This window comes from Pseudomonas sp. YNh (genome assembly GCF_037993085.1).
GTDB classification, from domain to species: Bacteria; Pseudomonadota; Gammaproteobacteria; order Pseudomonadales; family Pseudomonadaceae; genus Aquipseudomonas; species Aquipseudomonas putida.
Map to the genome: position 1 here is coordinate 1 of NZ_JBBMRJ010000033.1, position 54934 is coordinate 54934.

Below are 54934 nucleotides of genomic sequence, written 5' to 3' on the forward strand. Positions count from 1 at the left end.
TCCACAGGCAGTCAGCTCGACTCTGAGTTTTCGATGTATTTACTGCGTTTTCACACAGCCTGGGTCGAAAGCAGACATTCACAGGACGTACCATCTTCCGCGCAACTGCCAATCAGTGAGTAATTCCGCCTACGTGGCCAAAAGCTCTCATTTGATAGTCGGTTACAGCTTGGAACAGAGACTCAGCTATCAGGCGTAATCTTTCCACCTCTATTGCAGGCGCGCCAGTATCCTGAGCTTCGTGATACCGGCGCATTGCCTCAATTGCCTCGGTGTAGGCTGGGTGGTCGGGCAGCAAAATCTTCGACTGTTTGGGCATCAGTGCCTCGATATCAGTGAATTGATTCAGACAGACTGCCGGCCTCAAGCACCTGGAAATCCACTACCGCGTGATAAAGGAAGTCAGCCAACACTCTAAGCCGCTCGATTGTCGCTGGAGATGCCCCGTTATCTTGGGCGGTCTGATGCGCCCTTATCGCTTCAAGGTCTTCGCGCAGAAGCGGCTCGCCGGCTTTGGCCATACCTTCCAAGGTTCGCTTCATGCTCTGCCCATTCTGCTCTGTCGATCCATTATAGGGCGATAGCGACGGTGTGATGACAGGCATCGATCCAAGGCTTTGTGTTTAGCAATTCAGGCCTCATCGCGGCAAACCGGTACCCATAGGAATGTCACCAGCCTCCCGACCTGCGCCAGCATCTGTGAGAGCCGCGCGTATCGGCGATGGGTCGCGAAGCAACCCCAATACTCAGGCGCCGTGTCGATAGCCGCCGCAAGAGCCAAGCACACCTACGCTGCCTTAGAGAAATCGCCCCCTTCCTCACGTGAGTCATTAGGCCCCACGAAAAACAGCACGTCCATCACAACCCGCAGCAAACCAGCAAAAGCCACACTAATTATGGGGGACCAGATGGGGGACCAAAAACACACAGGCACAAAAAAGCCCCGAATATCAGGGCTTTAATGAGAATTAGTGGCGGAAGCGTAGGGATTCGAACTTTCTCGATTGCAGTGTGATCCGTTCCGAGCAAAAGTGTGCGCTATCATCCCAGGCTGTGTAAAAAAGCCCCAGTTCACGAAGAAGATATGCGGACCAGGCCTGTAGGTCTAGCAGATGGAGGCGTGGATCACCCTGGATCGGTCATAGGCATGGTGGTTGTGCCATCTGGACCGCGGCAGCTGGCCTCATGCCCTGATCGCTTACGTAGTCCTGCAATTCCGATTATCTTCATCATTCATTTGAGGTTGTAGGATAGCTTGAAGGTTCATCTCGACGATTACCCTCGGCAGGGTCTTGACCAGGAAGTGGGTGGTTCCCAGTTTGAGCGTTCCGAAAGGATGCTCCACCGTCTGCTGCCACCCGCGTCGGGTCATGCCCAAGGCGCGCGGCAGAGACATGCTTCCTTTCCATTGAGCCCACTGGTTGTACATGGTCGTCTTATGGGATGACGCGGTGTAGTGGTGGGTCGCGGATGACAACTATCCACCCATTACAGCCCCTCGACCGGTAAAGCAACACCATCCATGCGATGTAAACCCCTTCTGGTGAACAGCCTGACAGTAAGGATTGACCATCACCGCCCGCCGGTAGCAATCCGATCGGAACAGCTGCTTCGCCTGGTTCCTCCCGCACCTCAACTTCCAACCACTTCGACATCGAACGCCTTGCCCTCGGTCGCGACTCGCCTGGCATACCCGACGCCCCACACCATCGCCCGACTCATGGTTTCGCCAGGGCATTGGAAAAAGGCTTGCTCACTCATCATCGAGCCATCGGCGCGATAAACTCCGATGAACAACTGAGTGGCACCCGTTCGTGACAAGCGTGCCTGCACTTCGAGACAGGCTCCTGTGTCCAGCGTTTCCTCATGGATCTGGTGGTGCAGGATCGGATCGCACCATTGACGATAGGTTTCCCCTCTTCTTTTCATCTGCCTGTCCTCTGCTGTTGTCAGCGGTAGATAGCCTCGCGCGCGTAATCAGTCCAAATGAAACGACGCCATCGGACAGGCGGCCGAGTTATACAAAGCGGTTTTTTTGTACATCCACCATTCGTCGCCAATCCGCAAATCTCATACAACCTTCGTTTCGTCGCCGTCCTTCTAACGCCACAAGCAAAACAACTGGCAATCGCTACAGGACAAGATCATGGCCACGAGATTCACGTATGGCGCACGGTTGCTCGGTCTTATGTTGCTCAGCATCGGTGCTTTGCAGCTCTCGGGTTGCGACATGGTGTTGTTCAATCCAAAAGGTCAGGTCGGGTTGGAGCAGCGCAACCTGATCATTCTCGCCACGCTGCTTATGCTGATAGTGGTAGTCCCGGTCATGATCATGGCGCTGGTATTCTCGGTGCACTACCGCGCCTCCAATGAAAAGGCGCGCTACACGCCGGAATGGAACCATTCGCGCGCTATCGAGGCAGTGGTCTGGGGTGTGCCGCTTATCATCATCATTGTGCTCGGCGTGGTGACCTGGCGCTCGACCCATGCGCTGGACCCGTACCGACCACTCGTGGCTGACCGACCCGCGATAAAGGTTCAGGTGATCGCCACAGACTGGAAATGGCTATTCGTCTATCCCGAACTCGGCATCGCCTCGGTCAATGAGTTGGCCATGCCAGTGGATACCCCGGTGGATTTTCGGGTGACCTCCGATGGCGCCATTACTTCATTCTTCATTCCGGCCCTCGGCGGGCAAATCTATGCCATGGCGGGCATGCAGACCCAGCTGCATCTGATCGCCAACCACAAGGGTACCTACAACGGCATCGCTGCCAACTACAACGGGCCGGGTTTTTCCGATATGTATTTCGAGGCCTTGGCTTTAGACCAAGCCGGTTTCGACGCCTGGGTGACAGCGGTGCGCAGGTCACCGAATCGGCTTGACCAGGCGCGCTATGCACAGCTGGCCAAACCGAGCGTCGCCCATCCTGTGGAGCACTACGCCAAGGTGGACGACGGCCTGTTCCAGTCCCTGATCGACAAGTACCAGGGCATTGACCGGTCTAACGACGTCGAACGGCGCCTGAGCATCCCTGATGATGAAGCGCCGAAAGGCAGCAAGGAGTGACCCGCATGTTCGGAAAGTTGAGCTGGGACGCCATCCCCATGGACGAACCCATCATCATGTACACCCTTGCTGTAGTCGGCATGATCGGCGTTTGCGGCTTTGGGATGATTACCTACAAGCGCAAATGGACGTATCTGTGGAAGGAGTGGTTGACCTCGGTCGACCACAAGCGCATCGGCGTGATGTACATCGTGGTCGCCCTGGTGATGCTGCTGCGGGGTTTTGCCGACGCGCTGATGATGCGTACTCAGCAAGCCATGGCTTCGGACGGCTCGCCCGGCTATCTGCCACCGGAACACTACGACCAGATCTTCACCGCTCACGGCGTGATCATGATCTTCTTCATGGCCATGCCATTCGTGGTCGGCCTTATGAACATCGTCGTGCCGTTGCAAATCGGTGCGCGCGACGTGGCTTACCCGTTTCTGAACGCGGTGAGCTTCTGGCTGTTCGTATCGGGTGCGGTTTTGGTGAATCTCTCGCTGGGGATCGGTGAGTTCGCCCGCACTGGGTGGGTCGCCTACCCGCCCTTGTCCGGTATCGGCTACAGCCCGGGCGTAGGCGTGGATTACTACATCTGGTCCTTGCAGATCTCCGGCGTTGGGACGTTGCTGACCGGGCTGAATTTCTTCGTCACCATCCTAAAAATGCGCACCACCGGCATGACCTTGTTCCGCATGCCGGTGTTCACCTGGACGGTATTGTGCACTTCGATACTGATTCTGGCCGCATTCCCCATTCTCACCGCCACGCTGTTCATGCTCAGCCTGGACCGCTACCTGGGCATGCATTTCTTCACCAACGAGATGGGCGGCAACCCGATGATGTATATCAACCTCATCTGGGCCTGGGGCCACCCGGAGGTGTACATCCTGATCCTGCCGGCTTTCGGAATCTTTTCTGAGGTGGCCTCTACCTTTTCACGCAAGCGGCTGTTCGGCTACTACTCGCTGGTCTGGGCCACCATCGTCATCACCCTGCTGTCGTTCATCGTCTGGGTACACCACTTTTTCACCATGGGCGCCGGGCCGAACGTGAACGCGTTCTTCGGCATTATGACCATGATCATCGCCGTCCCGACTGGGGTGAAGATCTTCACCTGGCTGTTCACCATGTACCGCGGTCGGGTGCGCTTCGAGACACCCATGCTGTGGACGGTGGGCTTCATCGTCACCTTCAGCATTGGCGGCATGACCGGCGTGCTGCTGGCGGTGCCGGGCGCAGACTTCCTGCTGCACAACAGCCTGTTTCTCATCGCGCATTTCCATAACGTGATTATTGGCGGCGCGGTGTTCGGCTACCTGTGTGGCCTGACCTACTGGTTCCCCAAGGCGTTCGGTTTCAAGCTCTACGACCCGCTGGGGCGTGCCGCGTTCTGGTGCTGGCTGGCGGGTTTCTATTTCGCTTTCATGCCATCTTACTTTCTCGGTTTCATGGGCATGACCCGGCGCCTGAACCATTTCAATGTGCCTGAGTGGCGGCCGTTTCTGCTGCTGGAGATGGTTGGTGTGCTTATCATCCTCTGCGGCGTGGCCTGCCAGGTAATGCAACTGATTGTGAGCATCCGCAAGCGCCACGAAAACCGCGACCACACCGGCGATCCCTGGGATGGCCGCACGCTGGAGTGGGCCACTGCGTCACCGCCGCCGTTCTACAACTTTGCCGAGCAACCGGTGGTGCACGGCATCGACGCCTATTGGGGAATGAAGGAGCGTGGGGTCAAGACGCTGATCGAGGCGGATTTTCGCAGGATTCACATGCCGTGCAACACTAGCCTGGGCGTGTTGATCGGCGCATTGAGCACAGTGCTGGGCTTCGCCTTGGTCTGGCATATCTGGTGGCTGGCGATTGCCTCACTGCTGACCACGGTGGCAGCACTGATCGTACGCAGCTACGACCGGCATACCGAGTACTACGTGACGGCCGAGGAAGTCGAACGCGTGGAAACCCAACGGCGTCAGCTGATGGCGGAGGCCTGAGCCATGTCGCACATCATCTTGAACGAAAGCGCCCACCAGCAGGAGCAAGGCTACGAGGATGCGGGTTCGCTGAGCCTGTTCGGCTTCTGGATCTACCTGATGACCGACTGCATCCTGTTCGCCACGTTGTTCGCCACTTATGCGGTGCTGGGCCAGTCCGTGGCGGGCGGCCCTGGCCCTGCGGACATCTTTGAGCTGCCCTACGTCCTGGGCGAAACCAGCCTGCTACTGCTCAGCAGCATCACCTATGGCTACGCCATGCTGGCCAACCACCGCAAGGACAAGCGCCGGGTGCTGCAGTGGCTGGGGGTCACCTTTGTGCTGGGCCTGGCTTTCGTCGCCATGGAGGTGAACGAGTTCCACCACTTGATCGCCGAGGGCTACGGGCCGCAGCGCAGCGCGTTTCTCACCGGCTTCTTCACCCTGGTCGGCACCCATGGCCTGCACGTGCTGGTCGGCCTGGTGTGGATGGCCCTGCTGATGATCCAGGTCCAGCAGCGTGGCCTGTGCTGTGTCAACTCCACACGGCTGAGCTGCCTGAGCCTGTCCTGGCATTTTCTCGACATCGTGTGGGTGTGCGTGTTTACCGTCGTCTACCTGTTCGGAGTGATCTGATGAGCAACGAAAGCCAGATTCACAGCAGTGCCGGCGCCAGCCAGTCCAGCCACAGATCGTACAATATCGGCTTCCTGCTGGCTGCGTTGCTGACCATTGTGCCGTTCGGGCTGGCCATGTTTCCCAGCTTGCCGCGCGCCGCTACCTTCCTGTTGGCGCTGGTCTGCGCGGTGGTGCAGATTCTGGTGCACATGATGTTCTTCCTGCACCTGACCACCGCGCGTGAGCAGCGCTGGAGCCTGGTGGCGCTGGTGTTCTCCGTGGTGATCATCGTGCTGTTGGTGGGGTTGTCGCTATGGATCATGTACTACGTGCACTACAACATGCTCGGTTTGTGACCCGTCCTCGCCCACGGGCTTGTCCTGCCGGCTGGCGATGGTGTTGCTGAGCGGGTTAATGGATGAAACCATGCGTGCCGCCCCTGCTCAGGGCTGTTGGTAATGCCCCGGCGATGTGCCGCGCTCGTGGTCATGCTCAAGGCGCTGCACCTGCACGTCAGTAAACGACGACGCTTCACTACGATGCAGGCCTTGCAGGTAATCGCGCGCCGCTTCGCGACTCAAGTTTTCCTGTTCACTGCGCAGCTCGCAGGTGCCGGGTTGGTTGTCGAGGATGTAGCTGATCAAGTACAGGTAGTTGGCCATACGGATACTCCTTTTTTCAGATGGGGATGGACGACTCAGTAGGATTGATCGTTATCGGTTCGCATTCGTTCAGCCCAAAAGACGGCTGGCAGCCGGCAAGGGTGAACTCTGTTTGCCATCGTGCAAGGCTTTGGTGGTGCATGATTAAGGCTTCCTGCATGCTTGGTCGCCAGTTTTGTTTGCCACAAGATGAAAGGCCAACTTTCATTAGAGCCTCTTGTCCGCCCGAGTGAAATTCTTTGCACGATGTGCCGCTTTCCATGGGTCACTGGTTAACACAGACCTTCCTGTGTCACTACCGACATGAGGTGTCAATCATGGCTAGCAATCAAGACGACCGCGGGAATCAAGGTGGCAACGCCAACACCAATCCAGGCAACTTTGCCAATGACCGGGAAAAGGCATCCGAGGCCGGGCACAAAGGCGGCCAGGTGTCAGGAGGTAATTTCAAGAACGATCCAGAGCGCGCCTCGGAAGCAGGTCACAAGGGTGGCCAGGCATCCGGCGGTAATTTCAAGAACGACCCTGAGCGGGCATCCGAAGCTGGCCACAAGGGCGGCCAGGCGTCCGGCGGCAACTTTGCCAATGACCGCGAAAAAGCCTCGGAAGCCGGACGGGTCGGTGGCCAGCATAGCCACGGTGGCGGTCGCAAGAGTGATGACAACCGCTAGTCATCCGTGAAAATCGCAGGGGCAGCCGGGCTGCTCCTGCGCGCTGATGTGGACGTCCCATGTTCATGCACAATAAGATTGCAACACACCGTGCCCGTGGCGCAGCCCAATCCGGGCATCATGGCGGCCTCACGCGCACCTGCCATCAAAACAGCTTGCTTGCGCCCCGTTGCCCATCACGCCACGCCAGTCGGACCATCTAGTACCTGTCTGACCCGGCAAGCCAGATCGTGTGGCTGGCAGGGCTTGGAGATGACCTCGAACTCGGCGCCGCCAATGTCAGTCCGCTCGATCGCGTTTTCCGCGTAGCCTGTCGTCAGCAAGACTTTGATCCCAGGTTGCAGGCGCCGCACGGCTCGGGCAAGCATTACGCCGTTCATGCCGCCCGGCATGATCAAGTCGGTAAACAGCAAGTCATATCGCTCCCCAGCCTGGATCAGTTTAAGCGCCTCGCGGGCGTTAAGCAACATGTCGGCGGCATAGCCGTAGTCCTCCAACACCATCTTCGCCAGCTCGGCCACATCCGGCCGGTCCTCGACGATCAGGATGCGCTCACTGCCAGCACTGCGCTTAGCCACTTTCGACGGTTGCTGCTGCACCAGCTGAGCGTCATCCACCGGGAAGTACAGGCGCAACGTGGTACCTTCGCCTTCTTCGGTGTAGATACGCGCCGCGCCCCCGGACTGGCGGGCAAAACCGTACACCATCGACAACCCCAGCCCCGACCCTTTTCCCTCTTCCTTTGTGGTGAAAAAAGGGTCCATCACACGGTCACGGATGCCCGCAGGCATACCGACACCGTTGTCGGTGATGGATATACTCACGTAGCCACCCGGCAGCAATCCGTCAAACGACAGGCTTGGATCGGTGATCAGGACGTTTCGGGTTGCGATGAATATGTGCGGCCGCTTGCGGCCTATCAGGGCATCCCTGGCGTTGAGGAAAATATTCAGCAGGGCCACTTCTGCCTGTGTCGCGTCGATCCGGCAGCTACGCAGCTGGTCCTCAAGATCAAACTCCACCGTCACCTCGGCGCCGAACGTACGCTCGATGATTGGGCGCGCATCGTCAATCAGGTGGTTCAGGTTCAGTACCCGTCCATGCAACTTCTGCTTACGGGCGAACGCCAGCAATTGCTTGGTCAAGGTACTGGCACGGTCGACTGCCGATTGCGCATGCCCGACGCTACGGCGAATACGGTTCAGGTCCGCCTGGGGCTTCTCGGCTTGACGGGCGATCAGGCCCAGGTAGCCACCCATGACCTGCAACAGGTTGTTGAAGTCGTGGGCGATTCCGCCTGTCAGCTGCCCCAACGCTTCCATTTTTTGCGCCTGACGCAGGGCGTCTTCGGCGTCGCGGCGTCGGCTGACATCCAGCTGAGAAGCAAAGTAATAGATCAGCTCACCGCGCTCATTGAAAATCGGCGAGAGAAACAAGGCATTCCAGAAGCTTGAACCGTCCTTACGATAGTTGAGGATCTCAGCCGCAATATCGACGCGCTGCTCTATGGCCTGACGCAGGCTGTCTACCACCGTGCGGTCGGTGTCGGGCCCCTGCAGGAATCGGCAGTTTTGGCCCAGAATCTCCTCCGCGGCATAACCTGTCATTTCCAGGAAGGCCCGGTTGGCGAAGATGATCGGGTTGTCGTCTCGGTTAGGATCGGTGACGATCATCGGCATCCGGGTAGTTTGCACCGCGGCGAAGAACATATCGCGGGCCAAGCCGGAAATGTCGCCCGAAGCCTGGTTGCTGACGCGCGCCTTCTTTTCGGTCACGAGAATCTCCTTGATCATTGCGCCTGGTTCGTTAAATCTGGACAACTTTCGTGGGCAGGTTGCTCCCGGTCAGCCGCCAAGTTGCACGACGTCGGCAGTTTCAGGGAACAGGCTATCCACTCGCTGCTGGACACCCTGGACGGCAACTACCTCAGCTGGTCGAGCACTGCTTTGGCCAGCGAAGAGGCCGTTATTGGATGGATTAGCCATTTGAAACTGACTCAGACCACTCGTCCGTTGGGCTGTCCGCTTTATTGGCCATGGTTGTCCTCTAAAGACACCAGCCAGAGCCTTTCTCATGCGACAGCTATTTCAAACGATAACCCTTCCCCTCGCTTGCTCTCTGCTGTGGGCCTGCTCCGCTCACGAAACGAAGTCTCCTGTGGAGACACCAGGCAGGCCCGAGTCTGCTAAAACCCAGCTGCTGGAAGCCGGCGCCGCGACGCTGCAGTCCAAGCCGCCCATTGAGGCCATCAACGCTTACCTGGATGGCTTTCACTTCTACAACGGGCATCCGGACGTGCAGATGGAAGCGCACCACTACTGCTCCATCCTCAACGAGGATGTCATTCAATGTGTGATATTCGACGGCAATACCAAGGGGGCGAAGATCATGGGCGTCGAGTACATCATCGACGAGAAGCTTTTTGCCGGCTTACCAACGAGGGAGAAGGCGATGTGGCACAGTCATGGCTACGAGGTCTCCTCTGGGCAGTTGATCGCCCCAGGCATCCCTGATCCTGCGGAACATGCCCTGATGGCGCGACTGGCTCACACCTACGGGAAGACGTGGCACACCTGGCATACCGATCAGGACAAAGCGCTGCCGGTGGGGGTGCCGCAGTTGATGATGGGCTTTACCGCAGATGGGCAGGCTGACCCGGCGATGGTCGAACAGCGCAATGGGCGCTTGGGTGTGGATGCTGGGAAAACCAAAGGCGAGCGGGCTGACATCCGTATTCCTGATGCTGATCCCCAGGCGGATGGCTGGCAGCACGGTAATGTCATTCAAATCACCGATCCAACCGGTGCCCATGTACATCGTTCTTCAACAGCTACGCCATCCACTACGAATAGCCGGTCTAGCCAATAGCCGCCTGCAACAACTGTGTTAGATAAGGTCTTGGGCGCGCCCCCTTCGGGGAGAGGCTGTCGTGTTTGGCGATCATCATGATGGTGATCATCCCCCAAAATCCAAGGGAAAGTAAGGTGTGAAAAGCCCGGTGCATCGGCACCGGGCTTGCGCCTTCATTTTTCGAGTGTGGCCGCCTGGTTACCTCCTTCTTCAGCGATAGCAGAAAGCTTGTCGTCCGCCGCTTTTTCCTCGGCCAAGGTATCGCCCAGCAACGACACTGCTTCCTTCATTCCCAAGTGCTTGGCCATGGCGATCAGCGTTCCATAGCTGGCGATCTCGTAATGCTCTACCTTCTGGCAGGCGCCGATCAGTGCGGCATCCAGCACCGCGCCTTGTTCGATTTCATCGAGCAATTCCTTGCTCTCCTCCACCAGCCCCTCCATCGCAACGCACTTCATCCGCTTGAGCTTCAAACCTGCCGACTCCACCAGTTGGTCGATGCGCTCGATCTGACCCTGGGTCTCGGCCAGGTGGGATGTGAAGGCGTCGGCCAGTAGTGGATTGGTGGCGGCCCTGGCCAACCGAGGCAGCGCCTTGGTGATCTGCTTTTCTGCGCTATACACATCAGACAGTTCATGGATAAACAGGTCTTCAACAGTTTTCCGTGCAGCCATTGGTTATCTCCTAGACGGTAGTGATCAGTGCAGGGTGTTACTCAGAAAAGTTTCCGGGCGCTCGACTTCCGGCGCATCGCCGGGAAGGTCGTTGGGTAGAAGCGAGCCGACTCCGAAGGTCATTACGGCCATGCGTACACGCAGAGCTCGACAGGCCAGGCGGGACTCAGCTTCAAATTCGGCCAACGCTTGGCTCATGAGGTGCTCAACACCAAACAGGCGATGTAGCGAGGCTTTCTTGCGCAGAATGTTCATGATGCCTCCGACTTTCTCAGTCTTTGCCATTAATCAAGCCGGAGCCGAGATCTGCGCCTGTAACCGGGTTGGCGGTTGGATCAGACATTGTCCGAAGCTTCATCGCCTCAACTGTTTCAGCTTCGGCAGGAGTGAGCGTCACCGAAGCGGTGCCATCCCCACCATCCACAGCAGCTGATGGATTTTCCACGTACTCCCACTCACTGCCCTCGTTCCAAGGGCCACGCACATTGGGCTCACCAGACATATTGAAATACTTGTTGGTGAACTCCGGCATACCAGGGAGTTTGCCTTGGGGGAAGTTCGGCTGAATGGTATGAAGCGCCTTTTCAAAGGAAAGCTGATGGGCGATCTCCCGGGTCATGAGAAAGCCCAGCGCCTCTTTCACGCCCGGGTCATCGGTAACGTTCATCAGACGTTCGTAGACGATCTTGGCTCGCGCTTCAGCTGCAATGTTCGAACGAAAGTCTGCTGTAGGCTCGCCTATGGTATCGACATAGGCAGCGCTCCAAGGGACGCCAGCCGAATTGGTCAGTGGAGCACCGGCACCATACAAGATGCTGGTGATGTGGGAGTCGTTACCCGCACCATTGATTGCTCGATACAGCTCGCCTTCCTCTTCGACCCCTTCGGCCAAGCGGCCTTTGGCACCCTTGTTGAGCATGACGATTATGGAGCCGACGATCTCCAGGTGGCTGAGCTCTTCGGTTGCAATATCCATCAGCAGGTCTTTACGCCCTGGGTCGTCTTCCGCCAGTGCCTGGGTGAAATATCGGCTAGCAGCGGCCAGCTCGCCCTGAGCACCACCGAATTGTTCGAGCAACAGATTGGCCAGGCCGGGATTGGGCTGGGCGACACGCACGGTATATTGCAAGCGTTTGTTATGGATAAACATGGTTTGCTCCTCGCGGCTAGTAAGCAGGCGCCCTCTAATGTAGGCACCATCAATGCTTAGGAGCGAACAGATGTTATTACGTGCTAAATCCATATCCGCTTTCTGGATGAATGGACCGGGAAGATAAGTTCAATCGAAATTTCACATCACTCGAAAATACCTTAACTCTAATCTTTAGCGTACCCATCCATTCGTCGACCGAAACGAACCCCTGAGACAATCCGGATTCCCAATAACTCATTTCCGAGGATATTGACCATGACGACCCCGACTGAAAACTTACTCGATTGGCTGCGAGATGCTCATGCAATGGAGCAGCAAGCGGAGAAAATGCTCAAAGCACAAGCAGAGCGGTTAGAAAATTATCCCGAGCTTCGTGAGCGGATCGTTCAACACATCGCAGAGACGGAGGGACAACAACGTCTACTTGGGGAATGCATTAAGCGTTTGGGAGGAAGTCCTTCAACTTTGAAAGATCTTGCAGGAAAGCTCATGGCATTCGGGCAGGCTGTGGGTGGTATGACCATGAGTGATGAAGTCGTCAAAGGGGCTATGTCTGGTTATGTATTTGAGAACCTTGAAATCGCCTCCTATACCGTGCTTATTGAGGCAGCAACGGCCTCAGGTGATGAGCTTACTGCCGAAGCGTGCCGAGCGATTTTGAAGGAGGAGGTCGCGATGGCCGACTGGTTGAGGGAGCACTTGCCAGAAATCACCCGCGCATTCCTGAGCCGGTCGGCAACACCTGGCGAAGAAGCGAAACGATGACCCAATATTTGCGCCGTCTGCGATACCCGGCGGCGCAAACAACTGATAAAGGGGCGCCAATGCGAAGCCTATCTGACACACGCTGCTGCTCCGGACGAACGAAAGGCCCATTATGGAAAACGTTCAGCTTTAGCATTCTTCACTTCACCATTGCATTCACAGTTGCATATTTACTTACAGGCTCAGCGCTCACAGGCGGACTGATAGCTGTAATTGAGCCGGCATGTAACACCTTAGCATTCTATTTTCACGAAAAACTATGGCGCCAGCTAGAGCGCAGATGAAAACAAGCGGCGCAGATCGCCTGCCCCTGCCCCTGCCCCTGCCCCTGCCCCTGCCCCCAACGTGGGCACTCAAATGTAAAAGTGCGAGATCGCCCACCTGACCCACCTTCTCTGAATATTATGTACCTGCTCAAGCACGTCAGGTCGTGAGGCAGCGAACACCATGAATGCCAACATCCTGTCGTCCATCGCCACGCCCCTCGTTTGAACGGCCTGGCTCTTCTGGCACGGGCTCAGATCGTTCGATAGCGGTGGGATCAGGAAGGGTTAGCTTGAAATGGTAGGGTCGAGAATGAGTTTTAAGTACCACTGGACTTGTTGGTCTGAACTTTGCCATCTGTCATGGCTTCCCCTGCATACCTATCACGGAAAAACGACTGCAGGAGCTGACCTTATGCGAGCATTGACCTACCACGGAGCACACGACGTCAGGGTCGATAACGTCCCCGATCCCATCATTGAGCAGGAAGACGACATCATCCTCAGGGTCACCGCCACAGCCATTTGCGGCTCTGACCTGCACCTCTACCGAGGCAAAATTCCAGAAACCGAAGCGGGCGATATCTTCGGCCATGAGTTCATGGGCATCGTCGAAGATACCGGCAGTGCCGTCACCAATCTGCAGATCGGCGACCGCGTAGTGATTCCCTTCGTGATCGCTTGCGGCAGCTGTTTCTTCTGCCAGCACGACCTGTTCGCTGCCTGTGAAACCACCAACACAGGCCGTGGCGCGATCATCAACAAGAAGGGCATTCCCCCAGGCGCAGCGCTGTTCGGGTACAGCCATCTCTATGGCGGTATTCCTGGTGGCCAGGCTGACTACGTCAGGGTTCCCAAGGGCAACGTCGGCCCGTTCAAAGTGCCCACCGAGCTGGGCGATGACAAGGTACTGTTCCTCTCGGATATTCTTCCAACCGCTTGGCAGGCGGTCATCAATGCCGAGATTGGCCAGGGTTCATCGGTAGCCATCTACGGCGCCGGGCCAGTCGGCTTGCTGAGCGCCGCCTGTGCGCGAATGCTCGGGGCTCAGACCATCTTCATGGTCGATGACAACGATTACCGCCTGGCCTACGCCCGAGAGGCCTACGGCGTCATACCGATCCACTTCGAGCAGGACGACGACCCCGCAGACAGCATCATCCGCCAGACGCCAGGCATGCGCGGCGTCGATGCAGTGATCGATGCGGTCGGTTTCGAGGCCAAAGGCAGCACTGCCGAAACGGTGATGACGGCGCTGAAGATCGAAGGCAGCAGTGGCAAGGCGCTGCGCCAGAGCATTGCTGCAGTGCGTCGCGGCGGCGTTGTCAGTGTCCCGGGGGTGTACGCCGGCTTCATCCACGCCTTCATGTTCGGCGATGCCTTCGACAAGGGACTCACCTTCAAAATGGGCCAGACCCATGTCCAGAAATACTTGCCCGAACTGCTGCAGCACATCGAAGCAGGGCGCCTGAAACCAGAGCTGATCGTCACCCACCGCCTGGCCCTCGAAGAAGCGGCCATGGGCTACAAGATGTTCGATCAGAAAGAGGATAACTGCCGCAAGGTGATCCTGGTGCCAGGCGCGGCAGCGGGCACCTTGGGCCCTTCCGACGAGCACAGCAAAGGCTGACCCTACAGGAGGCTGTCAGATGATCGATCAAGCGACAGGCATGAAATCCGGCGAACGCTATCGCGTGGAAAACGTGGAGCGGGCACATCAGTTTCCAGGCTTCTTTCAAGACGGGAAGTATTACCTCGGCCCTGAGCTTCTCACCGCCGTGGGCTGGCTCGAAGGTACGCGCTTCATCTACGACAGCCTGGATGCCGCAGGTGAGCCCGTATTTCCAAACCGGGAGGCAGGCACGATCGAAGGGCTGACATTGACCCTGGTCGATGGTACCTCCCTTGAGCTCTCGCAGATCGAGGCCAGCGACACCATTGCCCACCTTGACCCCGCCGCTTCGGGTGCGGAACGAGAAGCACCTGACCGTGGCGCTACGCTCAAAGGGCCTCTGGGCGGCAAGGTTGTGGTCATCACCGGCGCATCCAGCGGTATAGGCCGGGCCGCCGCGCATGCCTTTGCGTGCAAAGGTGCTCGCCTGGTACTCGCAGCACGCGACGAAGAGGCGTTGTTCGACGTCCTGGATGAATGCACCGATTGTGGTACGGATGCCATAGCTATCATGACCGATGTCACCCACAGCGATCAGGTTCAAGCGCTGGCTGCTCAGGCCGCAGACTTTGGCCATGGACGAATCGATATCTGGGTCAACAATGCCGGGGTCGGCGCGGTCGGCAAGTTTGAAGAAACGCCGTTGGAGGCACACGAGCAGGTCATCCAGACAGATCTGATCGGATATCTGCGAGGCGCCTACGTCGCCCTTCCCTTCTTCAAGGCACAGGGCAGCGGCATTCTCATCAACACGCTGTCGCTGGGCAGCTGGATGGCCCAACCCTATGCCGCCGCTTATTCGGCGAGCAAGTTCGGCTTGCGTGGACTGACCGAGGCATTGCGAGGCGAGTTGACTGAATATCCCGACATCCATGTCTGCGATATCTATCCAGCAGTCATGGACACACCAGGCTTCCGAGACGGCGGCAACTACACCGGACATACACTGAGACCGCCAGGCCCCGTATACGATCCCGAGAGGGTGGCAAAGGCTATGGTGGCCTGCGCAATCTCGCCTCGGGCTCACACCACCGTTGGCGCCGCAGCGCGCATCGCGCATTTGGCCAGCTACCTGATACCAGGGCTGCCTCTGTTGTCAGGGAAGCTGACGCGCTGGGGGATAAATCGCAGCCCCACAGCCGAAGCATCATCAGGCAACCTTTTTGAGCCTCCAAGTGGCAGGAGGGGTATCGTCGGAGGCTGGAGGGAGGCAAACGACAAGACGCCGCTGCTGATCGGCGCAGCGGCACTGGGAATCCTTGTGGGTTATACACTCACACACTCACGACGCAGGGATAGCTAGCGGGAGCTCTACTTACAGAGGAATGAGCGTGGTTTCATTGCGAAATCACGTTCGATCCCTACTCTGCTGACGAGCTCGTGCGATTAACCGGGTGATAGCCTTCCCCTGCTACCGCTCTCAGGGATTCAGTATAGCGTGTCAGCGGCGTCGATGCGCCCAGAAGGTCGCTTAACCACGCCGGCCTGGCTGGAAGGTCGGCGCCAAGCTTGATCCTTCCCAAATGTTCGCGAGCAAAGCTTAATGACGCCACACACACTTGCACCGGTTCTTTCGCGCAACCCGTCGGCCTCGGCGAAAAAACACGAAGTAAACACCCCGCGCCCTGACGTCCGAGTTGAACACAGACTTTCCTGTGTGACGACATGAGGTGAAAGATCATGGCTAACAACCAAACCAACCGTGGCAATCAAGGTGGTACTGCTCAGAACAATCCTGGCAATTTTGCCAATGATCGCGAGAAAGCGTCAGAGGCAGGTCGCAAAGGCGGGCAGAGTTCAGGCGGCAATTTTGCCAACGACCGTGAGCGTGCCTCCGAGGCAGGCCGTAAAGGCGGGCAAAACAGCCACGGCGGCGGACGCGGTAGCGAAAATCGCTAACTGCGGGTGATACAGTGCCAGGGCAATAGCTGCCCTGGCACTTTTCTGTTGAACAGCCATCAGGAAACCCTCTCCTTCCACGCTTCGTATCTGGCAAGGAGCGGCTGGACACTCAACCCATGCAGCAGAATGCTCAACGCCACCACTGACAGCACCAGGTTGATGCTCTGCTCGGCCAAGGTGGGAAGCAGCCCATGATTGAGGGCATAGAACAAGTAATAGAAGCTGCCGATACCTCGAATGCCAAACCACCCTAAAAGCCCGCGCTGGCGGATATCCAGCATTCCTCGAGCCGGGAACAGCAGGATGCTGATGGGGCGAATGACAAAAAACAAAGCGCTGGCAACCAGCACTGCCCGCCAGTCCCAATGCTCAATGAGCACTACCCCGAGCAGGGTCACCAGAAACACTTCCATTGCCCGTTCGATCATGCTTCCGAAAGCCAGCATGTCACCCAACATGATCCCCGCTGCTACCTGCGAGTCGTCGAGCCCTTTCACATCGCCTTTGACGGCTAGCTCCGGCGCCACGTGCTGGTGACCAACCACAGGCTGTACCAGATGTTCAGCAGCCGGCCCTTCTGGGCTATTGGCGGTCTTGACCTCCGCCTGCCGTAAACCGAGGCCCGCAGCGAACACCGCGAGGAACCCATAGGCCTGTATCGACTCGGCGCTCACGTACGTCAACGCAATCAGGGCAAGGGCCAGATAGTCATCGGGCGAGACAGTGCTGTCGTCGTTGCGCAGACGCAAGAACAGCGTGAGTTTGCCCAGGCCGCGCCCCATCCAGTAGCCAAGCAAGAGGCCTGCGGTTACTGCCCACAGCATGTCCTTGAGCAACCAGTCACTGAACCAAGGCTGGCCATTGTCCAGTTGCAGGAACAGTCCAAGCATGACGAAGGGAAACGCCACGCCGTCGTTGAGCCCTGCCTCACCCGACAAGCTGAAGCGGACAAGATCATCGTCCTGGGCATCAACCACCTGCACCAGGGTTGCGAGCACGGGGTCAGTGGGTGCGAGTATCGCCCCGATCAATAGCGAGACTCCCCACCCCAAGCTGAGGCCGTAATGCAGCACCAGCGTTACCCCACCGATGCAGATCAACATCACCGGCCCCGCTAGAAAAAAGGCGCTGCACCAACGGCGGTTGTGCAAGGGCAGGCGCAATTTCAAGCCACTGAAGAACAGCGAGAACAACACCGCGACCTCTGTGAGGTGCTCCATCCACCCGCTCGACTTGCTCAAGTCCAGTTGAAGAAAACCCAGCCCCGATGTACCCAGCCCGATACCCAGGGCAAGGCACACTACGGATGAGGTCACAGGGATCCAGCGCAAATAGGAGGATGAGAGTGCGAGCAGCAGCAAGACTGCGCCCAGCATGGCGAACCAGACGATGAAGGTCATGTGCGCAGAAGCCTTGGGAAGATTTCGAGTATTTTTTTGACGTTCCAGGACGCCACGTCGTTCCGCTGCGCTTAGTGGTTAACCCGATACCTGGGGTAAATGTAAAAAAAGATTTCAGCGCGCCGCTGCGGTCAAACCCTATAGATCGCAATGGAGATGACGTCATGAAATTCGCCCAGTTCTGCCAATGGCTCGCCAACCACGCCGGTAAGCCGAGCACCTTTTTGATCGCCGTGGTGTTGATTGCCATGTGGGCTGCCTCTGGGCCCTGGTTTCACTACAACGATACCTGGCAACTGATCGTCAACACGTCGACCACCATCATCACATTCCTGATGGTTTTCCTGATTCAGAACACCCAGAACCGGGATAACGACATCATCCACGTGAAGCTCGCCGAACTGATCCGCGCTACAAAATCTGCGGAGCAGTCAGTATTGGATCTCGAAGCGCTCGATAACCGGGAAATCCATCAACTTCGTAAGGCGTATCAGGCGATGGGCAGCGAATGCGCTCCTCACCACCAGGCTCCTCGTGAGAAGCGTGATGATGAAGCTGCTCGAGATAACCAGCAGCGCTAGCCACCATCTAAACACGCCCTGGGCATCTGTGACCTCAATGCCGAGGTCACAGGCAGTTATAGTCTTCAACCTTTGCTACGGCGCGGGTCAGCTGAACGTGGGTAGGTGCGTTCCTCCTCGAGCGTGCCGTCCGCCTTGTGAATCTACACGGACGCCGCCTTGCCCTCGAAGAAATCTGCCAGGACACTGACGAGCTCCTGCTTCGTGGCGGCTCGTTTCGAGGCTCGCTCAGCACCGGCTTTCTTCAATTCCCAGCCATCCGAAGTCGGGCTGAGGTGATAATTGTCCATCGGCTGGTTCTCCTCTCTAAAGGGATTGGCCATCGTCCTGAATGTCTTCTTCAGCCTCCGCTGCATCCGTGGCATCAGCGTCATTCAGTGGCGGCGACGTGGGCTTTTCCGGATCGTTGATGAAGGGTACGTCGCTTGGGCCTTTCTCTTCAGAGCCTTCGGTTTTAGGCTGCATGGCAACACCTCCAGCACGTTGATGGAATGCAGGTCTCAGGCCCCTTAGGTAGCACCGACCACCAGAATTCCCTCCCTGGTCATGCGTTATTGAGCAAACCAGGGAACAAATAATTCCATCGAAATGGCAGGTGGTAAGCCACTGCGTATAGACGGCGCGCCGGGGCTATTCGTCCTGCCCGCCACGGCCCACGGGCATTGAGGAGCTCGGTCAGTAATCCCTCAGTCTTCAAAACGTTACCTCCATGTTTTCACGCAAACGTGTTCAGGCCAGCTGGATGTATACCGAGTAGCTACCCAATAGCACCCAGAACACCAGAAAGATCCACGGCGTCCGTAGCGAGAACAGCAATGACTTTCGATGCCCGGCACGCGAGGTTTCCGCCTCGCAGAACAGCGGCGATTCGTCGTAAGCCAGTCCCATCAATGGCTCGCTGCGCAGCAAATGACTTTGTTTGAGCTGCCAGTGATCGATGATGTTGTACGCCGCGCGGATGCCAGGCCAGGCGTTGAGCGAGCTCAATACCCCGAGCAAGGCAAGGAACGCCGGTACGATCAGGGTGAACATCTCGCCCCATCCTTGATTGAGGTTGCCCATGGAGGAGACGAAGGCGATGACCAGGAATGACTGCGCCGCCAGGTAGGCGTCCGTGCGGTTGGCGAGGATGCTGGTTTCGTACTGGATTTCCCGCCGGTAAAAATCCAGACGCTCCTTGGGAGAGCCAAACATCCTGGCATTGTGTTCGCTGATCTCGTGCTCAGGGGTCGTAGGGGTAATGATTCGAGGCACTCGCTGCTCCGGGAGTAGGGCTCCGAGCTACGGGATGAGCCTGGAGCTGAATTCGGTAGAACAGGCGATGGGGCATGGAATTCAATTGAATTGATAGCCCGCACCGCTCGTCGTACCAACCGCAGATTGAAACCAACACACACAGGCCAGGCCTTTCGAACCGGTATGAACGTTCTCAACTGCAGGAGCTTTTACCATGCGAGACTTCCCTACCCCGCCCTTCCCTTCACAGCCACAAAATGTCCCCGGCTCACAGCGCAAGATGGAGCCCTACCCGGATTGTGGTGAGCAGTCGTATACCGGCCACAATCGACTCGAAGGCAAGATTGCACTCATCACCGGAGCCGACAGCGGCATCGGGCGGGCAGTAGCGATTGCCTACGCCCGTGAAGGAGCCGACGTCGCCATCGCTTATCTGAATGAGCATGACGACGCGCAAGAAACCGCACGCTGCGTCGAGGCCGCAGGCCGTCAATGCCTTCTGTTGCCCGGAGACCTGGCGCATAAACAGCACTGCTACGACATCGTTGAAAAGACCGTCAGCCAGTTCGGGCGTATCGACATCCTGGTCAACAACGCGGCGTTCCAGATGTCCCACGAGACCCTGGAGGAAATTGACGATGACGAATGGGTCAAGACCTTCGATACCAACATCACCGCCATCTTCCGTATTTGCCAGGCGGCACTGCCTTCCATGCCCAAGGGCAGTTCGATCATCAACACGAGCTCGGTCAATTCCGACGATCCCTCCCCCAGCCTGCTTGCCTATGCCACGACCAAGGGGGCCATTGCCAACTTCACTGCGGGCCTTGCTCAGCTGCTAGGCAAGAAAGGTATTCGGGTCAACAGCGTCGCGCCAGGCCCTATCTGGACGCCTTTGATTCCGGCCACCATGCCGGACGAGGCCGTCAAGAACTTTGGTTCCAGCTACCCGATGGGGCGCCCCGGTCAACCGGTGGAGGTCGCGCCGATCTACGTGCTGCTGGGCTCCGACGAGGCCAGTTACATCAGTGGCTCACGTTACGCAGTGACGGGTGGCAAACCGATCCTCTAGCCAAAAGAGGCTCGCCGTGCTGGCGAGCCTCACCCCCTTTAGCGTGGCAGTTTCAGCGTTTGTGCTGATCGTGATCACGGGCCGTTTTTTGCGCTGTCGAGTCATGGGATGTGCCGGTGGACCCATCCGGACGATGGGCATCGTTATCTCGCTCCTCTTCGCCGGGCGGCCTCGTCTGCGCGGCGTCCTCTTGCCTGTTGCTCTGTTTCTTCATCTTGCGCTCCTGTCCTTTGCCTTTGAACAAGGGAAGCCAAAGCACGGGCAAAGTTCATGTCAGGTTCACTTCTCGAGATAGCCGGGCAGTAGATGAGATGAACCAAACACACCAGGATCGCGTCCACCGCAAAACAAGCGAGTCGACGCTGGAATGGAAAACGACCCTGTACTGGCCACTCTCGGCTATCTCAAAAACAACAAACTGGTTCTGAGCACAGCAGAATCATGCACTGCAGGCTGCCTTGTGGCGTTGTTGGCGGCGATACCGGGTACCGGAGAGGTGCTGGAAAGCGGCTATGTCGTCTACTCGCCCAGCGCCAAGAAACGCCTGCTGGGGGTCAGCGCCGAAACCATCGAGCGATACGGCCTGACCAGCGAAGCAGTAGCCCGGGAAATGGCCTTGGGCGCCTTGCGAGACAGCGATGCCAATGTGGTGATCGCCACCACCGGGGTAGCCGGGCCGGCGCCCGAGTCCGGGATACCACCGGGGACGATGTGCTTTGCGTGGGCTTTTGCCGGCGACCTCGTTGCCGTTTTCACGCGCACTCAACGTTTCTTCGGCGAGCGGTCTGAGGTCATGCGCCAAGGCGCGCTGTTCGGGTTGACCCGGCTTTCCCACTATCACCAGCGCTGGTTACGCGGCGAGCGCGCCTGAGGGCTGTGATCATGTCGGAAGATGAACTGCTATCCAGGCGTCATCCTGTTCAAGAAGACATGCCGATGCAGCAGCGTGTCTGGCGCTTCGAGCGCGTGGGATGGTATGTGCTTGTGGCCATCGTACTGCTTGCCTTGGCAGGCCTGTTCGGTAATGGCCCGTTGAGCGATGCCGAGGTGGTCAGCCAGGATGGCCGGGTACGGGTTGAGTATCAACGCCTCAGCCGAAGCGGCACGACAGACAGCCTTTTCATCACCGTTCAGGGTATTCCTGGTCAGCCGGTGGAGCTGCAACTCGAGGGATCATTGCTCCGTGACGCCAGCATCGAGACGTTACAACCGGAGCCGCAACGTTCGATGTCGCATGGCCAGGCCATGCTGTTCCAGCTGGGTACCAAGCACGATGGGGTCGCCACCCTGTACCTGACCCTACGAAGTGAGCACGTGGGGACTCTGGAGTGCAGCGTCAAGGCTGGCCCTGAAAGCGCCGTTCACTTCTCCACATTCCTTTACCCCTAGGAGTGCGTCATGGACTCGATCCTCCGCGCAGCCGGAATGTACGTCGCCCTCATGCTGCTGTTTCGCGTGGCCGGGCGGCGCTCGCTGGCCGATTTGACGACCTTCGACTTCGTGTTGTTGCTGATCATCGGGGAAGCCACCCAGCAGGCGCTTCTGGGTGACGATTTTTCATTCACCAATGCCATGCTGGTGATTGCCACGCTGATCGTTCTGGACGTCGGCCTTTCACTCGCGAAGCTGAACTCCAGGCCCTTGGCCAGGTTTCTGGATGGGCACGCTACCTTGGTTGTCGAGAATGGGCGCTTTCTGCATCATCGCATGCGTCGGGCACGCCTCACGGAGGACGATATCCTTGAATCAGCGCGGGACAGCCAAGGCATCGAGAGGATTGAGCAGGTGAAGTTCGCTATCGTCGAACGCAACGGAAAGATTTCGATCATTCCTGCCGAGTAAGGCACGGGGCCGCTCCTCGCTCATCCCGAATTGCCCCCGATTGCTCAGTACTCAATTCAGACGAACCAGACGCCAGGTAGCCATGTCGGAAGCAGAACACATGATCTGGTAGGCATACCGATGGAAAGAGAACCGGCAGAAGTCCAACAGGGCAAACCTCAGCGAGATGAGGGTGGATGGTTGCCCCTGGAGCAGTATGGTGCGCTCGGGGATGGACGTTCCGTGGCACTGATTGGACTGGACGGTTCCATCGACTGGTGGTGTGTGCCGCACATGGATTCACCCCCCCTGTTCGACAAGTTGCTGGCCCCTCAGACTGGAGGCTTCTTTGCCATCACCCCTAGCGAGCCATTCGTTGCTGAGCGCCGCTACCTGGCAGACAGCAACGTCCTTGAGACAATTTTCATTACCCGTCAGGGTCGTGCCCGGCTGACGGAATCCTTGAACAGTGGCCCTGCTGGACGCCTGCCTTGGGCCGAACTTGCCAGACGCATCGAAGGTATCGAGGGTAAAGTCGATTTCGTGATAGCTATCGACTTCGGAACCCAGGCCGACACGGTAAGCCCCTACGTGGCGCCGAATGACAATGCCTGCGTTTTTCATGCGGGCCGAATACTCGGCATGTTCCTGCACGACCATCATGTGCACATCGAACGCAAAGACGACATGGGCGTCCGTGCTGTCCTTAGCCTTGCAGCAGGACAACGCTCTGTGGTCGCAATCATCGCAGGACGAGATGAGCCCTTGGTGGTACCCCCATTGGCCCTGATCGATGAACGCATCGACGGCTCGCATCGGGAGTGGTGCCAATGGTCGAAGGGGTTGGTCTATGACGGCCCGTACCAGACCCAAGTAGTCCGCAATACGCTGGCCCTCAAGCTTCTGCTGTCCTCTCCAAGTGGGTCGATCATGGCGGCAGCGACCTCATCCCTTCCCGAACGGATTGGCGGCAGCAAGAACTACGATTACCGCTTCGCCTGGATACGCGATGCCGGCTACACCATCGAAGCGTTTCTGGGTATCGGCGCGCAGCCGGAAGCCAAAGCTGCGTTCACTTGGCTACTGCGCCGGTTGGATGAACATGGGCCACGGGTGTTTTATACCCTGGACGGTGCTATCGGTGATTGCGTGCGCCCCGTCGATCTGCCTGGCTACAAGAACTCCCCGCCAGTCGTCGGCAATGATGCCCGCGACCAACTCCAACACGGCGTCTTCGGCGATATCTTCGAAACAGCGCGCTGCTTCATCGACAGCGGCAACATTCTTGATTCTCCGAGCGCAATGCTCCTCTCAGACCTTGCCGACCAATGCGCCGACTGTTGGCGTCAGCAGGACGCCGGTATCTGGGAGTTACCGGAAAAGCAGCACTACACGATGTCCAAGATCAGTTGCTGGCAAGCCTTGAGCCGGGCCATCGAACTGGCAGATGGTGGCCACCTTCCCACCACCTGCCGGGAACGCTGGGATCGCGAGCGGCAGCGCATCCAGGCATGGATCGAGGCGCACTGCTGGAGCGAAGAACGCCAGGCGTACCTGTTCTATCCAGACAGCGACCGACTTGACGCTTCACTGGCACTGGCTGTCAGGTTCGGTTACCCCAGTAAAGAACGTATGGGCAGCACACTGGAAGCCATTGATCATGATCTTAGGGCCGGAGCTTTCCATTATCGCTACACCGATGCAGAGGAAGAGGAAGGTTGCTTCCTGGCCTGCACATTCTGGTTGATCGAAGCCTGGGCCATTCTGGGTAACCAGGATCGCGCCGTAGCCGCCTATGCAGATGCTTTGAAAGGGCTATCACACGGGGTAGGCATCTACTCGGAGATGATCGATGCGCAGACTGGGCAATATCTGGGCAACCTTCCGCAGGGCCTGACTCACCTGGCAGCCCTCAAGGCTGCAATGGCTATCGGGGGCTGCCATCCTGAACGATGACGCCAGACATCATCTGCGTTGAACCGTCTCGCTTGCGCCATGAATCTGCGAGGATGGCGGAAGAACACACAACTGGAAATTGCCGGGTGATAACGCACTGACAAGCCGGTGAGGGTTGCTTCTAATACATGCAGGTTGCCCTTCTCACCAAACTTCCGTCCTTGGAAGCAGTGAGAGCGGATCACGCCGCAGGCTTGAGCACCACTTTCGTCCAGCCATCATCCCGCGCATCGAAGTGCTTGTAGGCATCTGGGCCTTCAGCAAGCTTCAAACGATGAGAGATAATCTGGGAAGGCTTGGCACGCCCATGCTGGATGAGCTCTGCAAGACGACGGTTGTAGGCCTTCACGTTCGCCTGACCTGTGCGGATCTGCTGGCCCTTGAACCAGAACGCACCGAAATCGAAGGCCATCTTGCCCTCTTTCGCCAAGTCGTTCTTCGCACCAGGGTCTTCAGGCACGAACACGCCTACTACGCCAATGCCACCGGTAGCCTTGGTGGAAGCGACCAGGTTGTTCATGGTGAGGTAGTTCGCTTCATGGCCATGCTTGTCGCAGCACTGGTAGCCCACGCACTCACAGCCCCGGTCGGTGCCTTTGCCGTGGGTAAGGTTCATGATCTCTTCGACTGCTTTTTGCTCGACTGCATTGATTGGGGTTGCCCCCAGCTGCGCGGCAAGTTGCAGCCGATCCGGTTGGTTGTCGATGACGAACACCTGAGACGCGCCTTTGATGATTGCCGAATGGGCCGCCATCAGGCCGACAGGCCCCGCGCCGTAAATCGCAATGCTCTCACCCGGAAGCAGGCCGGCCAGTTCTGTTGCATGCCAACCGGTGGGAAAAATATCCGAGAGCATGACGTAGTCGTCTTCACGCTCCTGGGCGTCCTCCGGCAGTATCAAGCAGTTGAAGTCCGCATAAGGCACACGCAGCAGCTCAGCCTGCCCGCCCTGATAAGGGCCCATGTCGGCAAAACCGTAAGCGGCGCCCGCAGCACCAGGGTTCGCTGTAAGGCAAAACCCAGTGAGGCCTTTTTCACAGTTCTCACAGAACCCACAGCCGATATTGAAAGGTAGGCAGACCCGATCACCGACCTTGACCCGGTCGACCCCTGCCCCAACCTCGATGACCTCACCGAGATTTTCGTGGCCAAACACTCTCCCGGCTTCAAATGAGGTGCGGCCTTCGTACATGTGCAAATCAGAACCGCAGATGTTGGTCGTCGTGATGCGTACCAGCACATCCGTAGGCTTTTCGATTTTTGCGTCCGGCACATCCTTGACCGCTACGTCACGTGGGCCGTTGTACACGATTGCTTTCATGTTGAACTCCCTGAAAGTGAGGGGCGACAGAAAAGTTGCCCTACCCTGTTCAGGCGTTCACTCAGGTTTGAGTGTTCAATGCGTCACGTCTTGAGCCGGATCAGTGGCGCTAATCAACGTTGCTACGGGCGTTGCAAACACGCTTAGACTGTCAAGCCCAGAGGCAGGACAGCCTCGCAACCTCACCCCACGCCGGTCGGGCCATCGAGAACTTGCCTCACCCTGCGCGCAAGCAATGAACACGTGCGGGCGCTTGCGGCCGATGAGCGCGTCACGCGCATTCATGAAGATATTGACCAACGCCACTTCCGCCTGTGTTGGATTGCTTTTCTGTGGGTCTTGCATAATGTAAATAGATAAACATTTTATGTTGAGATCTCTACATGCTTGATTGGTCGCTTTTGATCCTTGGTTTGCCCACGGCGAACGCTACCGAGCGAATGCGCGCTTGGAGAACCCTGAAGGCCTCTGGTGCGGCAGTTTTACGGGATGGCGTATACCTGCTGCCTGAAAAAAGCGTGGGCCGTGAAGCGTTTCAAGCCGTGCAGCGAGATGTGCTGGCCATCAACGGCACGGCATTTCTGCTGTCGCTGTCTGAGCGCGAGGAGCGTTTCAGCGGGCTATTCGACAGAAGCGATGAGTACGAAAAGCTGCTGGAGGAAATTGCAGGCTGGCGGGCTGACCTGTCCCCGGATAATGCACTGCAGATAGCCCGGCAGGTGCGCAAGCTCAGGAAGGCTTTCGGTCAGTTGGCGGCGATCGACTTCTTCCCAGGCGTGCTCAAGGCACAAGCCGATTTGGCCCTGCAGGCGCTTGAGACCTCGATTAGCCGTGCACTGTCCCCCGATGAGCCGAGGGCACACGATGAGGCCATCAGCCAGCTGGAACGCAGCGAATACCAAGGTCGCCGATGGGCAACGCGAAAGCGCCCATGGGTAGACCGGTTGGCATGTGCCTGGCTGATCCGTCGCTTCATCGATCCCGACGCCCGATTCATTTGGCTGGACAGTCCAGGTGACTGCCCAAGCGATGCGCTCGGCTTCGATTTTGATGGGGCCATGTTCAGCCACGTCGGCCACCGTGTTTCCTTCGAAACCCTCATTGAGAGCTTTGCCGTTCAGCAGCCAGGCTTGGCACGCCTGGCAGGTGTTATCCACTACCTGGATGTTGGGGGATACCAACCTTCCGAAGCACCCGGTATCGAGCGTGTCCTCGCCGGCCTGAGAGAGAGCATTGGCGATGACGATCAACTGACAATGGTCGCCGGAGGCATCTTTGATGGCCTGCTGACGGCTTTCGCGATTGAGGAAACCCCAAATGGCTGAGACCACCTCTGCAGTGAGCAAGCAGCCGCCATCGCAAGCGACTCTGCAGCCGATTAGCCTCTATGAAGCCTTCCTGTTCTGGCTCAAATTGGGCTTCATCAGTTTTGGCGGGCCCGCCGGGCAGATCTCGATCATGCACCAGGAGCTGGTTGAGCGCCGGCGGTGGATCAGCGAGAAGCGGTTTCTGCACGCGCTGAACTACTGCATGTTGCTGCCTGGCCCTGAAGCTCAGCAGCTGGCCACTTACATCGGCTGGCTGATGCACCGCACATGGGGCGGGGTAATTGCCGGCGCGTTGTTCGTGCTATCTTCGCTGTTCATCCTGATCGGTTTGTCGTGGGTCTACGTCGCTTTTGGCGAAGTACCGGTAGTCGCAGGGATTTTCTATGGCATCAAGCCGGCGGTGACGGCGATTGTCCTCCACGCAGCCCACCGGATTGGCTCGCGAGCCCTGAAGAATGCTTGGCTGTGGGCCATGGCCGGCGCCTCGTTCGTGGCGATCTTCGCCCTCAACGTGCCGTTCCCGCTGATCGTGCTGGTGGCTGCCATCATCGGCTACGTGGGTGGTCGCTTCGCCCCAGGCAAATTCGTGATCGGTGGCGGTCATGGGGGCGCGAAGAACAGCTATGGCCCTGCCCTGATCGATGACGATACCCCAACACCCGAACATGCCCGTTTCAGCTTGAGGCATCTGGTATGCCTGCTGCTGATAGGTGCTGGGCTCTGGGTCCTGCCCCTGGGACTTCTGTCACTGTCGTTTGGCTGGGACGGCACCCTGACGCAGATGGGCTGGTTCTTCACGAAGGCCGCACTGATGACTTTTGGCGGTGCATATGCGGTATTGCCCTATGTCTACCAAGGCGCTGTAGGGCACTACGGGTGGCTGACACCCACCCAGATGATCGATGGTCTCGCCTTGGGAGAAACCACACCGGGGCCACTGATCATGGTGGTCGCCTTCGTCGGCTTCGTCGGTGGCTACGTCAATCCGATGTTCGGGAGCGAACACCCATTCCTTGCTGGCGCCGTCGCGGCGAGCCTCGTCACCTGGTTCACCTTTTTGCCGTCTTTCTTGTTCATTCTCATCGGTGGGCCATTGGTAGAGTCGACCCACAACGCGATCAAATTTACCGCACCGCTGACAGGGATCACGGCCGCAGTAGTGGGCGTGATCCTGAACCTCGCCCTGTTCTTCGGCTACCACGTGCTCTGGCCGAAAGGCTTTGGTGGAGCGCTTGACTGGCCATGCGCGGCTATTGCGGCTGCAGCTGCGATTGCTTTGTTCCGCTTCAAGCGGGGCGTGATCGAAGTGCTGTTCGCTTGCGCCCTGGCCGGCCTGGCAGTTCACCTGTGGCGGGCATGAAACCAGTGGATGTGCCAAGCAATGCTGCCAGTGTCGGTCGATCAACCACGCCTTTCGCCCACCACCGGTCGTCAGCGCCATTGACCTCCAAGCCGGCTCCCCGGTCAACCCTTGGAGACCTCGACCGCGACGGTGAACCAATGGACGTGCTTGCTGAAAATGAAATGTCGACCCGTAGTCATGTGGTGGGGCAACTCATCCTGGTGTTCTCCCTGATCTTGTTGTTAGCCCTGTTGCTGGGGCTGTTTTCCCTCTACCGCCTCGCCGAGGCGCTCGATGTTCAACAAATGGAGCAAAGCCGTTTCCATGCTGATTCGGCCATCAACCAACTGCAGAGGAACGACAGGACGTTTCTGCTGACCCACGCCGATTGGCAGGCCGCCTACGATCACCTGGGGAGACAGGTCGACGCGCATTGGGCATACATCGAGGATAATGTAGGAGCCACGCTCTTCACCTCCGATGGGTACGAGGGGGTATACGTGCTCGATGATGACGGTACCCGGTACGCCATGCTGGAAGGTCAGCTCAGCGAGCGGGGGCTTGAGCAGCTAACCGACAGTACTGGCAAGATCTTGCACCTTGCTCGCCAAGCCGCGCAGCATGACCAGGCGACTTCGGGATACATCATGTTTCGTGGCCTGCCATCGTTGTACAGCGCTGCACTGATACGTCCACAGGCCCAACCCCACCACCTGCCGGAACCTACGGCGGTGATGGTATTCATTCGTGTTCTTTCGCCTAAGCTGCTGTGGGAACTGGGCAAGTCGGCGGGGTTGTCCGGCGTGGCTGTAAGCGATTCGACCGAGCAGCGTAAAGGGCGCGGTGCTCTTGCACTCGAAGGCATCGGTCGCGCCCTTACCTGGGATTTACCGCAGCCTGGTTCCCAATTGATCAAGACAGTCATCACGCCCCTCGCTATCGCTGTGCTCCTGATTGCGCTGACCATTGCCTTGTTTGCACGCTATGCGATGCGGGCCAGCACCAGGATCGATCGTAGCCACCGTGCGCTTGAGATCTCCAGAGCTGCCCTGCAATCGAGTGAAGAACGCTTCAAGGCCGTGGCCGAAGCCGCGTCGGACTGGATCTGGGAAACCGATGTGCTCCTGAGACTAACCTACCTGTCGGACCGGTTTAGCGAACTGACCGGGCATCCTGTCGACGTATGGCGACAGCGCCCGATTACCGAGCTGCTGTCGTGTGATACCAGCCATCTCCAGACCTGGCTTCATAGTCTGGCTGCGACAGGCTCTTCCGGTACCCTACGCTGCCAGTACCAGGATCATCTTGGCCAACAGCGTATTTGCACAATCGCTTCCCGCGCAATCGTGGATCAGAACGTCTGTACCGGATTTCGTGGCACTTGCAGCGACATCACCGACGAAGTAGCCGCACATGCCCACATTCAGCACCTCTCCTTGCACGACGCCCTTACCGGGCTGCCGAATCGCAACAAGCTGTTCCGGTTCCTCGAACAAACCATTACCGGCACTGGCCCCCTCCAGGTAGCACTGCTGATACTGGATCTTGATAATTTCAAGCCGATCAACGACAGCCTGGGGCATCCGGCCGGCGATGCGGTGTTGCTCGAGGTGGCCGGCCGCCTAAGTCAGGTTACTCGCGAGAGTGACCTTGTCGCCCGCCTGGGAGGCGACGAGTTCATCGTCGTAGTGACACGGCCAGGGGATCACAAGGACATGGACCGATTCTGCATCCGCTTGATCGAAGCAATCAGGCGACCCATGCAAGTCGAGGGGCATAGTGTTCAAGTGGGTGTGAGTCTTGGTGTCGTGATGTCGGCCGAGTATCCCGGTACGCCAACCGATTTGATCCGCTACGCTGACGTGGCCCTTTACAGCGCCAAGCAGGCGGGCAAAAACACCTGGCGCTTTTTTTCGGCGCAACTGAATGCAGCATTGATGGACAAGCGTGTGCTGGAAAGCGAACTACGCGACGGCATACCACGTGGCGAGCTTGTGCTGCATTTCCAGCCGCGCTTCAAGGTCGACGGGGTCTCGCTCGCCTCGGCTGAGGCCCTCGTGAGGTGGCAACACCCACGCCTGGGTCTGCTGCGCCCGGATCGGTTCATCCCGCTGGCCGAAGAGTCAGACCTGATCGTGTTGCTTGGCAACTGGGTGTTGCAGGAAGCCTGCGATAAAGCCCGCGGCTGGCCGCAGGCAGTGATGGTGTCGGTAAACATGTCGCCGGCCCAGTTCAGCCGCAGCGATGTCGTTCGCGACGTCGGAGACGCATTGCGCACCACCGGCCTGCCGGCCCATCGCCTGGAACTGGAAATTACTGAAAACGTCATGCTCAACGACGTTGAAGGCGCTCTGCATACCATGCAGGCACTGAAGGAGCTAGGCGTGCGCCTGAACATGGACGACTTCGGGACCGGTTACTCCTCTCTGGGTTACCTACGTACCTACCCGTTCGACAGCATCAAGATCGACAAGCGCTTCGTCCAGCATCTGGGCAAGAGCGGCAGTGACCGTAGCGTGGTCCAGGCCATCATCAATCTTGGCAACGCAATGGGTATGACGGTAACTGCCGAAGGTGTCGAGACCGCTGAGCAACTGGCCCTCCTTAGCGATGACCAATGCCATGAAGTGCAAGGTTTCCTGCTCAGCAAACCGCTGGAAAACGAAGCGCTGATAGGGATGATGAGAGAGCAGTTATCATACCCCTGATTCAGGGTCGCTAGCCGGTACTCCAGGGGAGCGCTGGTTTTCCTTGTCATTGCCAAGGCCGGGACTGGAACCCGGACCATCAGGTTTGGGCGGGTCGTCAGGTATCTGAGCCCCTTCGTTCAGTTGAGCATCCCGGGGCATACCCAATCCACTGTTCGCACCGCCAGGATCTGGATGCTCACTGGATACTGAGTTGTTTGCATCCACGTCGTCCATCTGTTCTTCGATGGGTGACTCATCATCTGGCGGCAGTGGTACCTCAACCGCTTTGGTCCCGGGACCGAGGGATCGTTCATCTTCGTTTGCATCAATGTCCATGTCCTTTCTCCGTTCAGAGGCAGATGGTATCTGCACCTAAACGTGAGAAGCGGGCGTGGCTCACGGGTGCCCGCGGCCAGACAAGTGGCATTTGTCCATCCGTTTTGCACCTTCCGTCGCGCTGAGGGCACCCTTCGGTATACGGCAGGCCGAACACTGGGTGAACAACCAGAAACGGAGTTTCACCATGAACGCAGAAAAAACATACGCGCTGCTACTCGCAATGTGCCTGGGTTGCACGGCGCCACTTGCCCTGGCCGCCACCGACCTGAACGATCAACGCGCCCCGGGCACGCAACCGCACAGCAATGGGCACATGAACGGCCAAGGCGGTGCGACAGGCTCAGGAACACCAGCCGATGGCATGGGCACGAGTAATGGCGGTACCCATGACAATGGAACGGACAACACGGGAGGTGACGGTACCGATACTGAAACGGGCTCCGGCGGTAATGGAGGGAACGGTAGCGGTGCAGGTCCGGGGAGTGGTAGCGATGGCTCAACCGGTGGTGGATCAGGCGCAGGATCGGGCAGCTAGGTGGAATGGCCGAATGGCCGTGGATCTCCCGTCCATGGCCCGGCGTTCCGGTTTCACCATTGATCAAGCAACTCACTCAGGAGTCAATGCCATGCCACGCGGTGACAAGGACAAATATACGGACAAGCAGAAACGCAAGGCCGAGCACATTGAGCAATCGTACGAGGACAAGGGCGTGGGCAAGGACGAAGCCGAAGCGCGCGCCTGGGCCACCGTGAACAAACAATCCGGTGGCGGTGAAAAGCCGGGAGGCTCGGGCAGCAAGACGCCGTCGCGTGAGAAGAAGACCGCGCGCACGGATTCAGCCAAGCGCGCCGCCGAGTCTCGTCAGGGGCATTCACGCACCTCGCGCGCGTCACTGGAATCGCAAAGCAAGGAAAGCCTGATGAAGGAGGCGCGCAGCAAAGATCTCAAAGGGCGTTCCACCATGAACAAGGCTCAATTGGTAGAAGCCCTGCATAAACTGGCTTGACGGGAAACTTTTGGCGCAGTGCAAGGCCCACAGCATTTTTGTGGGTTATCGGTTCACCTTCGAGCCTGTCGGCTTTTACCAGGCTCCAGCTGCCAGACCGCTGCGCATACCGTTGAAACTTTCCCGGCACGTGCCAAGTCCAGACGCCTATCGATAACTGAACGGGAGCAGGCAATGACCGGCACGGTAGGCGACTTTCTGGTGGAGCGTTTGTATCAATGGGGCGTACGGCGCATCTTCGGTTACCCCGGCGACGGCATCAATGGCGTGTTCGGCGCGCTGAGCCGGGCCAACGGCAAGATTGAATTTATTCAGGCCCGCCATGAGGAAATGGCCGCCTTCATGGCCAGCGCCCATGCCAAGTTCACCGGTGAGCTCGGTGTGTGCATGGCCACATCCGGCCCGGGCGCCTCGCACCTGCTCACCGGCCTGTACGATGCACGCATGGACCACCAGCCGGTGCTGGCCATCGTCGGTCAACAGGCCCGGGCGGCGTTGGGCGGGCATTACCAGCAAGAGCTGGACCTGCTGTCGATGTTCAAGGACGTGGCCGGTGCGTTCGTTCAGCAGGCATCGACACCGGAGCAGGTGCGCCACCTGCTTGACCGTGCAGTGCGTACGGCTGTCGGCGAACGCCGCGTCACCGCCATCATCCTGCCCAACGACCTGCAGGACCTGCTCTATGACGAACCGCCGAGGGCCCACGGTACGGTGCATTCCGGCATCGGCTACAGCAAGCCCAGGGTGTTGCCGTTCGACGAAGACCTGCAGCGCGCCGCCGAGGTGCTCAATGCCGGGCACAAGGTGGCGATACTGGTGGGTGCCGGCGCACTGCAGGCGACAGAGCAGGTCATTGCAATTGCCGAAAAACTCGGCGCCGGGGTGGCCAAAGCGCTGCTGGGCAAGGCTGTGGTGCCGGACGACCTCCCATGGGTCACCGGGTCGATCGGCCTCCTCGGCACCGAACCCAGTTATCAGCTGATGACCGAATGCGACACCTTGCTGATGATCGGCTCCGGCTTTCCCTATTCCGAATTTTTGCCCAAGGAAGGCCGGGCGCGAGGCGTGCAGATCGACCTGCAACCCGACATGCTCAGCCTGCGCTACCCGATGGAGGTCAACCTGGTCGGCGACGCCAGCGAAACATTGCGCGCACTGTTGCCATTGATTGAGCACAAGACCGACCGGCGCTGGCGCGACAAGGTGGAAACCTGGCGTACGCAGTGGGACAAGACCGTGGCCAAGCGCGCCTTGGTCAAGGCGGACCCGATCAACCCGCAACGCGTGGTCCATGAACTGTCCCCTCGCCTGCCCGACCACGCCATCATCACCAGCGACTCCGGCTCCTGTGCCAACTGGTTTGCGCGCGACCTGCAGATTCGCCAGGGTATGCAGTGTTCGCTGTCCGGCGGCCTGGCTTGCATGGGCGCCGCAGTGCCCTATGCGATTGCAGCCAAATTCGCCCATCCGCAACGGGCTGTAGTTGCGTTGGTGGGCGATGGGGCGATGCAAATGAACAACCTCGCCGAACTGATCACCGTGGCCAAATACTGGCAGCAGTGGGACAACCCGCAATGGATCTGTGCCGTGTTCAACAATGAGGACCTCAACCAGGTGACCTGGGAGCAGCGGGTGATGGAGGGCGACCCCAAGTTCGAAGCTTCGCAGTCGATCCCCGACGTGCCCTACCATCTTTTCGCCATTTCCATTGGCCTGCAAGGTATCTACGTAGATCGCGAAGAGGACGTTGCCGCTGCATGGGAGCGCGCGCTGGCTGCTGATCGGCCAGTACTGATCGAGTTCAAGACCGACCCGAACGTGCCACCCCTGCCACCCCACATCAAGCTGGAGCAGGCGAAGAAATTTGCCAGTACCTTGCTAAAGGGCGACCCCGACCAGGCGGGCATCATCGTGCAGACAGCCAAGCAGGTGCTCGGCTCGGTGCTGCCTGGCAAGAAGTGATCGGCACCCCGGCGAGCCGGCTGAACGTTTGATCTGCCGGCCCGGTCGCACAACAGAGACGCAGCAGACTGCGCGAACCCTGACCGTGAGGACCTACCATGACCGCGATCGCTTCAAACGGGGCTGCAAAGCACCCCATCCGTCTGACCCTCAATGGTCAGCCCCGAACACTGCAGGTGCATCCTTGGGTCACCTTGCTTGACCTGCTGCGTGAGCAATTGGACCTGGTCGGCACCAAGAAAGGCTGCGACCACGGCCAGTGCGGCGCCTGCACGGTGCTGCGCGACGGCAAGCGCGTCAATGCCTGCCTGACCTTGGCCATCATGTGCGACGGGGCCGACCTGGTGACCATCGAAGGGCTGGCCAGTGGCGACGTCCTGCACCCCATGCAGCGCGCCTTCATTACCCACGATGCGTTCCAGTGCGGTTACTGCACCCCGGGGCAAATCTGCTCTGCGGTCGGGCTGGTTCACGAGGGACGTGCCGACACCCGCGAGGCCATTCGCGAGCACATGAGCGGCAATCTTTGCCGCTGCGGCGCCTACGGCAACATCGTCGCTGCGGTAGAAGAAGCCCTGCCGTTGATGACGGACAGCGCCCAACCACCACGAGGGCAGCACCCATGACGCCCTTCAGCTACCACAAGCCCGCCTCAGTCAGCGAAGCGGTGAACCTGGCTGACGCCTGTTCGCACTTCATCGCCGGGGGTACCAACCTGGTCGACCTGATGAAGGAAAACGTGGTGCGCCCCGAGCGCCTGATCGACATCTCCGGCCTTGGGCTGAACGGCATTCACGTTACCCCTGGCGGCGGCGTATTCATCGGTGCGCGGGTGAGCAATGCCGACCTGGCCTGGCACCCGTTGATCGAGCAGCATTATCCACTGTTGTCAGACGCGATCCTGGCGGGGGCATCGCCGCAGTTGAGGAACATGGCCAGCACCGGTGGCAACTTGCTGCAACGTACCCGCTGCTACTACTTCTACGACACCGGCACCCCCTGCAACAAGCGCGAACCGGGCAGCGGATGCCCTGCGCGTGCAGGCATGAACCGCATCCATGCCATTCTGGGTGCCAGCGATGCCTGTGTCGCGACCCATCCCTCGGACATGTGCGTGGCATTGGCAGCGCTCGAAGCCGTAGTGCACGTACAGGGGCGGTCCGGCGAACGGCAGATACCCTTCGCGGATTTCCATTGCCTGCCCGGTGACACCCCCGAGCGCGACAATCAACTGGCATTCGATGAGCTGGTGACAGGCATCGAGCTGCCGCCCCCGGTGTTCGAACGCCATTACCGTTACCTGAAAATACGCGACCGCGCTTCCTACGCGTTCGCGCTGGTGTCAGTCGCTGCAGCCTTGAACTTCGATGGCGACGTGATCCAGCAGGCGCGCCTGGCGCTGGGCGGCGTTGCCCACAAACCCTGGCGGGACCCGGCTGTGGAGCGCCTGCTGGCCGGCCAGGTGCCTTCTGAAGCGCTCTTCAACCGCGCCGCGCAAACGTTGCTGCAAGGCGCACAACCCCTGAGCCACAACGGTTTCAAGGTAACGCTCGCCCAGCGAGCAATCGTGCGGGCATTGGATGACGCGGCGCGCGGCGCCGCTAACGGGGGGGCACGGCCATGATCACAAGCACACCCGTAGTCGGCACGCCCCTGGACCGCGTGGACGGTGTGGCGAAGGTCACCGGGCAGGCCCGCTATGCGGGCGAATACCCCCAGACGGGCCTGCTGCACGGCAGCGTCGTGTCCAGTACCATCGCCCGCGGTCGGGTTCTCGGCATCGACAGCACGCAGGCCATGCGCGTGCCCGGGGTAATCGCCGTGCTCGACCATGGCCATCGTCCGCCTGTCTCCAGTTATGACGACGACTACAGCGATGCCGACTCTGCCGAGGGGGCGCCTTTTCGGCCCTTGTTCAATGATCGAGTGCTGTACAGCGGGCAACCGTTGGCATTAGTGATCGCCGAAACCCTGGAACTGGCCCGCTATGCAGGCTCGCTGATCAAAATCGACTATGCCGAGGAGGCTCACCAGACAGACCTGGGCGCATGCCAAAAATCGCATGCCGCCCCCGCCGAAACACCGGCGCCGCGTGGCGACTTCGCCGGGCAGTTTGCCGAAGCGCCGGTGCAGGTGGATGCCACGTACCTGACGGCCAACGAGTACCACAACCCGATGGAGCCCCATGCATCGACCGTGCACTACAGGGCCGACGGCACTCTGGAAATCCACGACAAGACCCAAGGCACGCAGAACTGCCAGGACTACCTGCACAAGGTGTTCGGCCTGCCCAAGGCAAACATTCGTGTGCGCGCGGCGTTCGTCGGCGGCGCCTTCGGCTCGGGCTTGCGCCCGCAGTACCAGTTGCCGCTGGCAGTGATGGCGGCGTTGCACCTGAAGCGCTCGGTGCGCGTCACACTGACCCGCCAGCAGATGTTCACCTTTGGCTACCGGCCCCGCACCGAACAATGCATGCGCCTGGGTGCAGACGCAAACGGGCGTTTGCTTGCGATCGCTCATGATGCGCTTGGCCAGACCTCCCGCTTCGAGGACTTCACCGAACACCTGGTCGAATGGAGCGGCATGCTGTACCAGTGCGATAACGTTGCGCTCAGTTACCGCCTGGCCTCGCTTGATGTGTACACCCCGCTGGACATGCGGGCGCCTGGGGCCGCGTCCGGGATGATTGCGCTGGAGTGCGCCATGGATGAGCTCGCCTGTGCTGCGCAGATCGACCCGGTAGAGCTGCGCCGCCGCAATTTTGCCGCCAACAATGCCAACGAGGGCAAGCCCTACTCCAGCAAGGCACTGCTGGCGTGCTACCAGCAAGGTGCCGAACGTTTTGGCTGGCATAACCGCACTCCCCAACCGCGCAGCATGTGCAATGGCAACCAACTGGTCGGCTGGGGGATGGCCGGCGGCGTCTGGGAAGCCATGCAGATGAAGGCCAGTGCCAAGGCGCGCATCAATGCCCAGGGCCACCTGACCGTCAGCAGTGCCACCACCGATATCGGGACCGGCACCTATACCGTCATGACTCAGATCGCCGCCGACGCAGCTGGCGTCAAAGTGCAGGATGTCACCTTCATGCTGGGTGACTCCTCACTGCCCACCGCCCCGCTTCAGGGCGGATCGTTCACGGTGTCGTCGGTGGGCTCGGCCGTGCGCCAAGCCTGCCATGTCCTGCGCACCCAGGTGCTGGAACACGCGCGCAACATATACCCCCAGGTGGCCAACACACCCCGGCAGCAGATCGTTTTCACCGAGGGCTACCTGCACGCGGGCAACCATCGCTGGGCTTTGGCGGACATCGTGGCGAGCGCCCCCAACGGTAAATTCGAAGTGCAGATCGACGCCGAGCCCGGCGCCAGGCGCCAACCGTTCTCCACCGCCACCCATTCGGCGGTATTCGTGGAAGTTCACGTCGACGAGGACCTTGGCACGATCAAGGTAGCCCGGGTGGTCAGCGCTGTGGCGGCAGGCCGTGTGATCAACCCCAAAACCGCACGCAGCCAGATCCTGGGGGGCGTGGTCTGGGGGGTGGGCATGGCGCTGCACGAAGCCGCATTGACCGACCACCGGTTGGGCCGCATCATCAATCACAACCTGGCGGAGTACCACATCCCGGTCAATGCAGACTGCGGGGATATCGAAGTGATCTTCGTTGAAGAGCACGATGACATTGTCAACGAACTGGGGTCCAAGGGCGTAGGCGAAATCGGCGTTGTCGGGGTGGCCGCTGCGGTGGCGAACGCGGTCTACCATGCCACAGGCAAGCGTAGAAGGGAGTTTCCGATCACGCTCGATAAAGTGCTGTAATCGGACAGGGGCCGAGTCGCCCACCCGCTTTGGGCTATCGTCGACGCGCCACAACCGCTAAGCCATGGCAGGGTTCTTTATCACGCAATAGGTTGCCCTTGACGACCTTTCGCGCACCCTGTCAGCAGGTACAAAAGTAAAAGGAGCTTCCAGTACTCGCGGGGCATCGGAAGAAAACACAGGCTCTCTGTGTGAACACACGAGGTGCATGATCATGGCGAACGATCAAGACAAGGCGGGTCAGCAAGGCGGCGCCGCGCAAACCAACCCTGGTAGTTTTGCAAACGACCGTGAGAAGGCTTCGGAAACCGGCCAGAAAGGCGGTCAAATGCCCGGAGGGAAATCTGAGGATCAACAAACAGGGCAAGGCAGCGGCGGTAACCTTAAGGAAGATAATCCTCAGCGTGCCGGTGGTGGAACCCAACACGGTGGTCAAGGAGGGCATACCTCTGGCAGCAAATCTGACCGGGAGCAAGGTATGGACGAAGGGTCGCAAGCTATTCAGGACGAAGACAGCGGGATGACGGAAGACAACCGCTAAGTCCACCAGGGCGATGGAGAGCCCTGGTTTCTTCACCGTCCGTAATTCAGATGCAGCAGTTCGCCTTGAACAGTTGGCCGTCAGCCTCTGTGTCTAACGATCAACCTCGAATTACACCCTGTCCTAGGCCACCTGCACCGCTTTGCGCCATTGATCCGTGGCCAGGCGCCTGGCTCTATCAACACCCCAGGCCAGAGCTCGAGTCATGGACTCGCCTGGACGAGAATTGAACGCTTCTTCGTGCAATGCCATTCCACAGCCGGCATACACACCGATGAACATTTGCGTCTGACCGGTGCGCGAGAGCCTGACCTGCACATCAATCGTGGTGCCGTCATCGAGCTCCTCGTCATGGGTACGATGATGAAGCACTGGATCCGCCCATTCCCAAAACACATCACCTCGAACACGCATGCCGCCCTCCTACGACTTTAGTCTTATACGGAAACCTCAACATAGCAAAGCTGGGAGGCAGTTCAATGACGTAGTCGGTAGTCATACAGGTAACAGACAGCCGGTCTGATTTTCGATACAAACTTATTTTCCTGTACAACTTTGCAGCCTTGGTCAGGCGGTCAGAGCAGGCAACCGCGTTGCCAAGAGCCCGGCAGCTGCGGAATTCAGCAATTCAGGGGTAAGCTTTTCGCGAAGCACCCACTTACACGCGACAATTTCATGGTCGGCAACGGGCTTCTCATTTTCGTGGAATCGGGTGGTGAAGATGTGATGCACAACTGACCCCACTCTGATTGAACACAAAGAAAGCAGGCCATGCCCTTCAATGGATGTCTCCTCACGTAGCTCTCTTGCCGCAGCTGCATGAGGGCTCTCACCAGGCTCAATCAAACCACCTGGGAAATTCCATTTGCCGCCTTTTTTCCGAACAAGCAGTACCCTGCCGCTTCGAAGGCAGATTATCGTTGCCCTGGATTTGATTCTGCATTTTCGTTTGTCCCGCATGCACACACTCGTATCATCATTACCCATCAACACCCACCCTCTCGCGACACAGAGTAATGGACTTCTTCCCTGAAGACGTTTCCATGCTGCGACTCGTTCAATCACAGGGGCGTATTAGCCATCGGTTCGCCTCAGATCAGCAGAGCCCGGCACTGCATGAGCAGTTGCATACCCGAATTTTGGGGGCCAATGACCCTAGTGAGCTCAAGTGCAAGTTGCTGGCAAATCGGGGAATCTCGGTAGCCGCCGGTCGGTGGATGGCCCAGACAGGACCAGTCTGCCCGTTCTCAAGCATCGCCATTGAAGCTGTTGTTTTGAACTTTGCATGGCCTGGAAGCTTCCCCTGCATACCCCCACGATTTTTGTGATGCAGGAGCTAGGAGCATGAGAGCACTGACCTACCACGGAGCAAACGACGTCAGGGTCGACAACGTCCCTGATCCCATCATCGAGCGAGAAGACGACATCATCCTCAAGGTGACTGCCACCGCCATTTGCGGCTCCGATTTGCACCTCGACCGAGGCAAAATTCCAGAGCCCGAAGCGGGTGATATCTTTGGCCACGAGTTCATGTACGCGGGCTTCATTCACGGGTTCATGTTCGGCGACGCGTTCGATAAGGGCCTTACCTTCAAGATGGGCCAGACCCATGTCCAGAAATACCTGCCTGAACTGCTGGAACACATCGAAGCAGGCCGTCTACAACCGGAATTGATCGTCACTCACCGCCTCGCCCTCGAAGAAGCAGCCATGGGCTACAAGGTGTTCGATCAGAAGCAGGACAACTGCCGCAAGGTCATCCTCGTGCCAGGCGCTGCACCCGGCACCTTGGGCCCTGACTACGTATAGAGGAGGTGAAGTCATGAACGGTCTTGCCAGCTACTTCTGGATTGCCGTGGCGGCAATCCTCTTGCTCATCGATCTGTGGGCCATCGTCAGCGTCTTCAGAAGCGACAAGTCAGATGCAGTCAAAGCGGCCTGGGCCCTGCTGATCCTCGCGCTGCCGGTAGTCGGCCTGGGAATCTGGGGCGTTGCTGGCCCGCGCGGCATCAAGCGAGGTACAGGGCCCACCTCCGACGAGCACAGCAAAGGCTGACATCTGCCAGCTGCATTTATAGGGGTTTTCAACATGATCGATCAAGCGACAGGCATGAAATCCGGCGAACGCTATCGCGTGCAAAACGTGGAGCGCGCTCATCAGTTTCCAGGCTTCTTCCAGGACGGGAAGTATTATCTCGGCCCTGAACTTCTCACCGCCGTGGGCTGGCTTGAAGGTACACGCTTCATCTATGACAGCCTGGATGCCGCAGGTGAACCCGTTTTTCCAAACCGGGAGGCAGGCACGGTCGAAGGGCTGACATTGACCCTGGTCGATGGCACTTCCCTTGAGCTCTTACGGATCGAGGCCAGCGACACCATTGTCCCAGTTGCCCCCGGTGCATCGGGTACGGAACGAGAAGCGCCTGACAGTGGCGCCTGGATAAATCGCAGTCCCAAGGCCGAAGACTCATCGGGAAACCTCTTTGAGCCTCCGAATGGCAAGAGGGATATCGACGGAGGCTGGAGGAAGTCAAAACACAAAACGCCGCTGCTGATCGGTGCAGCGGCGTTGGGAGTCCTTGTGGGTTTCACACTCACACATTCACGACGCAGAGATGGCTAGAGGCGGTCTGCGTAACGAGGGCAGCGGGCGCGCCTGAGGGGATGCCAGCCATCTTAATCATTGAACCGTTTCTTTCTGCGTGTACTCAACCTCGAGCAAGTGCTTGATTCAATCCGTGATGAGGAACGCCATGAACGCTATCGACTTACTGATCCAGGACCACAAGCTCGTGAAGAAGCTGCTCGAAGAGCTGTCGACCACTACCGAGCGTGCCGTAAAGAAACGGGCCGAGTTACTCCACAGGATCGAGCAGGAGTTGCAGATCCACACCGCGCTCGAGGAAGAAATACTCTACCCGGCCATCAAGCAAGCGGGTGGCAAGGAAGAAGCGAAGATGTACTACGAGGCCAAGGAAGAACACCGCACTGTCGACGCCCTCGTTCTGCCCGACCTCCTGCATACCGAAACCGGCACCGTCGAATTCGCCGGGCGGGTCAAGGTCATGAAAGAGTTGCTGGAGCATCACATCGAGGAAGAGGAAGGCGAACTGTTCCCCACCGCGGAGAAGCTGCTCAGCAAGGACACCCTCGAGGAGCTTGGGCAAGCCATGGAAATGCAGAAAAAGATGCTCAAGGGCGAGCAGCGAGCGGCGTAGTCAAGCGATCACCTGCCAGCGCTCAGCGCGTGGCAGGTGATCGGCTTCAGATACCCCATCATCAGTCGGAAGGTGTCATGGAATACTGGATTGGGTTACTTGAATGGCCTGCGATGTTGATGACTGTGCTGGCAGCGTGGTGCATCGGTTCGCGCCGTCCGGGGCGGAGGAAGGCAGGTTTCTGTTGTTTTATCGCAAGCAACGTGTTGTGGGCCGTCTGGGGCTGGCAAGCTGAAGCCTGGGCATTGATCATCCTGCAATTCTGCCTCTGTGCCATGAACCTGCGAGGCTGGCGAAAAAATACGCAACTGGAAGCGACGGCGTGACCAGCTCATGCCAGGGGCAGGGATACGCGGAAGGTGGTGCCCGATGACGAGTTGGATGCCACGTCGATAGCCCCCCCATGCCGGGCCACGATCTCGCCGACGATGAACAGGCCAAGACCCAGCCCACCGGATGCCTCGTGATGTTCCGACGCCAATCGGGAGTACCTGGCCTGAGGGTTGAATAGATGAGGCACAACATCCGGCGCAATGGGTTTGCCCCAGTTATGTACGCTGAACTCGACTGCCTCAGGGCGTTGGGTCAGTGTTACGGTGATGGGCCTGGCATGATCACCGTGGTGAAACGCATTGGCTATCAGGTTGGAAAACACCTGCCCCATCCGGGTGACGTCAAACTGGCCAAATGCTTGCTGGCCGCCCTTCAGGACAACTGTGATCTCAGGGCGGGAAATGCGAAGCTCGTCCACAAGCGTATGGCACACCTGGGAAAGGTCGACAGGTTCTTTCTGGATGGGTATGCCAGTCCCCAGGTTCGCTTTGGCGAGATCGAGTAGATCAGTCACGATTTGCCTGGATCGTGTCACACTGGCCGCAATCTGGTCTGCAATTTTTCGGTCGCGCTCGTTCAGCTGACCTTTACGGCTCAACATCTCGGCGCCCAGAAGGGCTGCCGTCATCGGCGTTCGTAGATCATGCCCAAGTACACCCAGTACCAGTTTCCGTGTTGTCTCCACCGCGATGCCGTACGAGGTGATGGATTCGCTCAAGGCTTGATCAATGGCCTCGTTGAAACGAACCATATCATCGATAGCATGGGGTTCATCAGCCCTCTGCTGCGCAAACCAAAGACGCAGCACACTTGCGCGCAGCGCACAATACTCTGCGACCACTTGATCAAGCGTGAACCCGGCACTCAGCCGGGTAACAGCATGGGCCTGAGCGGCTGTTTCGACCGAGCTCGTTGCCTGCATGCCTCGAGACTTCTCAAACTGCTGGCGGGCTGTCTGTGAGGCTGCCATGTCCAGTGCAACGGTTCGCAACATGGCTTCAGCGTGGTTACGCAGGCCTGCAGCATCAAGATCCGGCATAGGGGTCTCGACGGTGCGAGCAAAATCCTCAAAAGCCTCGAGAATGAGCTCGATGTGCTGTGTAATGAACGCATAGAGCCGCACGTCGGGTCCTCGGTGTAATCGCAAGCATCATGGGTGAATGATCAGCATAGACGACGCTGATGACTGAAGATGAACGCGATGAGGTGAAGTGCGTGTAACTTTCCCGATGTGTGCCCAGAGGCCTTTCCAATCCGCCCGTTCCAGCGGGCATCTGCGCTGGCAGCTAGCGCTGCTGGCGACGCCCGCTCAACTGGATCCAGACCGGTGCATGATCACTGGCCTTGGCTTCGTTGCGCACCCAGGCATCCACACCCGCCCGCTTCAGATAAGGGCTGAGACTGGGGTTGAGCAGCAGATGATCAATGCGCAGCCCGGCATTGCGCGCCCAATGATTGCGAAAATAGTCCCAGAACGTGTAGATGCGCTGCTCGGGATACAGGTGACGAACAGCATCGACCCAGCCCTGCGCCAGCAATTGTTGGAAACACGCCCGCGATTCAGGTTGCAGCAGCGCGTCCTTGAGCCATGAGCGCGGGTTATAGATGTCCAGATCGGTCGGCACAACATTGAAATCGCCCGCCAACACCGCAGGGTGGCTGCTGCCCTGCAGTGTTTGGGCATGCTTGATCAGGCACTCGAACCAGCGCAGTTTGTAATCAAACTTGGGGCCAGGTTGCGGGTTGCCATTGGGCATGTAAAGGCAGCTAACCAATACACCGTGCACCGCAGCCTCCAGATAGCGGCTCTGCTGATCGTCCTGCATGCCGGGCAGCCCGCGACGTACCTCCAGCGGCTCGCTATCGCGCGCCAGGATCGCCACGCCATTCCAGGAGGGTTGCCCCTGATACAGGCAGCCATAACCTGCCGCTTCGATGGCCTGGCGCGGAAACTGCTGATCGGCCGCCTTCAGCTCCTGCAAGCAGGCAATGTCCGGTTGCTCCCGCTCCAGCCAGGCCAAGAGCGCGGGCAGGCGGCTGCGGATGCCATTGATATTGAAGGTGGCGATCTTCAGCGCTTTCATGCGTCAGGGTCGCTCACGTGAGCCTGTACGGCATCCTCCAGTGCCCGTATATGTGCCTCGTCGGCCAGTGCCTTCAGCGCCAACCAGTCATCCCAGTCAATCGCGCCGTCGTCCCGCAGCGCCTCGGCGGTGCGAACCAGTTCGTGGTGGTAGGCATCCGGCGATTCGCGCCGGTAGCTGATGTCGTCGTACTGCGCGTACCAGGCTTCAAGTTCAGGAATGCTGCGTTCGATGCTCATGACGGCCGCCTCGTTCTATCCCTGCTAGTGAGAGCCCAGGCCCCGCGCAATTGTTCAACTGCAACGGTCAGCCGGTCAGCCTCCCTACCGCTGAAGCAGTGCATTGGAACTTCTCCCCCCTTCCGAGACGTCCCACATCCACACCTGGCGAAAACGGAGATAGAACGATGAGTGCAAAACTGAGTGGCAAGCGCGTAGCCTTTTTGGTCACCGATGGCTTCGAACAAGTGGAGTTGACCGGACCGCGTGAAGCCTTGGAGAAAAACGGGGCCGTGATCGACATCCTGAGTGACAAGGAAGGCACTGTCCGCGGCTGGAACCATGACAAGCCGGCCGACGAGTTTGCGGTGGACGCGACGTTCGACAGCGCCCACCTCGACCTTTACGATGCCATTGTGCTACCGGGTGGGGTACAGAATTCCGACACCATCCGCCTGATACCTGGCGCCCAGAAACTGGTGAAAAGCCACAACTCGGCCAGCAAGCCGCTGGCGGTGATCTGCCACGGCGCCTGGCTGCTGGTGTCGAGTGGACTGGCCAAGGGCAAACGGATGACCAGTTACCAGACATTGCAGGATGATATCCGCAATGCAGGTGGTGACTGGGTCGATGAAGAGGTAGTGGTGGACGGCAACCTGATCACTAGCCGCAAGCCGGATGATATCCCCGCCTTCAGCGAGCAATTGATCAGGGCCCTTGCTGGCTAGCTGCCCGACCCGTGAACTGGCAAATACCTGGTTTGCCAGTTCAACACGCCAGCGCCGTTTGCATGCAATCACCTGACGGTTGCTGCAACGGTTTGCAAAACCGGCCCACCACCTTACAATCGCGATTAATTCCCATATGCATCTGATTAGCGGAAAGGTGAAGTGCCCATCGACGCCCCACTGCAACCCATCGACAGCCTGTATCGCGACCACCACGGCTGGCTGCAAGGCTGGCTGCGCCACCGCCTGGGTGATCGCGAGCGGGCGGCGGACATCGCTCAGGACACTTTCCTGCGCCTGCTGGTAACCCGCCGCCTGCCGGAACAGCGCGACGGCCGTCGATTCCTGGTGCAGATCGCCCGCAATCTGGTCATAGACCAGTGGCGTCGCCAGCGTATCCACCAAGCGTATCTGGAGAGCATCGCCGCCCTGCCCGAGCCAGAAACGCCGTCACTGGAAACCCGCGCGATCGTGATCGAAACCCTGATGCAGATCGACGCCATGCTCGACAAGATGCCTGCAAAGGTACGCGAGGCATTCCTGCTGTCGCAATTTGAAGGGCTGACCTACACACAGATCGCAGCGCGGCTGGACGTCAGCGTCAGCTCGGTGCAAAAGTACATGCTCCGCGCCATCACTGCCTGCTATCAGGTCCTGTACGCTGAATGAAGAACGTCAGCGAAGCCCCCCTCTCCCCCGCAATCGTCGAGCAGGCCAGCCATTGGCTCATGCTGCAATGGAGCGGTGAGTTCGAAGCGGCGCAACAGCAGCGCTTTCTTGAATGGCGCGCCGCGGACCCGGAGCACGATCGCGCATGGCGACGCCTGGAGCGCCTGCAAAGTACCCTGAGCGGTGTCCCAGCGGATACAGCACTAGGGGTGCTGCGCGAGCTGCCCGATGCACGTCGTCGGCAGGCGCTCAAGCTGCTCGGCACGCTGCTGTTGGCCGGCGGGAGCGGCTATCTGGTCCATTCACAATCCCCTTGGCGCGAAGCCACGGCAGACCTGCGCAGCGGCACTGGCGAACGCTTGCAACGCTCGCTGGACGATGGCAGCCAACTTAGCCTGAACAGCGGCACTGCGGTTGATATCCGGTACAACGCGTCGGAACGGCGCATTTGCCTGCTCGCTGGGGAGTTGTTGCTTGAAAGTGGTCATGACCCGGCGCATCGCCCGCTGATCGTTGAAACTGCAGCGGGAGAAATCCAGGCGTTGGGCACACGCTTTTCCGTGTACCAGCGTGAGGATGGCAGCCACGTCGAGCTGTTTGAAGGCGAGCTGGAGCTGCGTCCGCGGCAGTCGCCCGCCAGCCGCCTTCACGCAGGACAAAGTCGCTGGTTTTCGGCCAATCGCCTCGGCGACCTCGGGCCAGCCAACCTCAACACCATCGCCTGGCTAGACGGCCGCTTGATCGCCGAGCGCATGCCGCTGGGGCACTTCGTCGCCGAGCTGGCTCGCCATCGTCCCGGTGTGCTTCGCTGCGACCCCGCTGTAGCGCAGTTGCCACTGACGGGGGTGTTTCCCTTGGCAGACACCGACCGCGTGCTGATGGCAGTTCAGCAGTCGCTGCCCGTAAAAATACAGAGATTGACGCGCTTCTGGGTCAATGTCAGCCCGGCTTAGAAACGCACAAGACTGCTGGCCGTTTGCTGCCAGCCTGGAATGGCAAAAAAGAGTTTGTGCGGTGTTGTCGTTTTGGTCGAGTTGTACGGGATACCTCTTGAAACCCATCAACAAGCCTTCTCAAGAGGATCGTTCAGAGTGTCGCACCTGCCCACGCCAACCCGTTCACGGCTGACCCGCCACATCCTGCTTGCCAGCTTGCTCGGCGGCGCCCCTTTATTGCTTGCCATGCCTGCCGCACTGGCCTACGCAAGTGAACAGACACGCCATTACGCCATCCCGGCTGGGGGCCTTGATCAGGCGCTGAACCGTTTCGCAAGCCAGTCCGGCATCTTGCTGTCCGCAGACGCACAATTGACCGCTGGCAAGCATACCCCGGGGCTCAGCGGCACCTACTCGGTGAGCGATGGCCTCGCCCAGTTGCTGACCGGCACCGGCCTGCGCGTGCTCAAGGGTGAGGACAGCTACATCATAGAAGTGGCAGCGGACAGCGAAGGTGCCCTGGAACTGGGGGCGACTACCGTAACCGGCGCACTGCTGTCTGGCACCACCGAAGGCACAGGTTCGTACACCTCACGTTCAGCGCAGACGGCGACCAAACTGCCATTGTCCCTGCGCGAGACGCCACAATCGGTCACGGTCATCACGCGCCAACGCATCGAGGACCAGAACCTCGCCAACCTCAACGAGGTGGTGCAGAACACTCCTGGGCTCACCCTGCGCCGGACTGGCCCCGAACGATCCTCGTACTACGCCCGGGGGTTTTCCCTCGATAACATCATGTACGACGGCCTGCCCACCAGCCTGGACAGCTCACAGGTATCCCAGGACCTGCTGTCGGCCGACATGGCCATGTATGACCGGGTCGAAGTCGTACGCGGTGCCACCGGCCTGATGCAGGGTGCGGGCAACCCTGCGGCGTCGATCAACCTGATCCGCAAGCGGCCGACGCGCGAGTTCCAGGCCAGCATCGAAGGCAGCATGGGCAGTTGGGACCGTTACCGCACCGAGGTCGATGTCTCCGGCGCGCTCAACGACAGCGGAACCGTTCGCGGCAGAATGGTGACGGCATATCAGACCGGCAACAGCTACCGAGACACACTGGAAAACGAACGCAACCTGTTCTACGGCATCCTGGAGGCCGACCTGGACGACAGCACCACCTTGACCCTGAGTGCATCGCGCCAGCAAGACAACAACAATGGCAACGGCTGGACCGGCCTGCCGGTGGGCTTTGACGGCAGCGACCTGCATTTGTCACGCTCTACTTCGCTGAGCAGCGACTGGGAGTATTGGGACAAGACCAGCACCTCTGCCTACGCGGCACTGGACCACATTCTGGACAATGGCTGGAAGCTCAACCTCTCGGCCACCAAAACCTGGGCCGACCTCGACATGCTGGGCACCTATCTGGTCGCTAACACCACCACCCAGGCCTATAACCAGTTCGTCGGCGCGGGGCACTATCGGGAAACCCAGAACAGCTTCGACGCCTATGCCAGCGGCCCGTTTCGCCTGATGGACCGAGACCACGAACTGGTGGTCGGCGCCAGCCACCGGCGGGTGGTGTTCAACGGTGATGTGCCCTACAACATCTTGCTGAACAGCAACATCGACCTCTACAACTGGGATGCTGGCGCCACACCAAAACCGCCGAGCCAGGACAAGTACGGCTGGCAGAACACCAACGCCAAGCTCAACAGCGTTTATGCCACCACACGCCTGAGCCTGGCCGACCCGCTGAAGCTGATCCTGGGCAGCCGCCTGGACTGGTACGACAACACCACCACCTCGCCCTACAAAAGCACCGCCCCGAGCGAGCTGAAAGTCACCCGGCATGTCACCAAGTACGCCGGCCTGATCTATGACATCGACGAGCATCACAGCGTGTATGTGAGCTACACCGATATCTTCAAACCCCAGAACTACAAGGATGCTTCCGAAAACATCATTGCGCCGATCACCGGAAAAAACCATGAACTGGGCATCAAGGGTGAATACTTCGACGGGGCACTGAACGCATCGGCTGCCCTCTTCCAGATCGACCAGGAAAACCGTGCGAAATCGTTTACCGACGGTTGCCCTACTGCCCCGACTACCCCGTGCTACGAGGCGGCAGGCAAAGTGCGCAGCAAGGGCATAGAGCTGGAGGTACAGGGCCAATTGACGCCTGATTGGCAACTGGCTGCCGGTTATACTTTTGCCGAGGCCAAGTATGTCAAGGATACCAAGAAAGAAAACGAGGGCCGTCTGTTCGACACCGACATACCCCGCCATCTGTTCAAGATGAGCACGTCCTACACACTGCCGGGTCAATACAACCAGTGGCGTGTCGGAGCCTCCCTTTATCACCAGAATCGAATCTACAACAAGAACACCACCTTCATGATCGAGCAGGATGGCTACACCTTGGTGGACTTCATGTTGGGGTTCAAGCCGACCGAACACATCGATGCGCGCGTCAACCTTAACAACGCGTTCGACAAGAAGTACTACAACGCCCTCAGCAACTCTGTCGCGGTGCCGAGCAACGTTTACGGTGAGCCACGCAACCTGATGCTGTCGCTGAAGTACACATTCTGATAGCTGTGCTGCCCCCGGCTCTTGAACAGCCGGGGCAACAGATGGATGCCATGTGCGGCAGACATGCGTCCACGGTAGCTTGGCTCACGGTTTCTTTTCCACGTCCCTTGGTGCTTTCGCGGGGCCTTGGGGGTCCACTTGAGGGTCGTCCAGATCAGGGGAGTCCGGGTCGAAACCCAAGTCCTGATCAGTTGTTGCATGATCGGAAGAATGGGGGCCTTTCTGCCGCTGATCGTCGGGTTTGTTCATCATCTAGTCTCCGAAGTGTGAGAAATGTGGTTTGTTCACCGTCACGGCCTTGCCCTGTCTGAACAATGTCGTGGCTTGATCTTGAACACGTCAATGGGAGTCCTCCCTGCCTGGCCCCGCTTCGTCGTGCTCCCCCAGTTGCTGGTATCGCTTACGAAGCGCATGGAGTTCAGCTGGCCCCATATCTTCAAGGTCGAGCAACGCCTTGTGCGCCCGTTGGGTAGTGCGCAACAGTTCGTCAAGTTTGATGTGCAACTCGTCGCTATCACGGTTTTGGGTATTCTGGATCAGGAACACCATCAGGAACGTGATGATCGTGGTCGATGTATTGATGACCAACTGCCAGGTGTCGTTGAAATGAAACAAGGGCCCGCTTACGCCCCAGGCAATGATCAGCATAAAGGCAATAACGAACGTCAACGGCCGCCCGCTATGGTTGGCTAGCCATTGTGCAAACCGATCAAACTTCATGGCTGAGCCTCCTTCATGGTGTACCTCAGTAGAACCCAGGCATCCGGTGGAGGATTGCAACACCGGTAAAGTTCCCTTTTGCATGGCCATCCACTCGTCAATCGCACTGAACAATCCGGTCCCGGTTCCTGTCGCTACTGTTACATACAGGAGCGCAGGGACTTATGGTGAGCGAGATCCGCATCGGAATTTCCGGTTGGCGCTATGGCCCATGGCGCAAGGACTTCTACCCCGAGGGGCTGCGCCAGGACGACGAGCTGGCGTTTGCCTCGCGGGCAGTCAACAGCATCGAAATCAACGGTTCGTTCTACGCACTGCAAACGCCCGAGCGCTATGCCAAGTGGCGTGACGAGACACCGGAGGGGTTCGTGTTCTCTGTCAAGGCGCCGCGCTACATCACCCACGTACGCAGGCTGCGCGAAATCGACGAGGCGCTTGCCAACTTCTTCGCGTCGGGCCCCTTGCTGCTGGGTGACAAGCTGGGCCCCTTCCTGTGGCAGTTTCCCCCGAATCTGAAATTCGACGCGCAGCGCTTCAGCGACTTTCTGGCCAAGCTGCCACGCGACCGCAAAGCCGCCCGCAGCCTTGCGCACCACGCCGCCGAACGCCTGCAAGGCAACGGCGGCACGGCCGTGCCGGGTAATGCGCGCTTGCGCCACGCCGTGGAAATCCGCCACCCCAGCTTCCTCTGCGACACCTTCATCGACCTGCTACGCAAGCACAAGGTTGCCCTGGTGGTCGCCGACAGCGCCGGCAAATGGCCCTATGTCGAAGAGGTCACGGCCGAGTTCGTGTACCTGCGCCTGCATGGCGATGTCGAACTGTACAGCAGCGGCTACACGGCCAGGGCGCTGCGCCGCTGGCGCCTGCGCATCCAGGCCTGGGCTGCGGGCAGCCAGCCTGAGGATGCTCAGCGTGTGGTGCGCCGCGCTCCGGCAAAACGCACCTCCCGTGACGTCTACTGCTACTTCGACAACGACCAGAAAGTCCACGCCCCCTACGATGCCCGCCGCCTGCTGGACAAGCTAGGCCTTGACGGCGAGTTGGTGACCGAACCAGGCGTCGAGCCGCAGGAGCCGCTATGAACCCGACACTGCCCGCCCCCCGCTGCATCATCGACAAGGTCACCGCCGTACATCGCCTGACGGTACTGACCCTCAACGTGCACAAAGGCTTCACCCTGTTCAACCGCCGCTTCATTTTGCCGGAGCTGCGCGAGGCGGTACGCTCGACCGGCGCCGACCTGGTGTTTCTCCAGGAGGTGCACGGCACTCATCACCATCATGCCGAGCGCCATCCCAAGTGGCCACAGACACCCCAGTACGAATTCCTCGCCGACAGCATGTGGCCGCAGTTCGCCTATGGCCGCAATGCGGTCTACCCCCATGGCGACCATGGCAACGCCCTGCTGTCCAAGTTCCCCATCCGTGCCCATGACAACCTGGATGTTTCGGTCCATGGCAACGAAGAACGGGGCCTGCTGCATTGCCAGCTGGAAGTGCCGGGCCATGAACAGGTGCACACCGTCTGCGTACACCTGGGCCTGCGTGAGGAGCATCGTCAGCGTCAGGTCGGCCTGCTGCTGACATTGCTGGACAGCCTGCCGCCGGATGAGCCGGTCATCGTCGCCGGCGACTTCAACGATTGGCGCCTGAAAGCAGATGCGCGGCTGTCGGGCCACCTGGTGGAAGCTTTCGGCAAGCCGGCACGCAGCTTTCCCGCGCGCTTGCCGATGCTGCGGCTGGACCGCATCTACCTGCGTAACGCACAAGCTTGCGAAGCACGGGTGTTGTCCAGATACCCATGGTCCCACCTCTCCGACCATGCCCCGCTGGTGGCGCAGGTGACGCTATGAAACTGAATGGGTGCGACGGCAACCGCGTCGAGTTGCTGATAAACGGCGAGCAGTATTACCCCCGCGTATTCGAGGCCATGGCCCAGGCACGCGAGGAAATCCTCCTGGAAACTTTCATCATTTACGACGACAAGGTCGGTCAACCCTTGCGCCACGCCCTGATCGATGCCGCGCGGCGCGGGGTGCGGGTCGAGGTGGCGGTGGACGGCTACGGCACCGCCGACCTGCCTGACGATTTCATCTCGTCGATGACCGAGGCCGGGGTGCGTTTCCATTCCTTCGATCCGCGACCACGGCTGGTGGGCATGCGCACCAACCTGTTTCGCCGCTTGCACCGCAAGATCCTGGTGATCGACGGGCAACGCGCCTTCATTGGCGGCATCAATTACAGTGCCGACCACCTGGATGACTTCGGCCCACAGGCCAAGCAGGACTACGCCGTGGAGGTCGTCGGCCCGGTGGTGGCCCAGGTGCATGCTTCTTCCTGCCGCATGCTCGCACCGGTGCTGGATGCCGCCAGCAGGGTTCAGCCGGGCGGCATCGCTTCAGGCCCGACGAGCGCCGTGCTGGTGGAGCGCGACAACCAGCGCCATCGCAACGATATCGAAGCCTGCTACCTGCAGGTTTTCCGTGAAGCAAGGCATCGTATCGTCGTGGCCAACGCCTACTTCTTCCCGGGCTACCGCTTGCTGCGCGAACTGCGCAACGCCGCCCGGCGCGGGGTCGAGGTGACGCTGATCCTCCAGGGGCAACCGGACATGCGCTGGGTACGCGCGCTCTCGCGGCTGCTCTACAACTACCTGTCGCGCGACGACGTGCGCATCCATGAGTACTGCCAGCGGCCGCTCCATGGCAAGGTTGCGTTGGTGGACAATGACTGGTCCACCGTAGGCTCAAGCAACCTCGACCCCCTGAGCCTGTCGTTCAACCTTGAGGCCAACCTGCTGATTCGCGACCCCGCGTTCAACGAACACCTGTACCAGCACTTGACCGAACTGAGCCGGGAGCACTGCAAGACCGTGACGCTGGAGCGCATGGTGCGCGGCTACTGGTGGCGTGCCCCGCTGATCTTTCTGGGCTTCCACATCACGCGCTATTTCCCGCGGATCGCCGGCTGGTTTCCGGCGCACCGGCAGCGCCTGCAGTCGCTGCAAGGCCCCGGCCGACTACCACGGGGGCAAGACATGATGGCCACTTCACGCTGGAAGACCTGGGGCAAGCGCTTGCTGACCGTGCTGTTCCTGGTGTTGATACCGGTACTGCTGTTCACCCTGGCACGTAACCTGGACTGGAACGAAGTCCGCCAGTCGCTGCTGGCGTACCGGCCCTCGACCCTGGCCTTGGGGTTGCTGCTGGCCCTGTGCAGCTACCTGGTATTCGCCAGCTACGACCTGCTCGCCCGCGCCTACACAGGCCACCACCTGCCGGCCCGACAGGTACTGCCGGTAGCGTTCGTCTGCTATGCGTTCAACCTCAACTTCACCACCTGGGTCGGTGGCGTTGCCCTGCGTTATCGCCTGTACAGCCGGCTGGGCCTGGATACCCCAACCATCACCCGCATCATCACCTTGGGGCTGTTGACCAACTGGATGGGCTACCTGCTGCTGGCCGGTACGGTATTCGCCCTGGGCTTTGTGAAACTGCCGGAAAGCTGGGCGGTGGGTGCCAGCGGCCTGCGCCTGATCGGCGTATTGATGGTGGCGGTAGCGTTGGCATACCTGTGCGCCTGTGCCTTCGCCACGCGGCGCACGTGGGCGCTGCGCGGGCACGAAGTCACTCTGCCGAGCCTGCGTATGGCCCTCTGCCAGGTGGCGCTGGGCGCAAGCAACTGGGCGCTGATGGCAGCGCTGATTCACCTGCTGTTGCCCCCTGAGCTGTTCTATCCCTCGGTGCTGGGTGTGTTGCTGATCAGTTGCGTCGCCGGCGTGGTCGCTCACATTCCTGCCGGACTCGGCGTACTGGAAGCCGTATTCCTGGCGCTGCTCCACGGCCAGCTAGGCCAAGGCACCCTGGTGGCCGCACTGCTCGGCTATCGGACGTTGTACTACCTGATCCCGCTGCTAATGGCGGTGGTGACCTACCTGATCCTCGAAAAGCGTGCCAAGGCCTTGCGCAGACAGGCCGGGGCAGCCCTCGACAAGCGCTGACGGGCCCTGGTGCCCGGGAGGTATATCATGCGATTCGCTCTGTACATGGCAATGCTGGGCACCCTGAGCAGCGGGCAGGTGCTGGCCGAAGGTTGCGACGTGGTCACCCGCTCATCCAGCGAGGCGGTCAAACCGGTGCAGCAACACACCTGTTACAGCTACGGCAACATGCCCGCTGAGGCGATTGCCTGGTCGTGCAGCAACGAAAGCAAGGAAATGTTGAACAGCCAGAAGCGTCGGGTGGAGCGTTGCCCCGACGGCAGCGTTGGCAGCTGCATCGCGCCTCTGACGCAGGAGACGCTGGCCAACCCCGATGCCGCTGGGCGTGATGAGCCTGCCACCCGCCCTGCACTACCCAAGGATGCGCGGATCATCACCTACTACTACGACACCCCTGGCTTGGGCCAGGCACGTAGCGATTGCGAACGCAACAACGGTGTCTGGCAGACCCATTGAGGGCGTAACTCAAACCAGATGCGTGACGGGTGAGTTTCCACATGATCTGAACAACGTCCTGTCGCTCTCCCGTCTCACATCTGTCAGCCACTGGGCCTCATGGCGAAATCGGATCGCTCGCCGGGAATGTTTCATCCAGTGCATTATCGACATTGGATTCTTTCGACTCAGCCAACTCACCACACTTGCAGTCGCTCATACGACAGGGCTCGCCGTTGCGATGGCCCTTCGCACAGGCTTCGCAGCAATAGGCCTTGCCATCCTGGACCACAGCATTGGCATCCACTGTGCAAGAAC

The 54934-nt window shown here is 59.2% G+C and carries 57 protein-coding genes and 8 pseudogenes (1 of these 65 cut by a window edge); 42 read left to right on the forward strand and 23 right to left on the reverse strand.

Features of this window, described 5'->3' with window-relative positions; genetic code table 11:
• Positions 1 to 112: 112 nt before the first annotated feature.
• The 3 genes from WF331_RS24665 to WF331_RS24675 all read right to left on the reverse strand — a co-directional run bounded on the left by WF331_RS24665 (position 113) and on the right by WF331_RS24675 (position 1929).
• Positions 113 to 319 (reverse strand): hypothetical protein, encoded by a 207-nt coding sequence (locus WF331_RS24665; RefSeq protein WP_102689572.1) that lies wholly within the window; start codon positions 317 to 319, stop codon positions 113 to 115.
• A 13-nt stretch (positions 320 to 332) separates the two neighbouring features.
• Entirely contained in the window at positions 333 to 542 is a 210-nt protein-coding gene (locus WF331_RS24670; RefSeq protein WP_102689573.1) for a hypothetical protein, read from the reverse strand.
• Between the two features lie 1090 nt (positions 543 to 1632).
• Positions 1633 to 1929: a hypothetical protein gene (locus WF331_RS24675; RefSeq protein WP_054888278.1), complete on the reverse strand. Its 297-nt coding sequence runs from the start codon at positions 1927 to 1929 to the stop codon at positions 1633 to 1635.
• A 217-nt stretch (positions 1930 to 2146) separates the two neighbouring features.
• Between WF331_RS24675 and cyoA the strand changes: the two genes are divergently transcribed.
• From cyoA to cyoD, 4 genes are read left to right on the forward strand one after another with little or no spacing between them, the layout of a single operon-like run.
• Positions 2147 to 3070 (forward strand): ubiquinol oxidase subunit II, encoded by a 924-nt coding sequence (cyoA, locus tag WF331_RS24680; protein WP_054888277.1) that lies wholly within the window; start codon positions 2147 to 2149, stop codon positions 3068 to 3070.
• A gap of 5 nt (positions 3071 to 3075) precedes the next feature.
• Positions 3076 to 5049 (forward strand): cytochrome o ubiquinol oxidase subunit I, encoded by a 1974-nt coding sequence (gene cyoB / locus WF331_RS24685; RefSeq protein WP_054888276.1) that lies wholly within the window; start codon positions 3076 to 3078, stop codon positions 5047 to 5049.
• Positions 5050 to 5052: 3 nt separating this feature from the next.
• Positions 5053 to 5664: a cytochrome o ubiquinol oxidase subunit III gene (gene cyoC / locus WF331_RS24690; RefSeq protein WP_102689574.1), complete on the forward strand. Its 612-nt coding sequence runs from the start codon at positions 5053 to 5055 to the stop codon at positions 5662 to 5664.
• Positions 5664 to 6002 carry a cytochrome o ubiquinol oxidase subunit IV gene (gene cyoD, locus WF331_RS24695; RefSeq protein ID WP_054888274.1) on the forward strand — a complete coding sequence of 113 codons (339 nt, stop codon included), beginning with the start codon at positions 5664 to 5666 and terminating at the stop codon, positions 6000 to 6002. Before cyoC ends, cyoD begins: the two co-directional genes overlap by 1 nt.
• An 87-nt stretch (positions 6003 to 6089) precedes the next feature.
• On the opposite strand, the gene WF331_RS24700 is transcribed toward cyoD, so the two are convergent.
• Complete coding sequence (locus tag WF331_RS24700; RefSeq protein ID WP_102689575.1) at positions 6090 to 6308, reverse strand: hypothetical protein; 219 nt, start codon at positions 6306 to 6308, stop codon at positions 6090 to 6092.
• Between the two features lie 317 nt (positions 6309 to 6625).
• Here WF331_RS24700 and WF331_RS24705 point away from each other — a divergent pair.
• Positions 6626 to 6886: pseudogene (locus WF331_RS24705) on the forward strand (general stress protein); the annotation flags it as partial.
• Positions 6887 to 6979: pseudogene (locus WF331_RS24710) on the forward strand (general stress protein); the annotation flags it as partial.
• Positions 6980 to 7155: 176 nt separating this feature from the next.
• On the opposite strand, the gene WF331_RS24715 reads toward WF331_RS24710, so the two are convergent.
• On the reverse strand, positions 7156 to 8754 hold the full coding sequence (locus WF331_RS24715) for a histidine kinase famiy protein (protein ID WP_340623381.1): 1599 nt from the start codon (positions 8752 to 8754) through the stop codon (positions 7156 to 7158).
• 298 nt (positions 8755 to 9052) lie between these two features.
• Here WF331_RS24715 and WF331_RS24720 point away from each other — a divergent pair, with 298 nt between their 5' ends.
• On the forward strand, positions 9053 to 9847 hold the full coding sequence (locus WF331_RS24720; protein WP_102689577.1) for an OBAP family protein: 795 nt from the start codon (positions 9053 to 9055) through the stop codon (positions 9845 to 9847).
• A gap of 155 nt (positions 9848 to 10002) precedes the next feature.
• Here WF331_RS24720 and WF331_RS24725 read toward each other — a convergent pair whose 3' ends face one another.
• Genes WF331_RS24725 through WF331_RS24735 form a run of 3 tightly spaced genes read right to left on the reverse strand, consistent with a single transcriptional unit; the run spans position 10003 to position 11653 of the window.
• On the reverse strand, positions 10003 to 10503 hold the full coding sequence (locus WF331_RS24725; RefSeq protein ID WP_054888270.1) for a YciE/YciF ferroxidase family protein: 501 nt from the start codon (positions 10501 to 10503) through the stop codon (positions 10003 to 10005).
• Positions 10504 to 10527: 24 nt separating this feature from the next.
• A complete protein-coding gene (locus tag WF331_RS24730; RefSeq protein WP_054888269.1) occupies positions 10528 to 10758 on the reverse strand; it encodes a hypothetical protein in 231 nt (76 codons plus the stop codon).
• Positions 10759 to 10774: 16 nt separating this feature from the next.
• Positions 10775 to 11653: a manganese catalase family protein gene (locus WF331_RS24735; RefSeq protein ID WP_054888268.1), complete on the reverse strand. Its 879-nt coding sequence runs from the start codon at positions 11651 to 11653 to the stop codon at positions 10775 to 10777.
• A gap of 258 nt (positions 11654 to 11911) precedes the next feature.
• Here WF331_RS24735 and WF331_RS24740 point away from each other — a divergent pair, with 258 nt between their 5' ends.
• The 5 genes and pseudogenes from WF331_RS24740 to WF331_RS24760 all read left to right on the forward strand — a co-directional run.
• A complete protein-coding gene (locus WF331_RS24740) occupies positions 11912 to 12421 on the forward strand; it encodes a ferritin-like domain-containing protein (protein ID WP_054888267.1) in 510 nt (169 codons plus the stop codon).
• A 59-nt stretch (positions 12422 to 12480) separates the two neighbouring features.
• Entirely contained in the window at positions 12481 to 12705 is a 225-nt protein-coding gene (locus WF331_RS24745; RefSeq protein ID WP_080641021.1) for a DUF2061 domain-containing protein, read from the forward strand.
• A gap of 394 nt (positions 12706 to 13099) precedes the next feature.
• A complete protein-coding gene (locus tag WF331_RS24750; RefSeq protein WP_086976083.1) occupies positions 13100 to 14314 on the forward strand; it encodes a zinc-dependent alcohol dehydrogenase in 1215 nt (404 codons plus the stop codon).
• Positions 14315 to 14333: 19 nt separating this feature from the next.
• The gene (locus WF331_RS24755; RefSeq protein WP_016486367.1) at positions 14334 to 15659 is read left to right on the forward strand and encodes an SDR family oxidoreductase; all 1326 of its coding nucleotides are present in this window, start codon (positions 14334 to 14336) and stop codon (positions 15657 to 15659) included.
• 401 nt (positions 15660 to 16060) lie between these two features.
• Positions 16061 to 16255 (forward strand): annotated as a pseudogene (locus tag WF331_RS24760) (general stress protein); the annotation flags it as partial.
• Between the two features lie 59 nt (positions 16256 to 16314).
• On the opposite strand, the gene WF331_RS24765 reads toward WF331_RS24760, so the two are convergent.
• Positions 16315 to 17658: a cation:proton antiporter gene (locus tag WF331_RS24765; RefSeq protein WP_016486365.1), complete on the reverse strand. Its 1344-nt coding sequence runs from the start codon at positions 17656 to 17658 to the stop codon at positions 16315 to 16317.
• A gap of 164 nt (positions 17659 to 17822) precedes the next feature.
• Between WF331_RS24765 and WF331_RS24770 the strand changes: the two genes are divergently transcribed.
• Entirely contained in the window at positions 17823 to 18239 is a 417-nt protein-coding gene (locus WF331_RS24770) for a low affinity iron permease family protein (protein ID WP_016486364.1), read from the forward strand.
• Between the two features lie 65 nt (positions 18240 to 18304).
• Here WF331_RS24770 and WF331_RS24775 read toward each other — a convergent pair.
• The 3 genes and pseudogenes from WF331_RS24775 to WF331_RS24785 form a co-directional block, all read right to left on the reverse strand.
• Positions 18305 to 18529: pseudogene (locus tag WF331_RS24775) on the reverse strand (DUF2188 domain-containing protein).
• Between the two features lie 16 nt (positions 18530 to 18545).
• A complete protein-coding gene (locus WF331_RS24780; protein WP_016486362.1) occupies positions 18546 to 18704 on the reverse strand; it encodes a hypothetical protein in 159 nt (52 codons plus the stop codon).
• A 264-nt stretch (positions 18705 to 18968) separates the two neighbouring features.
• Positions 18969 to 19493 carry a hypothetical protein gene (locus WF331_RS24785; protein WP_016486361.1) on the reverse strand — a complete coding sequence of 175 codons (525 nt, stop codon included), beginning with the start codon at positions 19491 to 19493 and terminating at the stop codon, positions 18969 to 18971.
• A 196-nt stretch (positions 19494 to 19689) separates the two neighbouring features.
• Here WF331_RS24785 and WF331_RS24790 point away from each other — a divergent pair, with 196 nt between their 5' ends.
• Positions 19690 to 20547, forward strand: coding sequence for a glucose 1-dehydrogenase (locus WF331_RS24790; RefSeq protein WP_016486360.1), 858 nt, complete (start codon positions 19690 to 19692; stop codon positions 20545 to 20547).
• A gap of 52 nt (positions 20548 to 20599) precedes the next feature.
• Here the strand turns inward: WF331_RS24790 and WF331_RS24795 are convergent, their stop codons facing one another.
• A complete protein-coding gene (locus WF331_RS24795) occupies positions 20600 to 20761 on the reverse strand; it encodes a hypothetical protein (RefSeq protein WP_016486359.1) in 162 nt (53 codons plus the stop codon).
• A gap of 153 nt (positions 20762 to 20914) precedes the next feature.
• Here WF331_RS24795 and WF331_RS24800 point away from each other — a divergent pair, with 153 nt between their 5' ends.
• The 4 genes from WF331_RS24800 to WF331_RS24815 all read left to right on the forward strand — a co-directional run bounded on the left by WF331_RS24800 (position 20915) and on the right by WF331_RS24815 (position 24324).
• Complete coding sequence (locus WF331_RS24800; protein ID WP_086976084.1) at positions 20915 to 21418, forward strand: CinA family protein; 504 nt, start codon at positions 20915 to 20917, stop codon at positions 21416 to 21418.
• A gap of 65 nt (positions 21419 to 21483) precedes the next feature.
• Entirely contained in the window at positions 21484 to 21936 is a 453-nt protein-coding gene (locus WF331_RS24805; protein WP_016486357.1) for a hypothetical protein, read from the forward strand.
• Positions 21937 to 21945: 9 nt separating this feature from the next.
• Positions 21946 to 22389, forward strand: coding sequence for a DUF421 domain-containing protein (locus WF331_RS24810; RefSeq protein ID WP_054888264.1), 444 nt, complete (start codon positions 21946 to 21948; stop codon positions 22387 to 22389).
• 180 nt (positions 22390 to 22569) lie between these two features.
• A complete protein-coding gene (locus tag WF331_RS24815) occupies positions 22570 to 24324 on the forward strand; it encodes a glycoside hydrolase family 15 protein (protein ID WP_024717778.1) in 1755 nt (584 codons plus the stop codon).
• Positions 24325 to 24505: 181 nt separating this feature from the next.
• Here WF331_RS24815 and WF331_RS24820 read toward each other — a convergent pair whose 3' ends face one another.
• The gene (locus tag WF331_RS24820) at positions 24506 to 25645 is read right to left on the reverse strand and encodes a glutathione-independent formaldehyde dehydrogenase (RefSeq protein ID WP_016486354.1); all 1140 of its coding nucleotides are present in this window, start codon (positions 25643 to 25645) and stop codon (positions 24506 to 24508) included.
• A gap of 383 nt (positions 25646 to 26028) precedes the next feature.
• Here WF331_RS24820 and WF331_RS24825 point away from each other — a divergent pair, with 383 nt between their 5' ends.
• The 3 genes from WF331_RS24825 to WF331_RS24835 all read left to right on the forward strand — a co-directional run bounded on the left by WF331_RS24825 (position 26029) and on the right by WF331_RS24835 (position 31023).
• Positions 26029 to 26970, forward strand: a complete 942-nt coding sequence (locus tag WF331_RS24825; RefSeq protein WP_145914299.1) for a chromate resistance protein ChrB domain-containing protein — start codon at positions 26029 to 26031, stop codon at positions 26968 to 26970.
• Positions 26963 to 28333 (forward strand): chromate efflux transporter, encoded by a 1371-nt coding sequence (gene chrA / locus WF331_RS24830; RefSeq protein WP_086976088.1) that lies wholly within the window; start codon positions 26963 to 26965, stop codon positions 28331 to 28333. The genes WF331_RS24825 and chrA overlap by 8 nt, the downstream gene beginning before the upstream one ends.
• Before the next feature lie 140 nt (positions 28334 to 28473).
• Positions 28474 to 31023, forward strand: a complete 2550-nt coding sequence (locus WF331_RS24835) for a bifunctional diguanylate cyclase/phosphodiesterase (RefSeq protein WP_321141904.1) — start codon at positions 28474 to 28476, stop codon at positions 31021 to 31023.
• On the opposite strand, the gene WF331_RS24840 is transcribed toward WF331_RS24835, so the two are convergent.
• On the reverse strand, positions 31012 to 31341 hold the full coding sequence (locus tag WF331_RS24840; RefSeq protein ID WP_086976093.1) for a hypothetical protein: 330 nt from the start codon (positions 31339 to 31341) through the stop codon (positions 31012 to 31014). The two genes, WF331_RS24835 and WF331_RS24840, sit on opposite strands and share 12 nt — an antisense overlap.
• 629 nt (positions 31342 to 31970) lie before the next feature.
• Between WF331_RS24840 and WF331_RS24845 the strand changes: the two genes are divergently transcribed.
• From WF331_RS24845 to WF331_RS24870, 6 genes are all read left to right on the forward strand, one after another.
• The gene (locus WF331_RS24845; protein WP_086976095.1) at positions 31971 to 32351 is read left to right on the forward strand and encodes a termination factor Rho; all 381 of its coding nucleotides are present in this window, start codon (positions 31971 to 31973) and stop codon (positions 32349 to 32351) included.
• A 174-nt stretch (positions 32352 to 32525) separates the two neighbouring features.
• Positions 32526 to 34313 (forward strand): thiamine pyrophosphate-requiring protein, encoded by a 1788-nt coding sequence (locus tag WF331_RS24850; protein WP_340623378.1) that lies wholly within the window; start codon positions 32526 to 32528, stop codon positions 34311 to 34313.
• A 98-nt stretch (positions 34314 to 34411) separates the two neighbouring features.
• Positions 34412 to 34939 (forward strand): (2Fe-2S)-binding protein, encoded by a 528-nt coding sequence (locus WF331_RS24855; RefSeq protein ID WP_016486348.1) that lies wholly within the window; start codon positions 34412 to 34414, stop codon positions 34937 to 34939.
• The gene (locus tag WF331_RS24860; RefSeq protein WP_016486347.1) at positions 34936 to 35937 is read left to right on the forward strand and encodes an FAD binding domain-containing protein; all 1002 of its coding nucleotides are present in this window, start codon (positions 34936 to 34938) and stop codon (positions 35935 to 35937) included. The genes WF331_RS24855 and WF331_RS24860 overlap by 4 nt, the downstream gene beginning before the upstream one ends.
• Positions 35934 to 38132: a xanthine dehydrogenase family protein molybdopterin-binding subunit gene (locus tag WF331_RS24865; protein WP_086976097.1), complete on the forward strand. Its 2199-nt coding sequence runs from the start codon at positions 35934 to 35936 to the stop codon at positions 38130 to 38132. The genes WF331_RS24860 and WF331_RS24865 overlap by 4 nt, the downstream gene beginning before the upstream one ends.
• Positions 38133 to 38346: 214 nt before the next feature.
• On the forward strand, positions 38347 to 38673 hold the full coding sequence (locus tag WF331_RS24870; RefSeq protein ID WP_024717780.1) for a KGG domain-containing protein: 327 nt from the start codon (positions 38347 to 38349) through the stop codon (positions 38671 to 38673).
• 123 nt (positions 38674 to 38796) lie between these two features.
• Here WF331_RS24870 and WF331_RS24875 read toward each other — a convergent pair whose 3' ends face one another.
• Together WF331_RS24875 and WF331_RS24880 are read right to left on the reverse strand one after the other, a co-directional pair.
• Complete coding sequence (locus tag WF331_RS24875) at positions 38797 to 39087, reverse strand: hypothetical protein (RefSeq protein ID WP_016486344.1); 291 nt, start codon at positions 39085 to 39087, stop codon at positions 38797 to 38799.
• A 153-nt stretch (positions 39088 to 39240) separates the two neighbouring features.
• Positions 39241 to 39660 carry an NUDIX domain-containing protein gene (locus WF331_RS24880; RefSeq protein WP_223817393.1) on the reverse strand — a complete coding sequence of 140 codons (420 nt, stop codon included), beginning with the start codon at positions 39658 to 39660 and terminating at the stop codon, positions 39241 to 39243.
• A gap of 357 nt (positions 39661 to 40017) precedes the next feature.
• Here WF331_RS24880 and WF331_RS29400 point away from each other — a divergent pair.
• From WF331_RS29400 to WF331_RS24905, 6 genes and pseudogenes are all read left to right on the forward strand, one after another.
• Positions 40018 to 40194 (forward strand): annotated as a pseudogene (locus tag WF331_RS29400) (glutathione-dependent formaldehyde dehydrogenase); the annotation flags it as partial.
• Between the two features lie 9 nt (positions 40195 to 40203).
• Positions 40204 to 40482: pseudogene (locus WF331_RS29405) on the forward strand (glutathione-dependent formaldehyde dehydrogenase); the annotation flags it as partial.
• A 13-nt stretch (positions 40483 to 40495) separates the two neighbouring features.
• A complete protein-coding gene (locus WF331_RS24890; protein WP_016486342.1) occupies positions 40496 to 40729 on the forward strand; it encodes a PLDc N-terminal domain-containing protein in 234 nt (77 codons plus the stop codon).
• Positions 40730 to 40762: 33 nt separating this feature from the next.
• A pseudogene (locus tag WF331_RS24895) lies at positions 40763 to 41110 on the forward strand (SDR family oxidoreductase); the annotation flags it as partial.
• A 316-nt stretch (positions 41111 to 41426) separates the two neighbouring features.
• Positions 41427 to 41891, forward strand: coding sequence for a hemerythrin domain-containing protein (locus WF331_RS24900; RefSeq protein ID WP_321141903.1), 465 nt, complete (start codon positions 41427 to 41429; stop codon positions 41889 to 41891).
• A 77-nt stretch (positions 41892 to 41968) separates the two neighbouring features.
• A complete protein-coding gene (locus WF331_RS24905) occupies positions 41969 to 42217 on the forward strand; it encodes a hypothetical protein (protein WP_080641017.1) in 249 nt (82 codons plus the stop codon).
• A 5-nt stretch (positions 42218 to 42222) separates the two neighbouring features.
• On the opposite strand, the gene WF331_RS24910 is transcribed toward WF331_RS24905, so the two are convergent.
• From WF331_RS24910 to WF331_RS24920, 3 genes are all read right to left on the reverse strand, one after another.
• On the reverse strand, positions 42223 to 43347 hold the full coding sequence (locus WF331_RS24910) for a sensor histidine kinase (RefSeq protein WP_086976101.1): 1125 nt from the start codon (positions 43345 to 43347) through the stop codon (positions 42223 to 42225).
• A gap of 163 nt (positions 43348 to 43510) precedes the next feature.
• A complete protein-coding gene (gene xth / locus WF331_RS24915) occupies positions 43511 to 44308 on the reverse strand; it encodes an exodeoxyribonuclease III (protein WP_054888256.1) in 798 nt (265 codons plus the stop codon).
• Complete coding sequence (locus WF331_RS24920; RefSeq protein ID WP_016486338.1) at positions 44305 to 44547, reverse strand: hypothetical protein; 243 nt, start codon at positions 44545 to 44547, stop codon at positions 44305 to 44307. The genes xth and WF331_RS24920 overlap by 4 nt, the downstream gene beginning before the upstream one ends.
• A gap of 167 nt (positions 44548 to 44714) precedes the next feature.
• Between WF331_RS24920 and WF331_RS24925 the strand changes: the two genes are divergently transcribed.
• The 4 genes from WF331_RS24925 to WF331_RS24940 all read left to right on the forward strand — a co-directional run bounded on the left by WF331_RS24925 (position 44715) and on the right by WF331_RS24940 (position 49459).
• Positions 44715 to 45254 carry a type 1 glutamine amidotransferase domain-containing protein gene (locus tag WF331_RS24925; RefSeq protein WP_016486337.1) on the forward strand — a complete coding sequence of 180 codons (540 nt, stop codon included), beginning with the start codon at positions 44715 to 44717 and terminating at the stop codon, positions 45252 to 45254.
• Between the two features lie 162 nt (positions 45255 to 45416).
• On the forward strand, positions 45417 to 45923 hold the full coding sequence (locus tag WF331_RS24930; RefSeq protein ID WP_016486336.1) for a sigma-70 family RNA polymerase sigma factor: 507 nt from the start codon (positions 45417 to 45419) through the stop codon (positions 45921 to 45923).
• Positions 45920 to 46876 (forward strand): FecR domain-containing protein, encoded by a 957-nt coding sequence (locus tag WF331_RS24935; RefSeq protein ID WP_054888254.1) that lies wholly within the window; start codon positions 45920 to 45922, stop codon positions 46874 to 46876. Before WF331_RS24930 ends, WF331_RS24935 begins: the two co-directional genes overlap by 4 nt.
• A gap of 138 nt (positions 46877 to 47014) precedes the next feature.
• Positions 47015 to 49459, forward strand: coding sequence for a TonB-dependent siderophore receptor (locus WF331_RS24940; protein ID WP_016486334.1), 2445 nt, complete (start codon positions 47015 to 47017; stop codon positions 49457 to 49459).
• Positions 49460 to 49543: 84 nt separating this feature from the next.
• On the opposite strand, the gene WF331_RS24945 is transcribed toward WF331_RS24940, so the two are convergent.
• A complete protein-coding gene (locus WF331_RS24945; protein WP_176393845.1) occupies positions 49544 to 49708 on the reverse strand; it encodes a DUF6021 family protein in 165 nt (54 codons plus the stop codon).
• A gap of 90 nt (positions 49709 to 49798) precedes the next feature.
• Positions 49799 to 50179 (reverse strand): low affinity iron permease family protein, encoded by a 381-nt coding sequence (locus WF331_RS24950; protein WP_016486333.1) that lies wholly within the window; start codon positions 50177 to 50179, stop codon positions 49799 to 49801.
• A gap of 164 nt (positions 50180 to 50343) precedes the next feature.
• Between WF331_RS24950 and WF331_RS24955 the strand changes: the two genes are divergently transcribed.
• The 5 genes and pseudogenes from WF331_RS24955 (at position 50344) to WF331_RS24975 (ending at position 54637) form a co-directional block, all read left to right on the forward strand.
• Complete coding sequence (locus WF331_RS24955) at positions 50344 to 51264, forward strand: DUF72 domain-containing protein (RefSeq protein WP_016486332.1); 921 nt, start codon at positions 50344 to 50346, stop codon at positions 51262 to 51264.
• Entirely contained in the window at positions 51261 to 52034 is a 774-nt protein-coding gene (locus WF331_RS24960; RefSeq protein ID WP_054888252.1) for an endonuclease/exonuclease/phosphatase family protein, read from the forward strand. The genes WF331_RS24955 and WF331_RS24960 overlap by 4 nt, the downstream gene beginning before the upstream one ends.
• Positions 52031 to 53222 (forward strand): annotated as a pseudogene (gene clsB / locus WF331_RS24965) (cardiolipin synthase ClsB). Before WF331_RS24960 ends, clsB begins: the two are co-directional and overlap by 4 nt.
• Complete coding sequence (locus WF331_RS24970) at positions 53222 to 54181, forward strand: lysylphosphatidylglycerol synthase domain-containing protein (RefSeq protein WP_024717783.1); 960 nt, start codon at positions 53222 to 53224, stop codon at positions 54179 to 54181. The pseudogene clsB and the gene WF331_RS24970 overlap by 1 nt, the downstream one beginning before the upstream one ends.
• Before the next feature lie 27 nt (positions 54182 to 54208).
• Positions 54209 to 54637 carry a hypothetical protein gene (locus WF331_RS24975; RefSeq protein WP_016486328.1) on the forward strand — a complete coding sequence of 143 codons (429 nt, stop codon included), beginning with the start codon at positions 54209 to 54211 and terminating at the stop codon, positions 54635 to 54637.
• A gap of 97 nt (positions 54638 to 54734) precedes the next feature.
• On the opposite strand, the gene WF331_RS24980 is transcribed toward WF331_RS24975, so the two are convergent.
• A protein-coding gene (locus tag WF331_RS24980) for a metallothionein (RefSeq protein ID WP_016486327.1) crosses the window boundary here: on the reverse strand, positions 54735 to 54934 show its 3' portion. The gene runs 31 nt beyond the window's last position; the window shows 200 of its 231 coding nt (coding positions 32–231); its start codon lies beyond the right edge, outside the window; its stop codon occupies positions 54735 to 54737.

Excerpts from the sequence above, each read along its gene's own strand:
- WF331_RS24750 (WP_086976083.1), top strand. The coding sequence starts at position 13,100 with ATGCGAGCATTGACCTACCACGGAGCACACGACGTCAGGGTCGATAAC.
- WF331_RS24945 (WP_176393845.1), bottom strand. The coding sequence starts at position 49,708 with ATGAACAAACCCGACGATCAGCGGCAGAAAGGCCCCCATTCTTCCGAT.
- WF331_RS24875 (WP_016486344.1), bottom strand. The coding sequence starts at position 39,087 with ATGCGTGTTCGAGGTGATGTGTTTTGGGAATGGGCGGATCCAGTGCTT.
- WF331_RS24745 (WP_080641021.1), top strand. The coding sequence starts at position 12,481 with ATGCGAAGCCTATCTGACACACGCTGCTGCTCCGGACGAACGAAAGGC.
- cyoB (WP_054888276.1), top strand. The coding sequence starts at position 3,076 with ATGTTCGGAAAGTTGAGCTGGGACGCCATCCCCATGGACGAACCCATC.
- WF331_RS24845 (WP_086976095.1), top strand. The coding sequence starts at position 31,971 with ATGCCACGCGGTGACAAGGACAAATATACGGACAAGCAGAAACGCAAG.
- WF331_RS24755 (WP_016486367.1), top strand. The coding sequence starts at position 14,334 with ATGATCGATCAAGCGACAGGCATGAAATCCGGCGAACGCTATCGCGTG.
- WF331_RS24865 (WP_086976097.1), top strand. The coding sequence starts at position 35,934 with ATGATCACAAGCACACCCGTAGTCGGCACGCCCCTGGACCGCGTGGAC.
- WF331_RS24835 (WP_321141904.1), top strand. The coding sequence starts at position 28,474 with ATGGACGTGCTTGCTGAAAATGAAATGTCGACCCGTAGTCATGTGGTG.
- WF331_RS24925 (WP_016486337.1), top strand. The coding sequence starts at position 44,715 with ATGAGTGCAAAACTGAGTGGCAAGCGCGTAGCCTTTTTGGTCACCGAT.
- WF331_RS24905 (WP_080641017.1), top strand. The coding sequence starts at position 41,969 with ATGGAATACTGGATTGGGTTACTTGAATGGCCTGCGATGTTGATGACT.
- cyoC (WP_102689574.1), top strand. The coding sequence starts at position 5,053 with ATGTCGCACATCATCTTGAACGAAAGCGCCCACCAGCAGGAGCAAGGC.
- WF331_RS24825 (WP_145914299.1), top strand. The coding sequence starts at position 26,029 with ATGCTTGATTGGTCGCTTTTGATCCTTGGTTTGCCCACGGCGAACGCT.
- WF331_RS24870 (WP_024717780.1), top strand. The coding sequence starts at position 38,347 with ATGGCGAACGATCAAGACAAGGCGGGTCAGCAAGGCGGCGCCGCGCAA.
- WF331_RS24955 (WP_016486332.1), top strand. The coding sequence starts at position 50,344 with ATGGTGAGCGAGATCCGCATCGGAATTTCCGGTTGGCGCTATGGCCCA.
- WF331_RS24935 (WP_054888254.1), top strand. The coding sequence starts at position 45,920 with ATGAAGAACGTCAGCGAAGCCCCCCTCTCCCCCGCAATCGTCGAGCAG.
- xth (WP_054888256.1), bottom strand. The coding sequence starts at position 44,308 with ATGAAAGCGCTGAAGATCGCCACCTTCAATATCAATGGCATCCGCAGC.
- WF331_RS24950 (WP_016486333.1), bottom strand. The coding sequence starts at position 50,179 with ATGAAGTTTGATCGGTTTGCACAATGGCTAGCCAACCATAGCGGGCGG.
- WF331_RS24900 (WP_321141903.1), top strand. The coding sequence starts at position 41,427 with ATGAACGCTATCGACTTACTGATCCAGGACCACAAGCTCGTGAAGAAG.
- WF331_RS24675 (WP_054888278.1), bottom strand. The coding sequence starts at position 1,929 with ATGAAAAGAAGAGGGGAAACCTATCGTCAATGGTGCGATCCGATCCTG.
- WF331_RS24770 (WP_016486364.1), top strand. The coding sequence starts at position 17,823 with ATGAAATTCGCCCAGTTCTGCCAATGGCTCGCCAACCACGCCGGTAAG.
- WF331_RS24880 (WP_223817393.1), bottom strand. The coding sequence starts at position 39,660 with ATGGGTAATGATGATACGAGTGTGTGCATGCGGGACAAACGAAAATGC.
- WF331_RS24795 (WP_016486359.1), bottom strand. The coding sequence starts at position 20,761 with ATGAAGAAACAGAGCAACAGGCAAGAGGACGCCGCGCAGACGAGGCCG.
- WF331_RS24920 (WP_016486338.1), bottom strand. The coding sequence starts at position 44,547 with ATGAGCATCGAACGCAGCATTCCTGAACTTGAAGCCTGGTACGCGCAG.
- WF331_RS24890 (WP_016486342.1), top strand. The coding sequence starts at position 40,496 with ATGAACGGTCTTGCCAGCTACTTCTGGATTGCCGTGGCGGCAATCCTC.
- WF331_RS24670 (WP_102689573.1), bottom strand. The coding sequence starts at position 542 with ATGAAGCGAACCTTGGAAGGTATGGCCAAAGCCGGCGAGCCGCTTCTG.
- WF331_RS24960 (WP_054888252.1), top strand. The coding sequence starts at position 51,261 with ATGAACCCGACACTGCCCGCCCCCCGCTGCATCATCGACAAGGTCACC.
- WF331_RS24735 (WP_054888268.1), bottom strand. The coding sequence starts at position 11,653 with ATGTTTATCCATAACAAACGCTTGCAATATACCGTGCGTGTCGCCCAG.
- chrA (WP_086976088.1), top strand. The coding sequence starts at position 26,963 with ATGGCTGAGACCACCTCTGCAGTGAGCAAGCAGCCGCCATCGCAAGCG.
- WF331_RS24665 (WP_102689572.1), bottom strand. The coding sequence starts at position 319 with ATGCCCAAACAGTCGAAGATTTTGCTGCCCGACCACCCAGCCTACACC.
- cyoA (WP_054888277.1), top strand. The coding sequence starts at position 2,147 with ATGGCCACGAGATTCACGTATGGCGCACGGTTGCTCGGTCTTATGTTG.
- WF331_RS24740 (WP_054888267.1), top strand. The coding sequence starts at position 11,912 with ATGACGACCCCGACTGAAAACTTACTCGATTGGCTGCGAGATGCTCAT.
- WF331_RS24850 (WP_340623378.1), top strand. The coding sequence starts at position 32,526 with ATGACCGGCACGGTAGGCGACTTTCTGGTGGAGCGTTTGTATCAATGG.
- WF331_RS24780 (WP_016486362.1), bottom strand. The coding sequence starts at position 18,704 with ATGCAGCCTAAAACCGAAGGCTCTGAAGAGAAAGGCCCAAGCGACGTA.
- WF331_RS24730 (WP_054888269.1), bottom strand. The coding sequence starts at position 10,758 with ATGAACATTCTGCGCAAGAAAGCCTCGCTACATCGCCTGTTTGGTGTT.
- WF331_RS24820 (WP_016486354.1), bottom strand. The coding sequence starts at position 25,645 with ATGAAAGCAATCGTGTACAACGGCCCACGTGACGTAGCGGTCAAGGAT.
- WF331_RS24805 (WP_016486357.1), top strand. The coding sequence starts at position 21,484 with ATGCAGCAGCGTGTCTGGCGCTTCGAGCGCGTGGGATGGTATGTGCTT.
- WF331_RS24725 (WP_054888270.1), bottom strand. The coding sequence starts at position 10,503 with ATGGCTGCACGGAAAACTGTTGAAGACCTGTTTATCCATGAACTGTCT.
- WF331_RS24860 (WP_016486347.1), top strand. The coding sequence starts at position 34,936 with ATGACGCCCTTCAGCTACCACAAGCCCGCCTCAGTCAGCGAAGCGGTG.
- WF331_RS24970 (WP_024717783.1), top strand. The coding sequence starts at position 53,222 with ATGGCCACTTCACGCTGGAAGACCTGGGGCAAGCGCTTGCTGACCGTG.
- WF331_RS24790 (WP_016486360.1), top strand. The coding sequence starts at position 19,690 with ATGCGAGACTTCCCTACCCCGCCCTTCCCTTCACAGCCACAAAATGTC.
- WF331_RS24720 (WP_102689577.1), top strand. The coding sequence starts at position 9,053 with ATGCGACAGCTATTTCAAACGATAACCCTTCCCCTCGCTTGCTCTCTG.
- WF331_RS24765 (WP_016486365.1), bottom strand. The coding sequence starts at position 17,658 with ATGACCTTCATCGTCTGGTTCGCCATGCTGGGCGCAGTCTTGCTGCTG.
- WF331_RS24810 (WP_054888264.1), top strand. The coding sequence starts at position 21,946 with ATGGACTCGATCCTCCGCGCAGCCGGAATGTACGTCGCCCTCATGCTG.
- WF331_RS24855 (WP_016486348.1), top strand. The coding sequence starts at position 34,412 with ATGACCGCGATCGCTTCAAACGGGGCTGCAAAGCACCCCATCCGTCTG.
- WF331_RS24975 (WP_016486328.1), top strand. The coding sequence starts at position 54,209 with ATGCGATTCGCTCTGTACATGGCAATGCTGGGCACCCTGAGCAGCGGG.
- WF331_RS24800 (WP_086976084.1), top strand. The coding sequence starts at position 20,915 with ATGGAAAACGACCCTGTACTGGCCACTCTCGGCTATCTCAAAAACAAC.
- WF331_RS24700 (WP_102689575.1), bottom strand. The coding sequence starts at position 6,308 with ATGGCCAACTACCTGTACTTGATCAGCTACATCCTCGACAACCAACCC.
- WF331_RS24840 (WP_086976093.1), bottom strand. The coding sequence starts at position 31,341 with ATGGACATTGATGCAAACGAAGATGAACGATCCCTCGGTCCCGGGACC.
- cyoD (WP_054888274.1), top strand. The coding sequence starts at position 5,664 with ATGAGCAACGAAAGCCAGATTCACAGCAGTGCCGGCGCCAGCCAGTCC.